The 55946-nt window shown below is 72.8% G+C and carries 53 protein-coding genes (2 of these 53 cut by a window edge); 23 read left to right on the top strand and 30 right to left on the bottom strand.

Features of this window, described 5'->3' with window-relative positions; translation table 11 throughout:
- Window positions 1-1057: the 5' portion of an alpha/beta hydrolase gene (locus AB0O53_RS18975; protein ID WP_365196859.1), read on the bottom strand. Its footprint begins 455 nt before the window's first position; the window shows 1057 of its 1512 coding nt (coding positions 1-1057); it begins with the start codon at window positions 1055-1057; the stop codon falls past the left edge of the window.
- Window positions 1058-1160: 103 nt separating this feature from the next.
- The gene (locus AB0O53_RS18970; protein ID WP_350993751.1) at window positions 1161-2102 is read right to left on the bottom strand and encodes an aldo/keto reductase; all 942 of its coding nucleotides are present in this window, start codon (window positions 2100-2102) and stop codon (window positions 1161-1163) included.
- Window positions 2103-2339: 237 nt separating this feature from the next.
- Here AB0O53_RS18970 and AB0O53_RS18965 point away from each other — a divergent pair, with 237 nt between their 5' ends.
- From AB0O53_RS18965 to AB0O53_RS18955, 3 genes are all read left to right on the top strand, one after another.
- Window positions 2340-2675, top strand: a complete 336-nt coding sequence (locus tag AB0O53_RS18965) for a hypothetical protein (RefSeq protein ID WP_350993386.1) — start codon at window positions 2340-2342, stop codon at window positions 2673-2675.
- Window positions 2676-2841: 166 nt separating this feature from the next.
- The gene (locus AB0O53_RS18960) at window positions 2842-4254 is read left to right on the top strand and encodes an AMP-binding protein (RefSeq protein ID WP_365196856.1); all 1413 of its coding nucleotides are present in this window, start codon (window positions 2842-2844) and stop codon (window positions 4252-4254) included.
- Window positions 4255-4279: 25 nt separating this feature from the next.
- Complete coding sequence (locus AB0O53_RS18955) at window positions 4280-5236, top strand: endonuclease/exonuclease/phosphatase family protein (RefSeq protein WP_350993390.1); 957 nt, start codon at window positions 4280-4282, stop codon at window positions 5234-5236.
- On the opposite strand, the gene AB0O53_RS18950 is transcribed toward AB0O53_RS18955, so the two are convergent.
- From AB0O53_RS18950 to AB0O53_RS18940, 3 genes are all read right to left on the bottom strand, one after another.
- Window positions 5220-6725: an Ig-like domain-containing protein gene (locus tag AB0O53_RS18950; RefSeq protein WP_350993392.1), complete on the bottom strand. Its 1506-nt coding sequence runs from the start codon at window positions 6723-6725 to the stop codon at window positions 5220-5222. The genes AB0O53_RS18955 and AB0O53_RS18950 overlap by 17 nt on opposite strands.
- The gene (locus AB0O53_RS18945; RefSeq protein WP_350993753.1) at window positions 6718-10482 is read right to left on the bottom strand and encodes a bifunctional glycosyltransferase/CDP-glycerol:glycerophosphate glycerophosphotransferase; all 3765 of its coding nucleotides are present in this window, start codon (window positions 10480-10482) and stop codon (window positions 6718-6720) included. The genes AB0O53_RS18950 and AB0O53_RS18945 overlap by 8 nt, the downstream gene beginning before the upstream one ends.
- Window positions 10483-10838: 356 nt before the next feature.
- A complete protein-coding gene (locus AB0O53_RS18940; protein ID WP_350993394.1) occupies window positions 10839-11993 on the bottom strand; it encodes a hypothetical protein in 1155 nt (384 codons plus the stop codon).
- Window positions 11994-12251: 258 nt separating this feature from the next.
- On the opposite strand from AB0O53_RS18940, the gene AB0O53_RS18935 reads away from it, so the two are divergent.
- From AB0O53_RS18935 to AB0O53_RS18925, 3 genes are all read left to right on the top strand, one after another.
- Window positions 12252-13457: a sensor histidine kinase gene (locus AB0O53_RS18935; RefSeq protein ID WP_365196852.1), complete on the top strand. Its 1206-nt coding sequence runs from the start codon at window positions 12252-12254 to the stop codon at window positions 13455-13457.
- Entirely contained in the window at window positions 13454-14119 is a 666-nt protein-coding gene (locus AB0O53_RS18930; RefSeq protein ID WP_350993398.1) for a response regulator, read from the top strand. The genes AB0O53_RS18935 and AB0O53_RS18930 overlap by 4 nt, the downstream gene beginning before the upstream one ends.
- Window positions 14120-14247: 128 nt before the next feature.
- A complete protein-coding gene (locus AB0O53_RS18925; RefSeq protein WP_350993400.1) occupies window positions 14248-14544 on the top strand; it encodes an SHOCT domain-containing protein in 297 nt (98 codons plus the stop codon).
- A gap of 8 nt (window positions 14545-14552) precedes the next feature.
- Here the strand turns inward: AB0O53_RS18925 and AB0O53_RS18920 are convergent, their stop codons facing one another.
- The 3 genes from AB0O53_RS18920 to AB0O53_RS18910 all read right to left on the bottom strand — a co-directional run bounded on the left by AB0O53_RS18920 (window position 14553) and on the right by AB0O53_RS18910 (window position 15936).
- A complete protein-coding gene (locus tag AB0O53_RS18920; RefSeq protein WP_365196847.1) occupies window positions 14553-15059 on the bottom strand; it encodes an SRPBCC family protein in 507 nt (168 codons plus the stop codon).
- 72 nt (window positions 15060-15131) lie between these two features.
- Window positions 15132-15380 (bottom strand): hypothetical protein, encoded by a 249-nt coding sequence (locus AB0O53_RS18915; protein WP_350993404.1) that lies wholly within the window; start codon window positions 15378-15380, stop codon window positions 15132-15134.
- A 43-nt stretch (window positions 15381-15423) separates the two neighbouring features.
- A complete protein-coding gene (locus AB0O53_RS18910; RefSeq protein WP_350993406.1) occupies window positions 15424-15936 on the bottom strand; it encodes a hypothetical protein in 513 nt (170 codons plus the stop codon).
- Window positions 15937-16130: 194 nt separating this feature from the next.
- Here AB0O53_RS18910 and AB0O53_RS18905 point away from each other — a divergent pair, with 194 nt between their 5' ends.
- On the top strand, window positions 16131-16505 hold the full coding sequence (locus AB0O53_RS18905) for a toxin Doc (protein WP_350993408.1): 375 nt from the start codon (window positions 16131-16133) through the stop codon (window positions 16503-16505).
- Between the two features lie 73 nt (window positions 16506-16578).
- Here the strand turns inward: AB0O53_RS18905 and AB0O53_RS18900 are convergent, their stop codons facing one another.
- The 10 genes from AB0O53_RS18900 to AB0O53_RS18855 form a co-directional block, all read right to left on the bottom strand.
- Complete coding sequence (locus tag AB0O53_RS18900; protein ID WP_350993410.1) at window positions 16579-16965, bottom strand: hypothetical protein; 387 nt, start codon at window positions 16963-16965, stop codon at window positions 16579-16581.
- Between the two features lie 339 nt (window positions 16966-17304).
- Entirely contained in the window at window positions 17305-18222 is a 918-nt protein-coding gene (locus tag AB0O53_RS18895) for a MurR/RpiR family transcriptional regulator (RefSeq protein ID WP_350993412.1), read from the bottom strand.
- Window positions 18223-18285: 63 nt separating this feature from the next.
- Window positions 18286-18993 carry an NADPH-dependent FMN reductase gene (locus AB0O53_RS18890; RefSeq protein ID WP_365196843.1) on the bottom strand — a complete coding sequence of 236 codons (708 nt, stop codon included), beginning with the start codon at window positions 18991-18993 and terminating at the stop codon, window positions 18286-18288.
- Window positions 18994-19166: 173 nt separating this feature from the next.
- Window positions 19167-19508 carry a TcmI family type II polyketide cyclase gene (locus AB0O53_RS18885; RefSeq protein WP_350993416.1) on the bottom strand — a complete coding sequence of 114 codons (342 nt, stop codon included), beginning with the start codon at window positions 19506-19508 and terminating at the stop codon, window positions 19167-19169.
- Between the two features lie 20 nt (window positions 19509-19528).
- A complete protein-coding gene (locus AB0O53_RS18880; RefSeq protein ID WP_350993418.1) occupies window positions 19529-20008 on the bottom strand; it encodes an SRPBCC family protein in 480 nt (159 codons plus the stop codon).
- A 1-nt stretch (window position 20009) separates the two neighbouring features.
- The gene (locus AB0O53_RS18875) at window positions 20010-20264 is read right to left on the bottom strand and encodes an acyl carrier protein (protein WP_350993420.1); all 255 of its coding nucleotides are present in this window, start codon (window positions 20262-20264) and stop codon (window positions 20010-20012) included.
- Window positions 20265-20306: 42 nt separating this feature from the next.
- Window positions 20307-21545: a beta-ketoacyl synthase N-terminal-like domain-containing protein gene (locus AB0O53_RS18870; RefSeq protein ID WP_350993422.1), complete on the bottom strand. Its 1239-nt coding sequence runs from the start codon at window positions 21543-21545 to the stop codon at window positions 20307-20309.
- Window positions 21542-22813, bottom strand: coding sequence for a beta-ketoacyl-[acyl-carrier-protein] synthase family protein (locus AB0O53_RS18865; protein ID WP_350993424.1), 1272 nt, complete (start codon window positions 22811-22813; stop codon window positions 21542-21544). The genes AB0O53_RS18870 and AB0O53_RS18865 overlap by 4 nt, the downstream gene beginning before the upstream one ends.
- The gene (locus AB0O53_RS18860) at window positions 22810-23253 is read right to left on the bottom strand and encodes a cupin domain-containing protein (protein ID WP_030965476.1); all 444 of its coding nucleotides are present in this window, start codon (window positions 23251-23253) and stop codon (window positions 22810-22812) included. Before AB0O53_RS18860 ends, AB0O53_RS18865 begins: the two co-directional genes overlap by 4 nt.
- 89 nt (window positions 23254-23342) lie before the next feature.
- Window positions 23343-24440: a SchA/CurD-like domain-containing protein gene (locus tag AB0O53_RS18855; RefSeq protein WP_350993426.1), complete on the bottom strand. Its 1098-nt coding sequence runs from the start codon at window positions 24438-24440 to the stop codon at window positions 23343-23345.
- A 274-nt stretch (window positions 24441-24714) separates the two neighbouring features.
- On the opposite strand from AB0O53_RS18855, the gene AB0O53_RS18850 reads away from it, so the two are divergent.
- Window positions 24715-26349 (top strand): FAD-dependent oxidoreductase, encoded by a 1635-nt coding sequence (locus tag AB0O53_RS18850; RefSeq protein WP_350993428.1) that lies wholly within the window; start codon window positions 24715-24717, stop codon window positions 26347-26349.
- A gap of 50 nt (window positions 26350-26399) precedes the next feature.
- Here the strand turns inward: AB0O53_RS18850 and AB0O53_RS18845 are convergent, their stop codons facing one another.
- On the bottom strand, window positions 26400-26639 hold the full coding sequence (locus tag AB0O53_RS18845; RefSeq protein WP_350993430.1) for an acyl-CoA carboxylase epsilon subunit: 240 nt from the start codon (window positions 26637-26639) through the stop codon (window positions 26400-26402).
- Window positions 26640-26884: 245 nt separating this feature from the next.
- Between AB0O53_RS18845 and AB0O53_RS18840 the strand changes: the two genes are divergently transcribed.
- Window positions 26885-27103, top strand: a complete 219-nt coding sequence (locus AB0O53_RS18840; RefSeq protein WP_030818030.1) for a hypothetical protein — start codon at window positions 26885-26887, stop codon at window positions 27101-27103.
- Window positions 27104-27155: 52 nt separating this feature from the next.
- On the opposite strand, the gene AB0O53_RS18835 is transcribed toward AB0O53_RS18840, so the two are convergent.
- A complete protein-coding gene (locus AB0O53_RS18835) occupies window positions 27156-27743 on the bottom strand; it encodes a GNAT family N-acetyltransferase (RefSeq protein ID WP_365196834.1) in 588 nt (195 codons plus the stop codon).
- Window positions 27744-27792: 49 nt separating this feature from the next.
- Window positions 27793-28323 (bottom strand): MepB family protein, encoded by a 531-nt coding sequence (locus AB0O53_RS18830; protein ID WP_350993434.1) that lies wholly within the window; start codon window positions 28321-28323, stop codon window positions 27793-27795.
- Between the two features lie 213 nt (window positions 28324-28536).
- Between AB0O53_RS18830 and AB0O53_RS18825 the strand changes: the two genes are divergently transcribed.
- Both AB0O53_RS18825 and AB0O53_RS18820 read left to right on the top strand, forming a co-directional pair.
- Entirely contained in the window at window positions 28537-31860 is a 3324-nt protein-coding gene (locus tag AB0O53_RS18825; protein ID WP_365196831.1) for a hypothetical protein, read from the top strand.
- A 191-nt stretch (window positions 31861-32051) separates the two neighbouring features.
- Window positions 32052-33473 carry a glycoside hydrolase family 16 protein gene (locus AB0O53_RS18820; protein WP_365196828.1) on the top strand — a complete coding sequence of 474 codons (1422 nt, stop codon included), beginning with the start codon at window positions 32052-32054 and terminating at the stop codon, window positions 33471-33473.
- A 157-nt stretch (window positions 33474-33630) separates the two neighbouring features.
- Here AB0O53_RS18820 and AB0O53_RS18815 read toward each other — a convergent pair whose 3' ends face one another.
- Entirely contained in the window at window positions 33631-36078 is a 2448-nt protein-coding gene (locus tag AB0O53_RS18815; protein WP_365196825.1) for a SpoIIE family protein phosphatase, read from the bottom strand.
- 141 nt (window positions 36079-36219) lie between these two features.
- Here AB0O53_RS18815 and AB0O53_RS18810 point away from each other — a divergent pair, with 141 nt between their 5' ends.
- From AB0O53_RS18810 to AB0O53_RS18780, 7 genes are all read left to right on the top strand, one after another.
- Complete coding sequence (locus AB0O53_RS18810) at window positions 36220-37056, top strand: class II glutamine amidotransferase (protein WP_350993446.1); 837 nt, start codon at window positions 36220-36222, stop codon at window positions 37054-37056.
- Between the two features lie 244 nt (window positions 37057-37300).
- On the top strand, window positions 37301-38389 hold the full coding sequence (locus tag AB0O53_RS18805; RefSeq protein WP_350993448.1) for a carboxylate-amine ligase: 1089 nt from the start codon (window positions 37301-37303) through the stop codon (window positions 38387-38389).
- A gap of 102 nt (window positions 38390-38491) precedes the next feature.
- Window positions 38492-38731 (top strand): hypothetical protein, encoded by a 240-nt coding sequence (locus AB0O53_RS18800; protein WP_350993450.1) that lies wholly within the window; start codon window positions 38492-38494, stop codon window positions 38729-38731.
- A gap of 9 nt (window positions 38732-38740) precedes the next feature.
- Window positions 38741-39364, top strand: a complete 624-nt coding sequence (locus tag AB0O53_RS18795; protein ID WP_365196820.1) for a hypothetical protein — start codon at window positions 38741-38743, stop codon at window positions 39362-39364.
- Window positions 39365-39393: 29 nt separating this feature from the next.
- Complete coding sequence (locus AB0O53_RS18790) at window positions 39394-39747, top strand: PRC-barrel domain-containing protein (protein WP_350993454.1); 354 nt, start codon at window positions 39394-39396, stop codon at window positions 39745-39747.
- Window positions 39748-39886: 139 nt separating this feature from the next.
- Window positions 39887-40930, top strand: coding sequence for a LacI family DNA-binding transcriptional regulator (locus tag AB0O53_RS18785; RefSeq protein ID WP_350993456.1), 1044 nt, complete (start codon window positions 39887-39889; stop codon window positions 40928-40930).
- Window positions 40931-41198: 268 nt separating this feature from the next.
- On the top strand, window positions 41199-43004 hold the full coding sequence (locus tag AB0O53_RS18780) for a galactose oxidase early set domain-containing protein (protein ID WP_365196815.1): 1806 nt from the start codon (window positions 41199-41201) through the stop codon (window positions 43002-43004).
- Window positions 43005-43035: 31 nt separating this feature from the next.
- Here the strand turns inward: AB0O53_RS18780 and AB0O53_RS18775 are convergent, their stop codons facing one another.
- Genes AB0O53_RS18775 through AB0O53_RS18765 form a run of 3 tightly spaced genes read right to left on the bottom strand, consistent with a single transcriptional unit; the run spans window position 43036 to window position 44425 of the window.
- Window positions 43036-43611, bottom strand: a complete 576-nt coding sequence (locus AB0O53_RS18775; RefSeq protein ID WP_365196812.1) for a HutD/Ves family protein — start codon at window positions 43609-43611, stop codon at window positions 43036-43038.
- Window positions 43608-43979: a DUF4180 domain-containing protein gene (locus tag AB0O53_RS18770; protein ID WP_350993462.1), complete on the bottom strand. Its 372-nt coding sequence runs from the start codon at window positions 43977-43979 to the stop codon at window positions 43608-43610. Before AB0O53_RS18770 ends, AB0O53_RS18775 begins: the two co-directional genes overlap by 4 nt.
- An 11-nt stretch (window positions 43980-43990) precedes the next feature.
- Window positions 43991-44425 (bottom strand): MarR family winged helix-turn-helix transcriptional regulator, encoded by a 435-nt coding sequence (locus AB0O53_RS18765; RefSeq protein ID WP_350993464.1) that lies wholly within the window; start codon window positions 44423-44425, stop codon window positions 43991-43993.
- Window positions 44426-44578: 153 nt separating this feature from the next.
- Here AB0O53_RS18765 and AB0O53_RS18760 point away from each other — a divergent pair, with 153 nt between their 5' ends.
- Together AB0O53_RS18760 and AB0O53_RS18755 are read left to right on the top strand one after the other, a co-directional pair.
- The gene (locus tag AB0O53_RS18760; RefSeq protein ID WP_350993466.1) at window positions 44579-46126 is read left to right on the top strand and encodes an MFS transporter; all 1548 of its coding nucleotides are present in this window, start codon (window positions 44579-44581) and stop codon (window positions 46124-46126) included.
- Between the two features lie 80 nt (window positions 46127-46206).
- Entirely contained in the window at window positions 46207-46725 is a 519-nt protein-coding gene (locus tag AB0O53_RS18755; protein ID WP_350993468.1) for a mycothiol transferase, read from the top strand.
- A gap of 31 nt (window positions 46726-46756) precedes the next feature.
- On the opposite strand, the gene AB0O53_RS18750 is transcribed toward AB0O53_RS18755, so the two are convergent.
- From AB0O53_RS18750 to AB0O53_RS18740, 3 genes are all read right to left on the bottom strand, one after another.
- The gene (locus tag AB0O53_RS18750; protein WP_365196807.1) at window positions 46757-47197 is read right to left on the bottom strand and encodes a hypothetical protein; all 441 of its coding nucleotides are present in this window, start codon (window positions 47195-47197) and stop codon (window positions 46757-46759) included.
- A 166-nt stretch (window positions 47198-47363) separates the two neighbouring features.
- Window positions 47364-48026, bottom strand: coding sequence for an NADPH-dependent F420 reductase (locus tag AB0O53_RS18745; protein WP_350993472.1), 663 nt, complete (start codon window positions 48024-48026; stop codon window positions 47364-47366).
- Between the two features lie 161 nt (window positions 48027-48187).
- Complete coding sequence (locus AB0O53_RS18740) at window positions 48188-49549, bottom strand: FAD-dependent oxidoreductase (protein ID WP_350993474.1); 1362 nt, start codon at window positions 49547-49549, stop codon at window positions 48188-48190.
- Between the two features lie 217 nt (window positions 49550-49766).
- Between AB0O53_RS18740 and AB0O53_RS18735 the strand changes: the two genes are divergently transcribed.
- From AB0O53_RS18735 to AB0O53_RS18725, 3 genes are all read left to right on the top strand, one after another.
- The gene (locus tag AB0O53_RS18735) at window positions 49767-49958 is read left to right on the top strand and encodes a DUF5302 domain-containing protein (RefSeq protein WP_350993475.1); all 192 of its coding nucleotides are present in this window, start codon (window positions 49767-49769) and stop codon (window positions 49956-49958) included.
- Between the two features lie 173 nt (window positions 49959-50131).
- Window positions 50132-50545, top strand: coding sequence for a rodlin (locus AB0O53_RS18730; RefSeq protein ID WP_365196802.1), 414 nt, complete (start codon window positions 50132-50134; stop codon window positions 50543-50545).
- A 142-nt stretch (window positions 50546-50687) separates the two neighbouring features.
- Window positions 50688-51602, top strand: coding sequence for a glycoside hydrolase family 19 protein (locus tag AB0O53_RS18725; RefSeq protein ID WP_365196799.1), 915 nt, complete (start codon window positions 50688-50690; stop codon window positions 51600-51602).
- A 16-nt stretch (window positions 51603-51618) separates the two neighbouring features.
- Here the strand turns inward: AB0O53_RS18725 and AB0O53_RS18720 are convergent, their stop codons facing one another.
- Together AB0O53_RS18720 and AB0O53_RS18715 are read right to left on the bottom strand one after the other, a co-directional pair.
- Window positions 51619-54387 carry a helix-turn-helix transcriptional regulator gene (locus tag AB0O53_RS18720; RefSeq protein WP_365196796.1) on the bottom strand — a complete coding sequence of 923 codons (2769 nt, stop codon included), beginning with the start codon at window positions 54385-54387 and terminating at the stop codon, window positions 51619-51621.
- A gap of 235 nt (window positions 54388-54622) precedes the next feature.
- Window positions 54623-55946 carry the 3' portion of a S8 family peptidase gene (locus tag AB0O53_RS18715; protein ID WP_365196887.1) on the bottom strand. It continues 440 nt past the right edge of the window, so only the last 1324 of its 1764 coding nucleotides appear in the window; its start codon lies off the right edge, out of view — the gene reads right to left on this strand; it ends in the stop codon at window positions 54623-54625.

Raw genomic sequence — 55946 nt, 5'->3', positions numbered from 1 at the left:
GCGCGGGCGTTCCCGCCGGGTCCTGGGCGGCCCTGGCCAGTCGGGCGAAGGCGGGGAAGGCGGCGTCGGCGTAGAGGGCGTTCTGGAGGGCCTGGCGCAGCCCGTTGCCGGTCAGGGGCACCCCGGGGGTGGTCGACGGGCGCGGTTCCCGGTCGAGCCGGGCCGCGAGCGCGACGACCAGGGGTTCGACCTCCTCGGGCCGCGCGGCCAGGCGCAGCCCGTCCCGGTCCCGGTCGGGGTGGGCCGCCCAGGCCGCGAAGTCGGGGAAGCGCTCGGCGGCGCCGCGCGACATGTTCGCCAGCCAACCGCGGGCGACCCGCTGCGGGTCGGGGTCGCCGGTGCTGTCCAGGACCCAGCGGTCGGTGCGCCCCGGGTACTTCTGCGCGTACTGGGCCGCCACGTACGCCCCGTACGAGGTCCCCCAGGCGGAGAGCCTGCGTTCGCCGAGGGCCTCGCGCAGCCGGTCCAGATCCCGGACCTGGTTGGCGGTGGTGAAACTGCGCAGTTCGGGGCCCCCGTCCCGGGCGCAGGCCTCGGCGATGCGGCGGGAGCGGGCGGCGTTCTCCGCGATCTCCCCGTCCGGGCCGGGCCAGGACCGCAGGGCGGTCAGGTACCGGTCCTCGGGGGCGAGGCCGCAGCTCGCCGTGGTGCTGGCGCCCACCCCGCGCGGGTCGAAGGCGACCAGGTCGTAGGTGCCGCCCAGCTCCCGCTGGAGGGCCGCGCCCTTCTGGGTCAGCCGCTGCACTCCGGATCCGCCCGGGCCGCCGGGGATCACGACGAGCGTGCCGCGGCGGGCCGCAGGGCGGTCGCCGAGGATGCGGGAGACGGCGACGTGGACCTGCCGGCCGTCGGGGTCGTCGTAGTCGAGCGGGACGGGCAGGACCGCGCACTCCTGGGCGGTGGGTCCGCCGGGCGCGGCGCAGGGCTTCCAGTCGAGCTTCGGGACCGCGCTGGTGGCGGGCCGGGCGACCGCCGGGGCGGCGGTCGCCGTGAGACCCGCCGCCACCGTGGTCGCGGCGAGGGCGAGGAGCAGGGCCTTCTTCGGGTAGGTCGTCATGGCGCAAGCCTCGTCGACCACGCGCCGGGGCCCCATCCGGCAGCCCGGTCGGCCGCAGTGGGGCCAACCCCCTTACGAGGGGGCCGGTTTACCGGTGTCCCGGCTACGGCAGGGGGACGCCGCGGGCCGTGACCCAGAGCTCGTACCACTCCTCGTGCGTGAGGTCGGGTTCACGCAGCGCGGCGTCGCGGCAGGCGCGGATCCGGTCGGGCCGGGCGGTGCCGATGACCGGTGCGATCCGCGACGGGTGCCGGATCAGCCACCACAGCAGGACGGTCTCGGGCGTCGTGCCCTTGCGCCGGGCCAGTTCGGCCAGGAGTTCGGCGGTGGCCCGCTCGGCAGGCGTCTGCTGGCGGCCGGTGAAACGGCCCTGGGCCAGCGCGCCCCACGCCTGGAGGCGGATGCCGTGGTCGCGGCAGTGTTCCAGGGTGCCGAAGGGGAATCCGTTGGCCGTGGCGGCAGGGGTGTTGAGCAGGACCCCGGCCTCCACCCAGTCGCGGCTGTGCAGGCTCATCTCCAGCTGGTTGGCCACGAGCGGCCGGTCGAGCCGGGCCTGGAGGTGGGCGATCTGCGCGGCGCCCATGTTGGACACGCCGAAGTGCCGTACGAGGCCCTGCCGGTGGAGGGAGGCCAGCGCCGAGGCGATCGAGTCCACGTCGGCGAGGGGGTCGGGGCGGTGCAGCAGCAGGACGTCGATCACGTCGGTCCGCAGCCGGGTGAGGCTCTCCTCGACGCGGCGCGTGATGGTCTCCCCGCGCAGGTCGTACAGGCCCGGGCGGTCCTCGTCGCCGAGCCGGATCCCGCACTTGGTCTGCAGCGTGATGCGGTCGCGCAGACCGGGGGTCCGCGCGAGGACCTCGCCGAACACGGCCTCGGACTTGCCGTGCCGGTAGATGTCGGCGTGGTCGAAGACGGTGATCCCGCTGTCGAGGGCGGCCTCGACGGCCGCCTCGGCGGCATCGATGTCGCCCGGCCCGTACGGCGTCGGATCCCAGCTCCCGCCCAGGCCCATGCACCCGTACAGCACCCGGTCGTCGTCGCTCATGCCCACACCCTCGTTCGTCACCGGGCCACCCTAGGCCGTGTCCTGCCGATCATGCCGGGCGGGCGGCTCCGCGGGCGAACCCAGGGGGCGTACTCGTCGGACGGCGGCCGGCCGAAAACGGACCCTGTGCGGGGGTCCGGTTGAGTCTCCGGCAAGGGGAGACAGCAAGCTGGGGGCCATGGACAGCGACACGCTCCATTCCAGCGGACGTCGCGAAGGACGCGAAGGAGCGGTGCGATGAGGGCGCGGCGTCTGAGGTTCGGCCTGTACGCGGACGAAGAGGGGCTGGCCCGGGTGCGCGGCCTCGTCGAGGACGCGGTCGGTTCCCGGAAGGCCCGGATCATCGGTGGGACCGTCGCGCTCGCGGTCGACGACCGGCTGGACTTCCTGGCGGAGCAGTGGGCTGCGGAGCATCCCGGCCGCAGCAGCGGATCGCGGCAACCCGCTTCCATGGAAGTCCGCTTGAAGTGCTCCCTGCGGACGTGGCGGGCGATCCGCAAGGCCGTCCCGACCGCCCTGTGTCCGGAGGGCTCGGGTCCGCACATCTGCCGGATTCCCTGGACCGTGCGCTGAAGCAGTGCCGTCGGCGCTGGTCAGCGGTGTTCGTTGGGGGTTCCGCCCAGGGAATGCCGAGTCCATGGTCGGGACAGCGCCTTGCGTGCGGTGGTGGTGCCGGTTTGGCTTCCTTGGGTGCCGGCGTCGCGCCGGCCCGGCACGTCACCGGCACAGAAGGAAGCGCATGACATCCCTGCTCGACGGCTGTACGCCCTGGCCCGAGGACTTCGTGGACCGCTACTGGGCGGCGGGCCACTGGCGCGGGACGACGCTGGACAGCCTGCTGCGCGGCTGGTCCCTGGAGCACGGGCCGCGCACCGCGCTCGTGGCCCGCGGTACACGCCTCACCTACGCGGCCCTGAACCGGCGCGTGGACCGCATGGCGGCGGGCTTCCGGCTGCTCGCCCTGCGGCCCGGGCAGCGCGTCGTCGTGCAGCTGCCGAACGTTCCCGAGTTCGTCGTCACCGTGTTCGCGCTGATGCGGGCCGGAGCCGTCCCCGTGCTGTGCCCGGTCTCGCACCGCGCTCCCGAGGTCTCGCACCTCGTACGGGTCGCCCAGGCCGTCGGCTACGTCGGTCCCTCGGCGTACGAGGGTTTCGACCACACGGCGATGGCCGCGGACATCGCGGCCCGGGACCCCTTCCTGCGGCGGGTGTTCACCCTGCAGGCTCCGGACACCGCCTCCCCCTACGGCGGTTACACGACCGATCCGTCGGGCTGCCACTACTTCCCGCTGGACTCCGTCGACGCCCCGCCCGCGCCGGCGCTCCCGCCGAGCGCCGGCCAGGTGGCGTTCTTCCTGCTCTCCGCCCGTACCGACGGCGGCCCGCCGCTGCTGGTGCCGCGTACCCACAACGACTACGCCCACCAGGCGGGGGCCTGCGCCGAGGCGGTCTCGCTCACCGGGGACGACGTGTACCTCGCCGCGCCGCCCGCCGGATCCGGCTTCGCCCTCGGCGGCCCCGGCGTCATCGGCACCCTCTCGGTCGGCGGCACCGTCGTCCTGGCCGAGAACCCCGACCCCGCCGCATGCCTCGGGGAAATCGCCCGGGAGCGGGTCACCGTCACGTCCCTGGCCCCCGCCGCCGCCCGGCGCTGGCTCGGCGCCCTGGAGGCCCGCCGGGTGTCCGCGGCGGGCCTGCGCAGTCTGCGTCTGGTACAGATCGGCGGCGACGCGCCCGCGCACCCGCAGGATGCCCTGCGGCTCGCCTCCGCACTGGGCTGCGGTGTCCAGCCGGTCTACGGCCCGGCCGAGGGCCCGATCGTCCTCGCCCCGCCCGTGGGCCCGGACGGGGCCGTGCCCGCCGCACAGGGCCGGCCGCTCTCCCCCGACGACGAGATCCGCATCGTCGACGCCGACGGCAAGGACGTGCCCGACGGGGAGTCCGGTGAACTCCTCGCCCGCGGCCCCGCCACCGTGCGCGGCTACTACCGGGAGCCCGAGCACACCGCGCGCTCCTTCACCGGGGACGGCTTCTTCCGCACCGGCGCCCTCGCACACCGCACCGCCGGAGGCGGTCTGGCCGTGACGGGCTTGCTCCGGATCGGCTCGGGCGGTGTTCCGGAACGCTTCGGACCGGGCCGATTCGGCGGCTGACCGGCGGATACCCAATGATGTCGGAATGCAGATACAGAAGGAGGCCGGGTGGCGGTCGTTCCGCCGCCGGTTCGGCCGCGCGGCGACGGCCCTCGGCCTGCTGACGGCGGTCGCCTGTACGTCCGGCCGGACGCCGGCCTCGGTCGCGGGCGCCGGCCTCGGTCAGGCGAAGCCGGACGACGTCACCGTCGCGACCTGGAACATGTGCGGGGTGCAACAGTGGAGCTGTGAGCGCACGGGCACCCCGAAGGACAAGTTCCAGCAGCTGCGCGATCTGATCGGCGACTCCGGCGTCCGCGTGCTGCTGCTCCAGGAGGTGTGTTCCGAGGACCTGTCGTCCTCGGCCCTGCGGCTGGGCCCGGAATGGCAGTCGGTCTTCGAGCCGTACGCCGAGGTGGACCCGGCGGGCACGCGTTCCGCCGTCGACTGCACCGGACAGGGGCGCGGCCGGGCCGGCTTCGCCCTGCTGGCCGCCTCCCGGCTGACGGACGTGGAGGTGATCCCGACCGAGCAGCCGACGGTGGGACTGCACCGCGGCATCCTGTGCGCCCGCGTCCCGGCCCAGGGACTGCGGGTGTGCAACGCGCACCTCTCGCTGCGGGAGAGCGACGACGAGCACCCGGACTGGGACTTCCGCGACGACCAGCTCGGCTCGCTCTTCGCGGCCGCCTCGACCGACCCGAGCACGGTCGTCGGCGGGGACTTCAACTCCCCTCCGCCGGTGGGCCGGGCGAACACCTCCGCCTGGATCTGGCCGTCGGAGGCGTACACCACGTACCGCGAGTGCGACCAGAAGGGCGAATCCCGGAAGGGACGCCCGACCCAGACGAACGGCTCGAAGATCGACTACCTGTTCACCGCGCTCCCCCGCACCGGCTGCGAGGTGGTGGACACCAAGGCGTCCGACCACCGGCCCCTGGTCATGCGGGTGAGCCGGCCGGCCCCGACGTCGGCCGCGCCGGAGGTCAGTACCTCACGTTGAAGTAGCCGCCCTGGGCGGGTGCCTGGTAGGCACCCGCCGTTGTGAAGGGGACGCCGGTCCACGGGGAGGCGTTGCCGACCGCGTCGACAGCGATGGCCTCGACGAAGTGCTCGCCCTCGTTCCAGGCCCAGCCGGGCTCCCACACCCAGCTCCCGTCGGTGCGCACGTCGCACGTCCCCAGGCCCACACCGCCCTCCTGGAAGTCCACACGGACCGCTCCGGGGGCGTAGCCGGCGAAACCGACGACGGGTCCGGGCACCTGCTGGTGGGCCGCCGGAGCGGTCACCGTCAGCACGAGGCGCTGAGCCGGACGCGGCGGCGGCGCGGGCGCCGGTGCGTATTCCGGCAGGGGCTCCGAGGCGTTCTCCACGGCGGTGAAGACCACCTCGGTCCGCTCGGTCTGGTAGTTGTTCGCGTCGGCGCCGAACAGCCTGATGACGTGCCGGCCCTTGGCCCAGGGGCTGGTGCGCTCCCAGATCCAGCTGCCGTCGGCGGCGACGGGCGCGGCACCCTGGTACTTGCCGTCCTGCCAGAAGCTGACCCGCACGGCGCCGAGGGCGGTTCCGGTGAATCGGACCGTGTTCGCGGGCACCCGCTCGTCCTGCGCCGGGGTGAGGACGACGGGCCTGGGGAAGGAGTCGCCCTTCACCTGGGAGGTCTGCGTGAGGAAGGCGTCGATGGCCGAGCTGTCCCGCTCGGGCTGTTCGAAGCCGTTGCGGACCATGCCGAAGCGCGGGGTGATCCCGTCCACGAGGAGGTTCAACAGACCCATGATGGTGGGCAGGTTGCGCAGGGTGACCTTGCCGTGGTCGGTGATCAGGGACGAGTCGTTGTAGACGAAGTTGAAGTTCTCGCGCCCCTGGAAGAGCCCGATGAAGGGTTCTATCTGTCGTTTGTACTGCTCGTCCTGGGGGGACGTGATCACGTAGATGTTGGCGGCGCGGTTCGCACCGCTGCGCACGAGTTCGGGAAGGACCGCGTCGAGCGTGGCCACGTTCTGCTCCGTCACCTCGCCCATCATCACCTTGGCCGCGCCGGGAATGCCCTCTCTGACGTAGGTGCCGATCAGGAACTGGGGCACGCTGGCCACGATGTTCCTGAAGCCGTACTTCAGCCCGAAGAACAGTGCCGCGCTACCGCCCTTGGAGCTGCCGAACATGGTCACTTCGTCCGGTGTGAGGGACAGTGCACCCATCACGCGGGAGATGAGTCCCGCGACGGACTGCTCCAGGGAGAAGTCCATCCCCTTGCACAGGTAGTAGGTGTTCGCGCCGTCGAACAGGTCGCGGATCCAGAGGATGTTCGACCGGACCTTGTCCAGCACGCCGTTCGACCAGCCGTACTCCCCGGGCGCGGTGAAGTTCGCGAAGACGACGACCAGGTGGCGGTTGCCGTTGCGCGCGTGGGAGAACCGGTACTCGATGGGCACGGCCCCGGAAGAATCCACGCCGGTGAAGACGCGGCGCGCGTTCTGGGCTGCCTTAGACATGCTCGGAATCCATTCTTCTCACGGGCTGGCGCGGCACCTGACCCAGCGTGCCCCCGTTCCACGGACCTGCCTGGGCCGGCCGGCCCGGATTCACCGGCGGACGGCCACCTGCCGTTCCGGCCGCCGGTGCCTGGGCCCGCGCGGGGTCGAGGTCCCCTCCGGCGATCAGGATGCGGTCGGCCAGCCGGGCCGATGCGTAGCCGTCGTCGAGGTCGCAGAACTCCTGCTGGAACCAGCGGTAGCGGGCGGCGTAGCCGTGCTGGATGCGGTCGATGTTGCGGATCGCCCCGATCAGTTCGGGGGACGTGTAGACCAGCGGGCCCGGCGCGGACTGCTCGAAGTCGAAGTAGAAGCCGCGCAGGGTGTCCCGGTAGTGGTCCAGGTCGTAGGTGAAGAACAGGATCGGCCGCCCGGTGTTGACGAAGTCGAACATCAGGGAGGAGTAGTCCGTGATCATCACGTCGGCGATGAGGGACAGGTCCGCCATGTCGGGGTAGTCGGACACGTCGAAGACGAAGCCGTCGCCGGCGCCCGGCACCGGGTCCACCACGTTGGGGTGGCGCCGCACGAGCAGCACGTGGTCGTGGCCGAGCCGCGCCCGGGCGTCGTCGAGGTCGATGCGGAAGTCGAGCTTGTACTTGCCGGGTGCGTAGAACTGGTCGTCGCGCCAGGTGGGCGCGTACATGACGACCTTCTTGCCCGGCGGCAGGCCGATGCGGCGGCGTACGTCGGCGGCGCGTCCCGGCTCCGCGCGGCGCAGGATGTCGTTGCGCGGGTAGCCGCTCTGGACCATTTCGCCCGGGAACTGGAAGGCCCGCTTGAGGATCGGGGTGCTGAAGCTGTTCGGGGACACCAGCATGTCCCAGTTCTGCACCTCCTTCTCCACGCGCTCCAGGTACCGCTTGTCGGCGAAGTGCACGGCCTCGATGTCGTGGCCGATGCGCTTGAGCGGAGTGCCGTGCCAGGTCTGCACGACGACCTGTCCGTCGCGCTTTTGGAACCAGTCGGGCAGGTGGTTGTTGGCGACGATGTACTTCGCCCGGCCCATGGCCTCGTACCAGTCGGGGGACCACATGCGGACGGGGCGGGCGGTGGGCGGGACCGCGACCTGGTCGTCGCGCACCACCCACAGGTGCTCCAGGTCCGTGCCGCGGCGGACCATCTCCTCGTGGAGGGCCCGCGGGCTGTCGGAGTACTGGGTGCCCTTGAAGGCGTCGAAGAGCACGGCGGCGGTGACCGGCTTGCGCCGGGCGTCGGGGTAGGCCTTCGTGCGCATCAGCTTCTGCCGGTAGGGGCCGCGGGCCTCGTCCGGCATCGCCGAGTGGACGAGGAGCGAGAGCCGGTCGTAGGCCTCCGACTGGAGTTCGTAGCGCCGTTCGTCGCTGGCCATGTCGCGGGGCAGGGTGGGGATCATGTCCTGCGTCATCTTGACCATGAGGTCGCCGGAGCGCTCCTCCGCCTTGACGGCGGAGGGGTCCTGGCGGCGCAGGAAGAAGTCCCACCGGCCGGCGGCGAGCGGTATGTCGCCGGCCAGCGTGCGCATCGCCGCAGGGGTGACGACGAAGCTGAAGTCGTCCCCGTGCCAGGTGATGGGGACGACGCGCTCGGCACCGTGCGCACGGGAGCGGACGACGACGTGCGCCGTGGCGTACTCGGACGCGTCGAGCCTGTCCTGCCCGGCGTAGCCGACGACGACTTCGAGCGAGCCGTCCTGGCGCCAGGTCGCGGACTTGGCCAGCGGCAGCGTGTCGCGCTCGAACAGCACGACGTAGCCGGAGCCGTTGCGGTGCACGAAGACCTCGCGGTCCCCGCCCTCGGTCTGCAGGCCCGCCGGCATCCGGTAGTGGCCGTCGGTGGCGTCCTCCGCCATGACGGGGTAGATGGCGGCCTTGCGGCCCTCGACGTGGAAGGTGGTCTTCCAGCCGTTGGCGCCGGTGTTCCAGGACTCCGGGACGCCGTCCGAGGAGTTCGTACGGTGGCCGGGCACCAGTGCCTTGGCCGGGATCCGGGTGACGAAGGTGAACCATCCCTCGCCCCCGGGCTTGAAGTGGACCCACGCGTCGTGGCGGCCCGCGCCGGTCATGCTGGTGACGCGGAACTTGCCCCACTCGGGGAGCTTGGGGCCGAGGTAGACACCGCCGAGTTCGAGGTGGTCACCGACGAGACGGTGCCGGGTGATGCGGCAACGGACCCTCTCCACACGCAGCTTGAGCTTGCCCTGCAGGAAGAGGGGTACGACGCGGGTGTTCTTCTCGACGTAGCGGTAGGGCGGGTTGGCGGCGCTGCCGGCACCGCCGCGGGCTATGCCCTTGTAGCGGAACAGCCCGCGGCTGAGGACTCCCGCCGCCACGTCCCAGGTCCCCTCGACCCACTCCCCCTTGCGCTTGAGGCGCGAGGCGTCGAAGCGGACCTGGAAGCCGGACCAGTCGTAGCAGTACCGGTTCTGGTTCGAGTACTCGGTCGCCTGCGGGTAGTACGTCGTCTTCGCCACGGCGACGACGACCCGGCCCTGCTTCTTGTTCCGCAGGGCGATGGCCTTCATGGACATGTGCCGCTTGTGCACGTTGATGAAGCGGACGTACGCGGAGCCTTCCAGCGTCAGGTGGTCCGTGTCGTCCCACTGCGCGCCGGACAGCGAGCCGTGCAGGGAGAGTTCCTTGTCCAGCTTGTAGGCGCTCTTGTCGAGACCTATCGAACGGTCGCCGAGGTAGGGGTACTTGAGGTAGCGGTGGAAGCGCCGCTGGACGGGCATGGGCCCGCCCTTGCGCTCGAACTCGACGACGTCGAGCAGTTCCTTGAGCCGGCCCTCGCGCACGAGCAGCCACTTGACGCGGGCGTCGGCGGGAAGCTCGTGGATGATGTCGGCGTCGGCCTCGTCGAGGAACTCGTTCGCCCACCGCATGAAGGCCTCGCGGTAGTCCTCGTCCGCGTCGGGGAGCACCTTCAGATGCAGCATCAGGTCGGACTTCAGGCAGGCGAGGTCGTACTTGCGCTTGTGGTCGGAGTAGGACCGGGCCCGGTGTCCGGCGAGGAAGCGGCTGACCGACTGGACGGCGGAGACGCGGTCCTGGAGGTTGCTGAACTCGGTGTGCCGCTGGGTGATGGAGGGTGCGGCTCCGCCCTCGCGCCGGCGCCAGAAGTAGACGATGTCCGTGAGGATGTCGACCTTGGCGGCGCGGAAGTGGGCGAACATGTTGACCCAGGAGTCCTCGTACATGACGCCTTCGGGGAAGGCGATGTAGTGGTAGTCCCAGAACGACCGCCGGAACAGCTTGTTCCAGACCGTGCGGTCGTAGATGAGGTCGGGCAGCCGGGTGATGTGCGTGCCGCGCTTGCTGGCCCGCATGGGCGCCTTGTGGAGCGGGGACTGCCACCTCTTGGTGGAGTTCATCATCTGCACGTTGCCGGAGACGAAGTCGGAGCCGGAGGCTTCGAGGGTCTGCACGAGCAACTCGTAGGCGTATTCGGGTATGACGTCGTCGCCGTCGACGAACGCGAGGAACTCCGCCTGGGGGTGGGCGGCGCGGATGCCGACGTTCCGGGCATGGCCGGGTCCCATCGGTTCCTGGCGCAGGAGCCGGAAGCGGGGGTCACGGCGGGCGAAGTCGGCTGCGATCGCGGTCGAGGAGTCGGTCGAGCCGTCGTCGACCATGATCACCTCAAGGTCGCGGAACGTCTGCCTGGCTATCGATTCCAGGCACTCCTGGAGGTAGATCTCGACGTCCTGGAAGGGCACGACGACGCTCAGGCGGGGCATACCTGCCACTCAGCAAACTCCTCGATAGACACACTTCTCACGGCGTACCGGGAGTTGCTGCGGCGGACCGCCAGACCCGCCCCTGAATCCGGCCACCACCGCTCCCCGCACGCTCGACCCTCCCCACGGCCTGTGACCGCACACTTATACGACCTTCACAGGGTGTGCGCAGCGTAGGCCAACTGTTCAACGCCGAGCAACTATTCACAAGCGCGCAAGGCGCTCAAACCTTCACGCAAGCGAACGATCGAGGACATCCGACCCGTGCTGGACGCGTCAACTACCCACCGGTCGGGGCAGCCTATGCGGCGGGAGTCATTCCGGCACCGGAGCGCCCGTGCGTGCGGTGAGGTGGGTCACCCCACGCGGCACCAGGGCCCGAAGGAGAGGCCCGCGTCCGTCAGGTCCTGCCGGGCGATCCGCAGTCCGCCGTCCGTGTCGAGCATCGCGATCGTGACGGCGCCACGCGCGTCACGGGCGACGGCGGGCAGCCCCGCGCACCGCTCGCCGACCGGCGCCCACCACGTGCCGTACTGCTCACCCTCCGTAGGGTATGCGGCGATTTCGGGGTGCCCGTCCGCCCCTCGCTGGAGCAGCACCGTGCAGTCGTAGCCGTTGATCCGGGCGCGGGTGACACCGACGGGGCCGACACCTCCGGCGCCGCCCAGCGGCATGAGCACGCTCGGGGCCCCGGCGTGCGTCCGGGGGCGGTAGGCGACGACACCCCCGTCCGCGGGGTGGCGCCAGAAATAAGTGCCGCAGCCGGGACTCGTCTCGTAGGAGGCGTGGGTCCCCTCGACCGCGTCGGCCTCCAGGCGGCCGAGCCATGCGAAATCCGCCGCCGGGCCGCCCTGGCCCCAGTACGCGGCCCCGCCCCGGAACGGCGCGAGGAACTCGGCGCGCCCCTGGGCCGTGACGAGCGGAGCGATGGAGCCTCGGACCCATTTGCCCTGATAGTCCTGCCAATTGCCCCACATGCCGTCCGCGCGCCGCGTCCGGCCCCGGACGCCGATGCCGAACCGCGTGGCGAGGACGTGGAGCGCGCCCGCGCCGTCGGGCAGCACGATCGGGTCCCCCGGCGGAGGCTGGGGCTCCTCCTCCTTCTCCGGGAACGGGTTGCCCACGGAACGCCATTCTCCGAGCGGGCGGCCGGTCTGGTACTGGGCGGCGACGACCAGCTCGCGGCCGTTCGGCGCGCCCTCCCGGTGGCGGGTTCCGGCGAACCAGACGAAACCGCCCGCGTCCTGGGCGAGGGTGAACCGGCCGGCCCACCCCTCCACGGGGAAGAGTTCGGGTCCGTGCCAGACGTCCGAGCCGGGCGCCGACTCGGTCCAGCGCACCAGGCCCTCGGCGCAGCTCGCGTAGGCGGTCAGCCGGCCGTCGCGGCCCAGTCGCAGCCAACCCGGCGCGAGGTGCCCCTCGTCGGCGGCCGCGGCCATCTCGTGACCCGGGACGGCGGGCTCGACGGAGGTGACTCCGAAGTCCGCCCCGTCACGTCCGCGTCGTGCCATGTCCTGGCCACTCCCGCCCACACTCGCGCTGTTCGTCCGTCCGGGCCCGGCGGGCCCGGACGGACAATGTACGTCAGTACTCCAACCGGTCGGCGCGAGGGGCGGAACATCCGGTTCCTCCTGCGGGCACGGACCTGAACCCGCAGGGCCGTGCCCGGTGATCCCGGGCGATGTCATACGGGTACTACGCGGGGAGTACGCCGGAAACGCTACGCCGGGGTGACGCGGGTGACGGCGGGGTCGGCATAGCGTGGCGGCATGGACGAGCTGCGCGAACGCCCGGGTCCCCCGTGGCGGCGATGGGTGGAGCGGGCCGGGCGGGGCCCGGCCTGGCGCTCCGCGCTGCTCGTCGCGGTGTTCACACAGATCGGCGCAGGATGGGCCGCCCACGCCCAGAGCGGGCGGGTGGCCCTCGACGGCTTCGCCCGGCTCCTGCTCCTCGTCGGGCCCGCCCTGCTCGTGGTGCGGCACCGGTATCCGGCGGCCGTGGCCTATGGCGTCAGCGTGGTCACCCTGGTCTATGTGGCCTGCGGCTATCCCTACGGCCCCGTCTTCCTCAGCCTCGCCCTGGCCTGTTTCGCCGCCGTCGTCGCCGGTCGGCGCCGGGCCGCCTGGGGAGCCGTCGGCCTGCTCTGGGCCGGGCACCTGCTCATCGGGCACTGGCTCTACCGGTGGCTCCCGCCCGACGGGGACGGCCCGACGCCCTGGGCGCAGGAAGTGGGCGTCACCGCATGGGTGCTCGCGGTGCTCGCCGTCGCCGAGCTGGTCCGCGTACGCCGGGAGCAATGGGCCCGTGAGCGCTCCGAGCGGGCCGCGGCCGCGAAGCGCCGGGTGGACGGGGAGCGGCTGCGGATCGCCCGCGAACTGCACGACGTCCTCGCCCACAGCATCTCGGTGATCAATGTGCAGGCCGGTGTCGGGCTCGCGCTGCTCGACTCCGATCCCGAACAGGCCCGCAGCGCGCTGTCCATCATCAAGGAGGCCAGCAAGGAGGCGCTGGGCGAGGTCCGGCAGGTTCTCGACACCCTGCGCTCCCCCGGCGAGGCACCCCGGACGCCCGCGCCGGGGCTCGACCGGCTCCCCGAGCTCGTCGAGCAGGCGGGCGCGGCCGGGCTCCGCGTGGAGGTGACGGCCGAGGGCGAGGCCCCGGCGCTCCCGCCCGGGGTGGATCTGGCCGCCTTCCGCATCCTCCAGGAGGCGCTGACGAACGTCGTGCGGCACTCCGCTGCCCGTACCGCCCGGATCCGCATCAGCCGGCGGCCCGGCCTGCTGGAGCTGTGCGTGGACGACGACGGCCCGGCCGCCGGCGGTGCCTCGGACGGCAGCGGCAGCGGTCTCGTCGGCATGCGCGAGCGGGCGGCGGCCCTCGGCGGCACCGTGGAGGCCGGCCCGCGCCCCGACGGCGGCTTCCGGGTGACGGCCACCCTCCCGCTGCGGTCCACCGCTCCCGGGGAGGCCCTGTGATCCGCGTGGTGCTCGCCGACGACCAGCTGCTCGTGCGGGCCGGGTTCCGGGCCCTGCTGGACGCGCAGCCCGACATCGAGGTGGCGGGCGAGGCCGGAGACGGCGAGGAGGCCGCTCGGCTGGTGCGGCACCTGCGGCCCGACGTCGTGCTGATGGACATCCGGATGCCGGTCCTGGACGGGCTCGCCGCGACCCGCAGGATCACCGAGGACGAGGCACTCGGGGAGGTGCGGGTCGTCATGCTGACCACGTTCGAGCTCGACGAGTACGTCTTCGAGGCGATCCGGGCCGGGGCCTGCGGGTTCCTGGTGAAGGACACCGAGCCGGAGGAGCTGCTAAGGGCGGTCCGGGTGGTGGTGAAGGGTGACGCCCTGCTGTCTCCGGGCGTCACCCGGCGCCTGATCGGCGAGTTCGCCGCCCGCTCCCGGCACCCGGCCGCGGCGGCGGGGCTGGATCGGCTCACCGAGCGCGAGCGCGAGGTGATGGCCCTGGTGGGCATGGGTCTGTCCAATGACGAGATCGCCCGCCGCCTGGTGGTCAGCCCGCTCACCGCGAAGACGCACGTGAGCCGGGCCATGGTCAAGCTCGGCGCCCGGGACCGCGCCCAGCTGGTCGTCCTGGCCTACGAGTCCGGGCTGGTGCGTCCCGGCTGGCTGGGCTGACGCCGCACCCCCTGGTACTCCGGCGGGAGTACTCACGGTGCCTCCGGCCGTACGACGCTCCGGCGCTCCCGACGGGCCAGTCTCGAACCAAGGCGAAACGGCCCTTCCCGATGAGGAGATGACCCCGGATGAACACCTTCACCACTCTCGCGTACGACGGGCCCGGCCCGTGGATCCTGTTCGTCCCGCTGGTCTGGGCGGCGGTGGTCGTCGGCGTCGTGAGCGTGCTGCGCCGCACCGTGTGGCGCGGCCGCGGGCGCGGAGGACCCTGGCAGGAACGCGGTACTGCGCACGGCGAGCGCTCCCCCATCGCGATCCTGGGGCGGCGCTTCGCCTCCGGTGAGATCGACGAGGACGAGTACTGGCGCCGGCTGTCCGTCCTGGACGAGCAGTTCGGCCGCCCTCTGAAGGACATCGCGTCCTGACGGCCCTCTCAGACCGCGCTCCGGTCCCAGCCGGCCGCGAGACGGGCCAGGGTGGTCCGCATGCCGGCCCGGTTGACCTCGATGCGGCGTTGCGGTGAGGTGCCCGCGAACACCGTGCCGAGCAGCTCGGTCAGCCGGGAGCCGCGGCCGGTGCGCAGGTCCTGCCAGGTCTCCGTGACGCGGGTACCGGCGCCCTCCGCCTCGCAGCGGTAGCCCCACCGGGCGATGGGGAGCCCGAAGACACCGACGTCGAAGGTGAATTCACCGGCTCCGTCCGGTGCCGCGGGGGCGCGCAGCACCCTGATCCGGCCCACCGTGAACCAGACGAAGGGGCCACGCCTATTGAGTCCCACGAAGCGGCTGCCGGGGCGGGCCGGCGGGCGCGGCACCCACACCCGTCGGCATTCGGGGCTCCAGCGGCCCATGTTCCGAAGGTCCGCGATCGCGCGGTGGACGTCCGCGGGGGCGGCGTCCACCACGATGTGTTCCTCCAGGCTCCACCGGCGCTCGCCCACTGCTCCCCCTCCGGGTGATCGTCTCCACTGCCCGCAGGGAGTGTAGGCACCAGGGGTCCCGGGGAGACAGGCTCAGGGGAGGTCCTCGGTCGGCGGGTCCGCCTCGTAGGCGTGCGGGGTGTCCGACTCCCACTCCACCAGTGCGGAGGCGCCGAGGACGACGTCGTCGGGGTCCGGCATGCCGGCCCGCCGCAGGAACTCGATGAGGTCCTCGTCCGAGCGCGCCAGGCCGAGCGGCTCCTCCCGCTCCGCGGTCCGCAGGGTGACCTGCCGGCCTCCCGAGGAGAGGATCCGGTGTACGACGACGGGTGCGTGGCGCATACCCCCAGCCTCGCCGGGCCGGACCGGTCCGGCATCCCGGGGGTCAGCGCGTTCGGCCGACGGAGGCGGCGGCGTCGGCCGACGCGCGGATGCGGAACGTGGCGGGGTCGGGGTAGGTCGCCCTCTCGGCCCGGAGGACCTCCTCGATCTCGGCCTTGAAGGCGGGCTCGAAGAAGTCGACGCCGAGCAGCAGGCGCAGTCCGCGCTGCGTCGGGTCCAGCAGCGGGCGCGCCATCCGGGCGCCGCCGCCGCTGATGCCGGTGAATCCGGCCCGGGCGACCGCCGGCCGGGCGGCCACGCGGTCCTCGACGCCCGCCGTCGCGAAGCCGAGGATCAGCGCGAGCTCGGCGAGGAACTTCCGGGTGCCCAGGGCCATCTCCTCGGCCCCCTGGAGCGTCTGGACCGAGCCGCCCGCCACCTTGAAGTCGTCGCTGGTGCGCTTCAGGCCGCGCGACTCGTAGACCGCGAGCGCCTCCTCGAAGAGCCGCCCCGCCTCGTCGACCGCCCGCATCGCCGTCACCAGCTCGTCGATGTCCATGCCGATCTCGCGCTTCACGCTGCCTCCTGGTCCCGGAACTGTGCTGCACAGACCGTAGGAGGCAAAGTCCCTCGGCGGAACACCTCTGCGCGGTCGGATCTCGCGGGGCGCCGTACGGTGCGGAAGAAACACGTGTCGTCGCCTGAGGCGGACAGGGGCGGCCCGGGCCGAAACGCCCCGCGGGCGGGGTGGGGGCGGGGATACTCGGACGCGTGGAACTGCACATCGATCACCGCTGGCTGCTGGAGCGGCAGGAGGCGCTGTTCAAGGACGTGGAGGTGGCCGACCACTCCGCCCTGGTCGCCGCCGTGGCCCGGCACCGGGTCAACACGCCCAGCCTGGAGGTGGACGACCCCGACGCCTACTGGCGCGCGGCCGCCCTGCTCGACGCGATCGTGCTGCTCCGGCCGCTGCCCACCTCGAACGAGTACTTCGCCTACGGGGTGGCCGTCGCCTACATCGAGGCCTCCGGGAAGGCGGTGGAAGCCTCCTACGAGCAGTGGCGCGACCTCATCACCGACATCCGGATGCTGCGCGTCAGCGTCTTCGACGTCGCCGCCCGGCTGCGTTCGTGGCAGCCGTCCTGAGGGACCGTTGCTGCCGTTGCTGCCGTTGCTGCTGTCGCTGCCCTTGCTGCCGTTGCCGTTCCGCGGCCGCCGGTCAGCGCCGGCGCTGGGCGGGGGTGCCCACCAGGAGCGCGTCCGAGACGAGCCGCGCGCCGCGGGCGAGGCGGCCCAGCTGCTCCAGCTCCAGGGCGTACATCCTGATCGAGTTCTCGATGACCGACTCGGCTATGCCCATCATGGGCAGTTCGGCGCGGCTGGTCTGCAGGGCCGCCCGCACCGCGCGCATCTCGTGCTGGAGCTGGAGCTGGACGTGCCGGGCGAGGAGCGCGTGGTGACGGGTCAGCGTCAGGTAGCCGCCGTAGCGGGCCGGGAGGAGGTCCCGCAGCCAGCGCGTGGCCGTGCGCTCCCAGTCGTGCGTACCGGGCGCCTTGACCTGCAGGGGCCAGTCCGGGCTGAGCGTAACCGTGGCCGTCTGGGGCATTCTCGTCACTTCCGAGGGGTGTCGAAGCTCTGATCGAGACGTTCTGTCGAGACGTTCTGAGGGGCGGCCTCGGCCCAGGGGTTGACCGAGGCCGCCATGGGCGCTCTGCGGGATCCGAAAGCCTGGACTCGCCCGCGGTCGCGACGTGAGGAGGAGGTTCGTCGTACCGCGGTGCGTTCGAGAGGACGTGGGGTCGTCCTCCTTGGCATCTTGGTGGATCAGGAGCGCCGTCGTCAGTAAACATATATACCGTCGAGTAAGCAAGCGTATGAAAAATTTCATGCACTTCGAAGGCTGAATATCGCCTGGTGAAGTCGGCGCGGAGGGCCTAAAGAACGTCTACAGGAAGAAGCCGTGCTGGTCGGCCACGTGCTCGTAGTCCTCCAGGCGGGCCTGGGTCCGCTCCGGATCCGCGTCCGCCATCGCCTGCAGCAGGGCCGCCGAGAGCATCCCTGGCGCCGCGTAGGAGTCGAACACCAGGCGGGAACCGGTCGCCGCCGTCAGGGCCACGTCGGCCTCGTCGACCAGGGGCCCGAGGGTGGGATCCGTGATCAGGACCACGCGCAGCCCCGTGCTGCGGGCCGCCCGGACGGCGGACAGGGTCTCCTTGGCGTGCCGCGGCATGGCGAACGCCAGCACCCAGGTCCCGCCGGCCGCCCGGGACTGCAGCAGCGCGTCGAAGGCGACGCTGCCGCCGCGGGTCACCAGGCGCACGTCGGGGTGGATGCGGCGGGCCGCGTAGGCGAAGTACTCCGCCAGGGAGACCGAGATGCGCAGCCCGAGGATCGTCAGCGGCACCGAGGCGGCCAGCTCACGCCCGATGTCCAGCACCTGGTTGGTGTCGGCGAGCAGCCGGCGCACGTTCTCCAGGTTCTCGATCTCCGCGTCGACGGCCGCCTGGAGTTCGTTGCGGCGGATCTGCTCGCGGGTGTCCGGGGCGCCGGCCACCGCGCTCAGCGCGATCGGCTGGAGCACGTCGCGCAGGGCGGGGTAGCCGCTGAAGCCGAGGGAGGACGCGAACCGGGTCACGGAGGGCTGGCTGACGCCCACCCGCTCGGCGAGCTCGGTGATCGACAGGAACGCGGCCTCGGTGAGGTGGTCGATCAGGTACTGGGCGATGCGCCGCTGGCCCGGGGACAGGCGGCGGCCGTCGAAGAGCGCGAGGAGCCGGTCGGCCGGAGGGCGGACCTCCGTGGCCGGCTGACCGCTCGGCGTGATCGCAGCCGCTTGTGCGCGTGCCTGCTGCCCCGATGACACCGGAGGGCCTCCTTCTCACGTCACTCGCGCCAAACATAGCTCACCCCCCGTGGCCGATGATGATCAGTCCTGGGCGCGGGAGGTCACCGCGGCGTCGGTGCGGTCGCCCAGGAACTCGTACCAGCGGCGCTGCAGGCACAGGTAGCGGGTGTCCGCCTCGACGAGGTCGAGGAAGGAGCCGATCGTCGCGCCGAGCCGCTCGCCGAGGTCCGGGTCGGTCAGGGCGCCCTCCTCGGTGAAGGCGTGGTGGGCGCCCGCCAGGCTGAACATGTCGGGGTACACGCGGGCGCCGAGGTGTTCGAGGGGGACGCGCAGGGCCCACAGTCCGCGGTTGCCGCCGACCATCGAGGGCGAGGCCGAGACCAGCAGGGTCTGCTTGTCCTTGAAGGGCTGCGGACGGTAGCGGGAGACCCAGTCGACGGCGTTCTTCAGGACTCCCGGCACGGAGGCGTTGTACTCGGGCGAGGCGATGATCAGTGCCTGCGCGGCCTCGATCCGCCGGCACAGCGCCAGGGCGCCCTCCGGCAGCCCCTCGCCGGCCTCGGCGTCTCCGTCGTAGTGCGGCATGGGGAAGTCGCGGAGCGTGACGGATTCCGGGACGGCCCCGGCCTCGCGCACCATCGCGGCGACGAGGGCCGCGAGCCGGACGTTGACCGAGCCGGTGCGGGAGGATCCGGACAGCACGAGCACGCGCAGCGAGGTGCGCGGGTGCTCGCCGTCGTGCGGGCGGCCGGGATCCGCCGGGAAGTGGTCGGTGTCGGTCGGGTTCATGCCGTCTCCTGCTCCTCTGCGTCTGCGCTGCGCGACTGCTCTGCCGCTCGGCTGCTGCGCCGCTCGACCGCTGTGCTGCCCGGCCGCTGTGCCGCTCCGCCCCTCCCCGTGGCGGGCCCACGCGCGGCGGGACCCGCACACGCCGGTGTGCGGGTCCCGTCCGGGCCGCCGGGTCACTTCGCGCCGGGGTTCTCCCAGCGGTAGAACTCGTGGGCCATGGCGTCCTTCGGGCTGCGCCAGGTGTCCGGGTCGTGGGGGCTGACGTACGCCGTGAGGCGCTCGCTCAGCATCCGGAACTCCGGGTGTTCGGTGACCTTGGCGATGGCCGGGCCGGGCGGCCGGTCCGCCTCGATGAAGTGCATGTAGACGTCGCCGAACTGGAAGAGGCTCCGGCGTGTGACCCCTACCAGGCGCGGCAGTTCACCCGCGTCCGAGTCCGCGAAGAGCTCGGCGATGTCGGGGCCCGATCCCGGCGCCATGCGGGCGACGATCAGAGCGCGGTGCGTGTCGTTCATCCGACTGCTTGCCTCTCGTTTCAGTGACGGCCGGCGGCCGGGGCACGGCCCTCGCGTTCGCGCTGCTCGATCTTGTCGCGGATGAGCGCCATCTGGATCGGGGAGTTGCGGTTGATGTTGTCGGTCATCCAGGCGTCGTCCACGGGTGCCTCGGGCTTCATCGCGAAGTCCTGGGTCCACTTCATCCGGGTGCCGCCGGGCACCTCGAAGTACTGCCAGTGGATGTCCATGTGGGCGAAGGGGCCCGTCTCCACGCGCCGGGCGCGGACCGTGAGGCCCTGGCGGTCGACGGTGCGTTCCGAGACCCAGCTCCACACCGTGCCGTTCTCGTCGGGGTGCATGGTCAGGCGGAAGGTGGTGGTGTCGCCCTCCTGCTCTAGGATCTCCAGCGAGGAGTACTCGCTGAACAGCTGCGGCCAGCTGGGGAGATCGTTGGTCATCTCCCACACGAGCGCCACGGGCGCGTTGACGGTGATCTCGTTCTCGGTGTGTCCTGGCATGTCAGGCTCCGGTCATCAGGCTGTGGTTGACGAGGTCGAGGAATTCCCCGGGGGTCTTGCAGCGGTCGGCGTCGGTGGGCAGGGCCCGTCCGCGCCGGTTCTCCAGCTCACCGACGATGCCGAGCAGGCCCAGCGAGTCGAGGCCGTACTCGTCGAAGGAGGAGTCCGGACGGCTCGCCATGTCGGTGGGGTCGACGGTGATGCCGGCGGTCTTCATCAGGGCCGCCAGTTCCTCCACGGTCAGTCGGTCGGACATGTGTGTGCTCCCTTCCTGTGGGGACCGCTCGGGTCCGGCGGACTAGGAGTCCGCCGGGGAGCCCTTGCGGACGACGAGCGCGGAGTTGGATCCCATCCGCCCGCGGCTGAGCACGAGCGCGGTGCGCAGTTCCGCCGGCCGGGCGCTGCCCGTCACCACGTCGAGGTCGTGGCACACGTCGTAGACGTTCGGGGTCGGCGGGACGACGCCGTGCTCCAGGGCCAGGACCGCGGCGGCGGTGTCGAGCGCGGGAGCCGCGCAGTAGGCCCGGCCGGTACCGGACTTGGGCGCCGTGACCGGCACCTTCCGTCCGTGGTCGCCCAGGGCGCGGAGGATCGCGGCCGCTTCGGCGGCGTCCGCCTCCGGGGTCCCGAGGGCGTCGGCGAAGACCACGTCGACGTCCTCGGGGGCGCAGCCGGCCTCCCGGAGGGCGCCGCGGACCGCGTGGGCCAGTCCCTCGCCCGCCGGGTCGGGCCGGCGGGTGCCGCTGAAGGTCGCGGCGTGCCCGGCCACCACCGCGCGTACGGTGGCGCCGCGGCGGCGGGCCTCGTCCGCGTCCTCGACGACGAACATCGCGCCGCCCTCCGCGGGGACGTAGCCGCAGGCCTGGTCGGTGAACGGCCGGTAGGCGCGCTCCGGGTCGTCCCGCAGGCTCAGTCCCTCGTACTCCAGCTGGCAGACGATGGAGTACGGCGCGAGGGGCGCCTCCGTCGCTCCGACCAGCATGGCCCGGCTGCCCCGGTGGATCGCCCGGTCGGCGTGCGCGAAGGCGTCGAGCCCGCCCGCCTCGTCGCTGCAGACGACCCCGCAGGGCCCCTTCAGCCCGCGGCGGATGGAGATCTGGCCGGTGCTCGCGGCGTAGAACCAGGCGATGGACTGGTACGGGCCGACGAACCGCGGCCCCTGCTCCCAGAGGTGCTGCAGTTCGCGCTGGCCGAACTCGCCGCCGCCCGAGCCGGCCGCGGTGACGACGCCGAAGGAGAACGGGTCGTCCTCGTAGTCGGCCCGGCCGAGCCGGGCGTCCTCCAGGGCGAGGTCGGCCGCGGCGAGGGCGTGGTGGGTGAACCGGTCGGTCTGGACGAGGAACTTGTCCTCGACCAGGGATCCCGGGTCGAAGCCCCGGACCTCGCCCGCGACGCGCAGCGGCAGGTGTTCGCAGCCCGACCTGGTGACGCGGTCCAGGACGCTGACGCCGGACTGGGTCGCCTTCCAGAAGGCGTCGGCGCCGACGCCGTTGGGCGCGACGACCCCGATGCCCGTGATGACCGTACGGCTGGTCACGAGACCACCTCCTTCGGCCGGGTCATGACCACGGCGGACTGGAAGCCGCCGAAGCCGCTGCCCACGGAGAGCACGCTGCGCAGTTTCCGGTCCCGGGCGACCTTGGGCACGTAGTCCAGGTCGCATTCGGGGTCGGGCGTCTCGTAGTTGGCGGTCGGCGGCACCACCTGGTGGACCATGGCGAGGACGCAGGCCGCGAGTTCGATGGCCCCGATGGCGCCGAGGGAGTGCCCCACCATGGACTTGATGGAGGTCATCGGCGTCTTGTAGGCGTGGTCGCCCAGGACCTTCTTGACCGCCGCGGTCTCGTGGCGGTCGTTCTGCTTGGTGCCGGAGCCGTGCGCGTTGACGTAGTCGATCTCGTCGGCGGCGATCCCGGCCTGGGCGAGGGCGGTTTCGATGGCGCGGGCCATCTCCAGGCCCTCGGTGGTCAGCCCGGTCATGTGGTGGGCGTTGCCGAAGGTGGCGTAGCCGCCGATCTCGCAGTAGACGGTCGCACCGCGGGCGCGGGCGTGTTCCAGCTCTTCGAGGACGAGGACGGCGCCGCCCTCGCCGAGGACGAACCCGTCCCGGTCGGCGTCGAACGGACGGGAGGCGTGGGCCGGGTCGTCGTTGTTCGGCGAGGTCGCCTTGATGGCGTCGAAGCAGGCCACGGTGATCGGCGATATCGGCGAGTCCGAGGCTCCGGCGATGCACACGTCCATCCGGCCCTCCGCGATGGCGTGCACGGCGTACCCGATGGCGTCGAGTCCGGAGGTGCAGCCGGTGGAGACGGTCTGGACGGGACCGCGTGCTCCCGTCTGCTCCGCGACGGCGGAGGCGAGGGTGGCCGGCGTGAACGCCCGGTGCAGGTGCGGGCCGGCCAGTTTGTGGTCCACGTCCCACCAGGAGCCGGACTGGCTGACGGCGACGTAGTCGTGCTCCAGACGGGTGGTGCCGCCGACGGCGGTGCCGAGGGAGACACCGGTGCGCCAGGCCTCGTCCGAGGTGAGGTCGAGTCCGGCGTCGCGCACCGCCTCGCGGGCGGCGACCAGGGCGAACTGGATGTACCGGTCCGCGCGGGCCGCCTCCTCGTCGTCGAGGCCGTGGGCGGCGGGGTCGAAGTCGACCTCCGCGGCTATCCGGGAGCGGAAGCCCTTCGGGTCGAAGAGGCTGATGGCGCGCGTCGCCGTACGGCCGTTGGCCAGCAGGTCCCAGAAGTCGCGGACGCCGATACCACCGGGCGCGACGACGCCCACTCCGGTGACGGCCACCCGCCGGCGGGTCACGAGACCGCTCCTGTACGGTCCGGCGGCTGCTCCCATGCGGTTCCCTCCGGGTTCGGCGCCTGTTCGGTGTCCACGTGTCCCAGCTCGGGGCGCGGGGCGAGGGGTCCGAGGTGGAAGACCATGCGCGCCTCGGTGTCGCCGACGTTGCGGAAGCGGTGCCGGGTGTTCAGGGGGACGAGCAGCCCCTGGTCGGTGCGCAGGGGGTGGGGCTCCCCGTCGAGGTCGACCTCCAGCCGGCCGCTGACCACGTACACGAACTCCTCGGAGTACGGGTGGTAGTGCTCGGCGATGGACTCTCCGGGGGCCATGATGGCCAGGCCCATGAAGCCGCTGGTCGAACCCACCGAGGTCGGGGTGAGTACGGCCCTCAGGTCGCCACCGCGGCGGCGGTTGGGCGGCGTCTCGCTCAGGTCCACGATGCGTGGGCGCTGTTGGGTCATGGTGGGTGCCTCCTGGCGTGTGGGGAGAGCCTCGACGGAGATCGGGGTGGGGGGTCGGGGGTGGGGTGGGGCCTGACGGCCCCGGGGGATCAGGACTGCGCGGGTGCCCGGCGGTCGGTGATGAGGTTCATGGTGTGGTGCGTGGAGCGGGCCCGCCCGCCGGGCGCGACCGTCAGGCGGTCGAGCACCGCGGCCTTGCGGGGGCCCGAGACGCCGTAGACGGTCTCGGGGTCGGCCTCCAGCGGGCCGCGCACGTCGATCAGCCGGACGACGATGTCGTCGCGCTGGAAGATGCTGCTGCTCCGAACGGGGCTCGTGGGCCGGTGCGCGGCCGCCTCGTCCTGGCGGGCGAGGAACCTGGCGAGCGCCTGGCCGCAGCCGGGCTTCGCCGGGTAGTAGATCGCGTGCCGCTGCACCTCGGCGGACTCGGGCTCCGGGGCGGCGATGTGGTGGACGGCCGGGACGGCGGCGCGCATGAAGAACATGCGGGCCGATTCCGGGTCGCCGAGGTCGCGGTCCTGTTCGAGGTAGGGGTTGATGGCCTCCTCGACGGCGCGCACCTCGGGCTGTTCCGAGACGTGCCGCAGGGCTGCCATCAGGTCGCCCTGTACCTCGACCGTGCGCACCACCCGGTTGCCGTGCATGAACAGCGAGGTGCGGCACAGGCGGGTGTGGTCGTCGACGCGGGCCGCCGGGGAGGCGTAGCTGGAGAGGATGGCCGCGACGTCCTTCTCGCTGCCCGGCTTGACCGTGAAGGTCAGGGCGTGGCGCACGATGCCGGCGCCCAGGCGGGGCGTGGGCTGCAGGCGTGCCGTGGAGGGGCGGGACGCCTGGTCGTAGCCGCGGCCGGTCTCGCGCAGCACGGTGAACTTGAGCGGGCGCATGGACCGCGCGCACGCGCCGAGCGGGCGTACCTGTTCGGCGTGGTACTCGCTGTTGACCCAGGCGAGGTACTGCGGGGCGCTCTCCCACTCGCTGGTGATGAGCCACTGCGAGGGGTTCTCGAAGGACTGGCACAGCTGGTCGCTGATGTGGCCCGGGACCGACGCGATGTCGTTGCGGAGCTTTTCGTACGCCTCGAAGAACCGCTGCTGGGTCCCCTCGTGGAGGTCCATCAGAAGGACGACCCGGAGCATGGAGCCGTCGAAGGCTGACTGCGACACCCGTTCGGACAGGGTGGTTGTCATCTACTCACTCCTTCATGAGGGGGTGGAGATCCATCGCGTACGGACCCCTCGTCCGTCACCGGTGGCGTCCGCCCGGGCCGGCGGCCGCCTCACCGGGCAGGGACAGGCCGGCGCGTCCGGGGGGAGCCGCTGTCGCTCATCGTCATCCGGGTAGGGGCGTACCGCTACATGTCGGGATCAAGCGGGTGACAACCGGCGAATCAACTGGGCCTCATCCCGGATCGGGGGCATAAAGAGTCCACTCCCCCACACAGAAAACAGGAGCCCGCAGCTGATGGAAGACAACGCCGATGTTCGCGTACCGGTTCTCGTCGTGGGCGGCTCTCTCGTGGGCCTGTCCACCTCGCTGTTCCTGAGCCGCCACGGAGTGAGGCACCTGCTGGTCGAGAAGCACTCGGGTACCTCCCCGCACCCGCGCGGCCGTGGCATCAACGCCCGGACGATGGAGCTGTACCGCACGGCAGGGGCGGAGAGCGCGATCCGCCGGGCGGCGTCCGTACTGGAGGGCATTCAGGGCATTCTGCAGGCGTACTCGCTGACCGACGCCGCCGACCACAACTGGCTCATCAAGTCCATCGACCCGTCCGGCGCACTGGCGCGCTTCAGCCCGACGCAGTGGTGCCTGTGCAGCCAGAACAACATCGAGCCGGTGCTGGCCGAGCAGAGCCGGGCGCAGGGCGCCGACATCCGCTTCGGCAATGAGCTGATGAGCTTCGACCAGGACTCCACCGGGGTGAACGCCGTGGTGAAGGACCGCACGACGGGCGAGCACATCACGGTGCGCGCGGACTTCCTGATCGCGGCGGACGGGCCGCGCAGCCCCGTCCGCGAGCAGCTGCGGATCCCCCAGACGGGCAACGGCGAGCTGTTCCACAACGTGAGCGTCACCTTCCGCTCGGAGCGGCTGGTGAAGGTGCTGGGCGACCTGCGCTTCATCGTCTGCTACCTGATGCGCCCGGGTGCCGACGGGGCGCTGCTGCCGGTGGACAACGACACCCAGTGGGTCTTCCACGCCCCCTGGCACCCCGACCAGGGCGAAACCCTGGAGGACTTCACCGACGAGCGGTGTGTGGACCAGATCCGCGAGGCGGTCGGCGTACCCGATCTGGACGTGGAGATCGGCGGCAAGGCGCCGTGGCACGCGGCCGAACGGGTGGCCGAGCGGTATTCGTCCGGACGGGTGTTCCTGGCCGGGGACGCCGCCCACGAGATGTCGCCCACCGGGGCCTTCGGCTCCAACACGGGCATCCAGGACGCGCACAACCTGGCGTGGAAGATCGCCGCGGTGCTGAACGGTTCGGCGGGCATCGGGCTGCTGGACACCTACCAGGCCGAGCGGCTTCCGGTGGCCAGGGCCACGAGCGAGCGGGCGTCGGCCCGTTCGGCCGAACACAGCCACCCGGGGTACGCGCCCCCGCCCACCATGGGCGGCGGGCCGGGCAGCGGCGTCCTCACCACGGCGATGGCCTACTGCTACACGCAGGGCGCGCTCGTCGGCGGCGACCCGGACCGGCCCGTCATCCCGGAGACGCTGCAGGCGATGGGCGACACCGGCACCCGGGCTCCGCACCTGTGGCTGACCCGGGCCGGTGAGCGGATCTCCACCCTGGACCTGTACGAGCGTTCCTTCGTGCTGCTCAGCGGCGCGGGTACGCCGTGGCAGGCGGCCGCGGAACAGGTGGCCCGGCAGCTGGGGGTGCGGCTCGACGCGTACACGATCGGCTCCGGGCCGGGTGCGGACCTGGTCCCGCAGGGCGGCGCCCCCTGGACCGAGGTCCACCGGCTCGGCGCCGACGGGGCCGTGCTCGTACGCCCGGACGGGTTCGTGGCCTGGCGCTCGGAAGGCGCCGCGGCCGATCCCGCGGCGGCCTTGCGCGAGGTTCTCTCGACGGTGCTGCGCCGGGCGTGACCACCCACTGCCCCCGTCCGCCGGCCGTGCGCGCGGCCGGCGGACGGGGTTCAGCGGCAGGTCCAGCAGCCTGCCCAGCAGCCGGTGTCGGGGTGGACGGCACGGCGGCGGCCGGAGCCGCCGCCGGGCCCCTTCCCGGCGCCGCCCGTCGCGCCGCGGTCACGGTCACGGTCGGGGGAGGTCCGGTTCGCGTAACAAGCGACGACGACCGCGATCGCGGCCAGTTCCTCCGGGGCGGCGACGCCCCTCTCCACACGCAGCAGGCTCGCTATCGGAACATCGTTCGACATCGGCACGGCCTCTCTCACGGGGGCTGCGCGTGCGCCCTGTCGCGTCGCGAGGGGCTGACCGGCTCGGCATCGACGCGGGCGGCACACGGGTGGCTCGGCGCGCCGACGGGACGTGTTCCGCGTGCGCGAACCGGCCTGTGGGGTCCTGTCGGATCCGGGGGACCCCTGTCGCGACCGACGGTACAAGCGCCCGGCGGACGCGGCACGCCGAGCCCGGCGCGCCCGCCGCGCCCGGCGGGGCGACCGTGAAGGGCCACCAGCCCCTGCTCTGCCGGGGGTGCGCCGGCCACCTGTACGCCGTCTGCACGACGGACCACACGGGCGGCAACAAGGTCGGGCAGTGGGAGGTCGACCACGAGATGCCCGTGTCGTGCCCGCTGGCGGGGCTGTTGCCGCTGACCGGGCGGGGGGTCTCCGTCCACGACCTGCCCGGTGCCGAGGAGGTGCTGGGTCCGCCCCGTTGAAGTCCGGCGGACTGGGCCGGACGGGTGAGTTCCGTCCGGCCCGGTCCGCCGCTCAGCCCTCCCGGGGGGCGGCGGCGGTCCCCGCGCTCCTCGCCCTCCACCGGTCCGCCGTCATCCGCCAGATGACGTCGGTCCCCGACTCGCCGGGCGTGAGCGGTCCTTCGGGTGCCGGTACGCGCTCGACCTCGGTGAATCCCGAGCGCCGGGCGACGGCCCCGCTGGCGCGGTTCGCCGCGTCGTGGTGGATCTCGATGTGGTCGATGCCGTCCAGTCGGAACCCCGCGTCGACGAGGCCCGCGACGGCCATGGTGACCAGGCCCCGTCCGGTCCGGGCGGGGTGGATCCAGTAGCCGATCTCCAGGCCGCCCGCTCCGATGCGGCGCATGAGGCTGCAGCTGCCGATCACTTCGGCGTCCGAGGTGATCGCGTAGCTGAAGTCCTGCCCGGTCTCCCACTTCTCGTGGCTCCTGGCCAGGTATTCGGCGGTCTGCGCTCTGCCGGGGTCGGCGGCCCAGGGCAACCACGGCACGAGATGGTCCCGTGACTCGTGGATCGCCCGCTCCAGGGCGTCGAGATCGCCGGCGCGCCACCGGCGCAGGTCGACGTGGTCCGAACGGATGCTTTCGGCGGGCTTTTCCATGCACCGGATGCTCGCCCGGCCCGGCAGCCCGCGGCAACGCATTAAGCCGTCAGGGGCGGCCCGCCCCGGGGTGGTACAGCGCGTACGCACGGGACATGTCGACCGGCTCGTCGCCGGACAGCCGCAGGAAGTACTCCACCTGCCAGGCCTGCGTGGCGCGGGCCTGACGGCTGGTGGTGCTCACCCAGGGCGGGTAGACGCGGAAGGCCCGCTTTCCGCCGGAGCCGTCCGTCGAGACGATGTTCCGCTCGCGCAGCACCTCCCGCGGGAACACGAACTGCCCGAAGTCCTCGCCCTCACAGGCGCTGATGACGAACAGGTCGACGGGATCCGCGGCGTCGAAGGGCTGGATCGGCCCGCCCGGGGACCTCTTCCACACCGTGACGAACTGGCCGGCCTTGGTCGGGGTCGTCCTGGCCGTACGGAACCTGACCGCGAGGCCGTCCAGGGTGAACCCGCACGCCCCGTAGTCGGCGCTCTCCGCCTCGGGCACCGGCGGCGAGCAGGTGAAACCGCCCGGGTCGTACGCCAGCTCCTTGGCCCGCAGCAGGTCGCCCGGGGCTTCGCGTTCCATCGCCATGTCCTCCATCCTGCCAGATCTCGAACGCATGAACGAATTCGCGTGCCCTCCCCTGGGAACTCGTGTGCGACCGAGTGATCACCGTTGGTATGCTCCGTCGCGATCGGAGGGGGGCCGATCATGACGAGCCAGGCCGACCGGCCCGCGAGAGCGGCTGCCCGGGGCCGGCTCGCGCGTCCCCCTCTCCCCGTGTTCACCCAGGAGAGGGTGGTTGTGGAACCGACCGCACTACGAACGTCACGCCCGCGCCGGGGGCTCGGAGCCGCCGCGCTGGCCCTGGTCACCGGTGCCGCACTGCTGGCGGCCGCCCCAGCCGGGGCGGCCGCCGCCGCGGCTCCCGCCGGCGCCCCCGCCGCGGCACCCGCCGAGCTCGTGCTGCCCGCCGCCCCGCGCGGCCTCCCCGCCCGGAACCCGCTCTTCGTGGCCGGCGACACCGGCCTCCTGCACGCCCGGGAGGGCAGCGACCGGCTGCTATGGACCCGGTACGACACCGGCGCCACCACCGACACCGGCCTGCGCCTGCCCGCCCCGGTCAGTGCGGACCTCGACCAGGGCCGGCCGTCGCGCGGTCACAACGGAGCCCCCGACCACCGCTACGGAACCTCCTCCGACACGGTCGCCGTCCCCACGGCGGCCACGGCGCAGGCACCGGCCAAGGTCGACCTGTTCGACCTGGCCACCGGGAAGCCGGCCGCACTGGGCACCGTCACCATCCCCGCCGGACAGAGCTACTCGGGGACGTACGGACGTACCGTGCTGACCTTCGAGGGCACCGACTCCGCGGTCACCGGCTGGTTCCTGAACCGGCTGGACGGCGGTTCCACGGTCCGCACCAAGGTGGCGCTGCCGGCCGACGCCGCCCTCGCGCCCTCCGTGCACGACGGCGACCAGGACTCGCTGATCCTGCGTCACCGCCTCGACGACCTCAGCCACTCCGTCCTGGTGGACGTCGCCACCGGGCGGACCACCGCGCTGCCGGACGAGGGACAGTTCGAGTTCACGCACAGCTTCCGGCTGGCGAAGGGCAAGGTGCTGCGCACCGACGACCGGAACATGGTCGACGCACTCGACCGGGCGCAGCCGCAGACCGTGCTGAGCTCCACCTACCTCAACCCGGTCTCGGGCGAACTGCGGATGCTCGGCGACTGGTTGATCGGCACCGACACCGTCGCGGGAACCTCCGGCGACGACCGCGGACGCCCGCTGCACTTCACGCCCGTCGGTTCGGACTCCGGAGTCGTGAAGTTCCTGCTGGAGTTCGCCGACTCCCAGCTGCTGCCCGCACCGGACGGCTCGCTCTTCGCGATCGGCAGCCCCAAGGCCCCCCAGTACGGCAGCCAGCCCGAGGTGACGGTCCGGCGGCTCACCGTGGCCGGCGACGCCGAGCCGCAGGCCACCACGCTGACGGAGGTCCCCGCGGCGCCGGCCACCGTCTTCGGCCTCTCGATCGGCGGCGGCGTGCTCACCACCGCCTCGGACACCGTCCAGTTCCAGCCGGGCGACATCACCGGCGCGTACCGCAGCTACCGGATCTCGAACGACCCGACGCCGGTCAAGACCTTCGAGTACCTCGACGGAACCCACGCCATCAGCGACTGCTCCAGCCACGGCGCCGGGTGCGTCGGTCTGCGCTCGACCGGCGACGACCGGTACCTGGAGTACAACCCAGTGCAGCGGGAGGCCGCGGTCATCCGCAAGGCCGGCAACCGCGACTGGGCGGGCACCGTCCCCACCGGCAAGGTCGACGGCCTGCGGACCGCGGACGCCGCGGGCCGCTACGTCGCGCTCGCGCAGACCGCGTACGGCAACCTGACCTCCAACCACCAGGTGGTCATCGGCGATCTCGACGCCCGCGCCCAGGTGTTCACCACCCAGGCGACCGGTGTTGCGGTCCAGGGCGACACGCTCTGGCTCTCGCGGCAGAACGACAGGACCGTCTACGCCAGTGACATCAAGGGCGAGACGGACCGCGGCACCTTCACCACCCCGTGCCCGGCCACGCTGCTGGAGGCCGTCGGACGCTACGTCGCCTGGGCCTGCCAGGACGATCAGGGCACGGTGCGCACCAGCGGCGTGTACGACACCACGACCCGCCAGACCCTCTCGGTGCCGGTGATGAGCAAGGACTGGACCAACAGCGTCTGGGGCCGGGAGTCGCTGCTCGGCGACGGCTACCTGGTCCGCCAGGACCTGGCCACCGGCAAGCTGCTGCTGCTCGACTTCCACGACGGCATCAAGGCCTCGGGCGGGGAGGACACGGTACAGGTCCGCACCCTCGCCCAGGGCGCGGAGTGGAAGCGCCAGCGCCACGCGAACCGCTCCTGGGCGGTGGACCGTACCGGGTCGAACATCGTGTGGACCGACGCGGACGGGCAGCGCGTCCACGTGGCCAACAACGGCATCCCGGCCGCACAGGCCGGCGACCGCTTCACCACGCTGTCCCCGGCGCGGCTGCTGGACACCCGGGCGGGCCTCGGCCGGGCCGGCACGGCCCCGGTCGCGGCCGGCGGCGAGGTGTCGCTGCAGGTCGCGGGCCGGGCGGGGGTACCGCAGTCCGGGGCCAAGGCCGTCGTGCTGAACGTGACCGTCACCGACCCGAAGTCCGACGGGCACCTGACCGTCTGGCCCTCGGGCACCACCCGCCCCGACTCCTCCAACCTCAACTGGACGACCGGGCGGACCGTGCCGAACCAGGTCGTGGTCCCGGTCGGCGCCGACGGCAGGGTCAACCTGCGCAACGCGGGCTGGGGCACGGCACACCTGATCGCCGACGTCTTCGGCTACTACTCCGCCGACGCCTCGGGCAGCACCTTCACGGCGGCGGGCCCGGCCCGTCTGCTGGACTCCCGTACCGCGGTGGGACGGCCCGGCACCACCCCGGTGCCGGCCCGCAGCGAGGTGACGCTCCAGGTCGCGGGCCGCGGCGGTGTGCCGCAGTCCGGGGTCAAGGCCGTCGTGCTGAACGTGACCGTCACCGACCCCAAGGACGACGGGCACCTGACGGTGTGGCCGTCCGGCGCCGCCCGCCCCGACTCCTCCAGCCTCAACTGGACGGCGGGCCAGACCGTGCCCAACCACGTGGTGGTCCCGGTCGGTCCGGACGGGACGGTGAAGCTGTTCAACGCGAGCTGGGGCACCACCCACCTGATCGCCGACGTGTTCGGCTACTACTCCGACGACGCGGCCGGTGCCGGCTTCCACGCCGCCGGGCCCCGGCGCGTCCTGGACACCCGGACCTCCGGTGCGGTCCCCGCACGCGGAAGCACCGTGCTCGACCTCTCCGGAAACCGTGAACTCGGCCGGGCCAAGGCGGTCGTGCTGAACGTGACCGTGACCGATCCGAAGTCCGACGGGCACCTGACCGTCTGGCCCTCGGGCACCACCCGCCCCGACTCCTCCAACCTCAACTGGACGGCCGGGCGGACCGTCGCGAACCTCGTCACGGTGCCGGTCGGCGCCGACGGCAAGGTGGAGATCGCCAACCTCGGCTGGGGATCCGCCCACGTCGTCGTCGACCTCTTCGGGCACCTGGGCTGACCGGCCCCTCTCCCCGTGTCACCGTCTCCCCGCCGGGTCGTACCCGGCGGGGAGACGCGTGTCGCGGCTCTTGACGGTGGCGGGGGCGCGGAGCACAGTGGCCACCGTTCTGAGAGCGCTCTCAGAACGGTGGACCAGGCTCTGCTTCCCCCCGCACCCGCGCCTCGGCGCGCGCTTCAGAGAGGGCACCCATGCGCGAGACATCCGGCAGGAAACGAGCGGTGTTACGGCGGGCCGTGCTGGCCGCGATCGGTACGACCGCCCTGGTGGCGGCCGCCGCCGCGGGCGTCGTGCTCCCCGCCAGTGCCGCGGCTCCCGCCGCTCCGGCGGGCTGGTCCCAGGTGTTCCTGGACGAGTTCGACGGCCCCGCCGGCTCCGGGGTGGACACCGCCGACTGGCAGTACACCACGGGCACCAGCTACCCGGGCGGTCCCGCCAACTTCGGGACCGGCGAGATCGAGACGATGACCGCCGACCCCGCCAACGTGTCCCTCGACGGCGCGGGCCACCTGCGCATCACCCCCCGGCGGGACGCCGCGGGCCGGTGGACGTCCGGTCGCGTCGAAACCCGGCGTGGCGATTTCCAGCCCCCGGCGGGCGGCATCCTGCGCACCGAGGCCCGCATCCAGATGCCGAACGTCACGGGTCCGGCCGCCAAGGGCTACTGGCCCGCCTTCTGGATGCTGGGCACTCCCTACCGCGGGAACTGGTGGAACTGGCCGGGCGTCGGCGAGATCGACATCATGGAGAACGTCCAGGGCCTCAACACCGTCTGGGCGACCGTGCACTGCGGCACCAGCCCGGGCGGTCCGTGCAACGAGACGTCCGGCATCGGCGGCCAACGCGTGTGCCCCGGTGCCACCTGCCAGGCCGGTTTCCACACCTACGCCGTCGAGTGGGACCGCTCGACCGCGGTCGAGCAGATGCGCTTCTCCGTCGACGGCTTCACCTTCCACACCGTACGGGCCGATCAGGTCGACGCGACGACCTGGACCAACGCCACCGACCACGGCTACTTCATCATCCTCAACGTCGCCATGGGCGGCGGCTTCCCCGACGCCTTCGGCGGCGGACCCGACGCCGGCACCGAACCGGGCCACGCCATGGTCGTCGACCACGTCTCCGTCCTGCGGTCCACGGGCGGCACGACGCCGCCCACCACTCCCCCGACCACGCCACCCACCACCCCGCCGTCCGGCAACCGCGACGCGTACGCCGCGATCCAGGCCGAGTCCTACGACGGCCAGTCGGGGGTGGCCGAGGAGGCTTCCGCGGACACGGGCGGCGGCCGGAACCTCGCGGCCCTCGGCAACGGCGACTGGGCCCTGTTCCGGGGCGTGGACTTCGGCTCCGTCCCGGCGCGGCAGTTCCACGGCCGGGTCGCGAGCGGGGCCGCGGGCGGGGTCAGCGGGCTCGTCGAGGTACGGCTCGACAGCCGTACCTCGCCCCCGGTCGGCAGCTTCTCCGTCGCGAACACCGGCGGTTGGCAGAGCTGGCGCACGATCCCGGCGAACATCACCGCGGTCACGGGCACGCACGACGTCTACCTGACCTTCACCAGCGGCCAGCCGGCCGACTTCGTGAACGTCAACTGGTTCGACTTCGGCCACTGACCGAATACCTGCTCGCGGGCGCGGCCGGCGCGCCGGCCGACGCCGCGTCCGCGAAGACGGCGTCGAAGTCGGCGTCGATGCCCGGGCGTTCGCCGATCCGGCGGGTGGTCGGGGGCCCGATCACGGCGACCTGCGGAGCCGGACGTCCCGGACGGGGTCACGCCTCGTCCGGGACGTGGACGTCCAGGACGCAGATGTCGTCCCGGTTGGCCAGGCGCCGGCCCGCCAGCGTGCGGGCCAGCTCCTCGTCGAGGCCGTCCCGCAGCAGCCTCAGGGCGTCCTCGGCCAGCCGGTCCAGTCCGAGGTCGATGTCCTCGCCCGGTTCCTCCACGAGCCCGTCGGTGTAGAGCAGCAGGCGGTCGCCGGGCAGGAGGTCGATGACGGCCTGGCGGTAGACGGAGTCGGGGGCGGCGCCCAGGAGGCAGCCGTCGGGCTGCGGGAGGAACCTCGCACGGCCGCCGCGGAGCAGCAGGGGCGGCAGGTGTCCGGCCCGCGCCCAGGTCAGGCGCCGGCCGTCGGGCTGGTACCGCCCGATGACCATCGTGGCCGTCGCGGTCGGCTCCGAATCCGTGTGCAGGAGGAGGTTGTTGAGGCGGCGCAGGACGTCGACGAGGGGTGATCCGGTGATGGCCATGCCCTTCGCGGTGAACCTCAGCTGGGCCATCGTGCCGACGGCCGCGAGGCCGTGGCCGGCGACGTCCCCGACGACGAAGAGCGCGCTCTTGTCGGGCAGTTCGATGGCGCTGTACCAGTCGCCGCCGACGTTGACCCCGCTGTCGGCGGGCGTGCACGCCACGCCGACGCACAGGCCCGCGAGTTCCAGGGACTGCTCGGGGATCGGCAGCAGGGTCGACTGGAGCCGGGCGGCGAGGGCCCGTTCGGCCTGGAGCATGCCTCGCTGGACGAGGACGGCCCGTTCGCTCTCGCGCAGCGCGAGTTCGGCGTCGCGCAGGGCCGTGACGTCCTGGAAGAAGCCGTGGACCTCGACCGGGGTGCCGTTGGCGTCGGTCTGCGCCTCCACGACGATCCGCAGGTGCCGTACGCCGTCCGCGGTGGTGATCCGGAAGGGCTGGTCCAGGGCATGTCCGAGGCCCAGGAGCCGTCGGACGGCACCGCCGAGCCTCGCCTGGTCCTCCGGCAGCACGTGGCGGGGCAGTTCCTCCAGGCCGATCGGGCCCAGGGCGGCCTCGCGGTCGAAGATGGCGTAGACCTGGTCGGACCAGACGACATGATCCGTCGTCAGGTGCCAGTCGGCCCATCCCAGGTTGCCCAGCCGCTGCATGTCGGCCAGCCTGCGGATCTCCCGCTCGCTGGTGTCGTGCCGGATCCAGGAGACGAGCAGGCGTCCGCCCAGACGGGTGGCCCGGACGGAGTAGACGGACTCCTGGGGGAATCCGGCGCCCACCTCCTGGTACCGGAAGGGCTCGCCCTCGTAGACCGCGCCGGAGGCGAGCGCGTCCTGGTAGCCCTCCCACAGGGCGGTGCCCGCCACGGTGGGGTAGGTCTCCAGGACCTTCCGGCCGATGAGTTCCTTGCCCCGGCGTCCGGTCACGTCGACCGACTCCGGCGCCGCCGCGTCGATCCGGTAGTCCTCGGTCTCCCCCGTGGCCGAACGCAGCGGGGTGAGCAGGACGGCGGGGCCGGACAGCACGTCCAGGATCCGCTGGACCTGTTCCACGTCGTCGGGGGCCGCGGCGCCCCCGGACCCGCCGCCCTCGGACCCGCCGTCGTCGGGCCGGCCGGCGGCGCGCAGCAGCCCGCCGCACAGCCGCACGGCCTTGCGCAGCAGGGTCCGCGTGCCGGGGTCGAAGGGGCCGGGCCGGGTGCGCAGGAACCCCACGGCGGCCCGTGCGATCCCGTCGGACGGTACGGGGATCCAGGCGCGGGAGGGCCACCGCTCGGGCGGGTTGCCGATGAGCAGGTAGCGGCGCGCGTCGTGCACCGGGTCCTCCAGCCACACCGGGTGCCGCGCGGCGATGGCCTCCAGGGCGGCGACTCCGCTGAGCGGCGGAACGTGGCTCCACTGGTCGGCCAGCTCATGGTCGACGCCGGCGTGTCCCGTCAGTTCCAGGCTGCCCGCGGCCGTCACCGTGTAGATCATCACGGCGTCCACACCGACCGCCTCGGCGAGCACGGCCCGCAGCAGCTCGGCGACGTCCCCCTCGTCGCCCGCCTCGGCCAGGCACTCCGCGATGCGGGCCAGCAGCGGGCGCAGCCCGTCCTCCTCCGGCGGGCCGTCGCAGGGGCCCGCGGAGCCGGTGGCAGGCTGCTGCCGGGCCGGGAGCCGGTCCGGGGCGGGCGGCGGGGACGGGTCGGCCGGGGAGGCGGGGGGCGGGCCTGGCCGGATCCGGCCCAGGGCGAGCCAGCACTCCTCCATGAGGGTGCTGCCGCGCCGGGCGGCGCGCTCCAGCAGTCGTTCGTAGGCCGCGTCGTCGGAGATCCCCGTCTGGGCCATCAGGACGCCCTTGGCCCGCTCCAGCACGGCCGTGGACGCGGCGACGCCCTCCAGGTCGGCGATCTCCGATCGCAGCCTGGACACCACCTTGGCCAGCGCGAGCACCTCGGGTGAGGCACCGTCGTCGGGGGGCACGACGTCGTGCGTCATACCTTGAGGATGGCACGGCGCCCCGCGTGCCCGCGTCCGGCTGCCGGGGGCCCGGCGGGCGCGCGGCGCGCCCGCCGTCCCGCGGGAAGGGCGCCGCCCGCGGAGTTACGCTCGGAGCAGGCCGCGAAAGGGATGGTGCGCATGTGTCGGTGGCTCGCCTACTCGGGGACGCCCGTGCTGCTCGACACCGTGCTCTACCGCCCCGAGCACTCACTGATCAACCAGAGCCTGCGGTCCCGGCTGGGTGTGGAGTCGACCAACGGCGACGGCTTCGGGCTCGGCTGGTACAGCGCGGACGGCAACGGCACGCCCGCGGTCTTCCGTGACATCGGGCCCGCCTGGAACAACCGCAACCTCCAGGAGCTCGCCGCGCACGTCCGCTCGCCGCTGTTCTTCGCGCACGTACGGGCCTCGACCGGCTCGGCGATCCAGCAGACGAACTGCCATCCGTTCCGGCACGGGCGCTGGCTGTGGATGCACAACGGGGCGATCGGGGACTTCCACCGGCTCCAGCGGGATCTGTGCATGGCGGTCGACCCGGCCCTGTTCGCGTGCATCGAGGGGTCCACGGACTCGGAGGTGATGTTCTACCTCGCGGTCACCTACGGCCTCGACCAGGACCCCCCGGGTGCGGTGGCGAGGATGGCCGGGCTCGTGGAACGGCTCGGCAAGGAGCACGGGGTGGCGGAGCCGCTGCAGATGACGGTGGCGGTGAGCGACGGCGAGCGCGTGTGGGCCTTCCGGTACTCCAGCCAGGGCAGGTCGCGCTCCCTGTACTACAGCAGCCGGGCCGACACGGTCCGGCACCTCTATCCGGAGATCGACTACCTCAGGGAGGTGTCGGACGACACGCGCATCGTGGTCTCCGAGCCGCTGGGAGACCTCCCGGGCGTGTGGAACGAGCTCCCGGAGAGCAGCTACGCGGTCGTCCCGTCCGGCCGGGACGTGGACTACCTCCCCTTCATTCCGGAACTCTAGCCCCGGCCGTGCCCCCGGGTGAGGAGTGCTCCGGTGGGTAGGGGCAGCACGGAGGAGGCCTTGGAAGGACGGCACCACCGCCTCGGTCGAGCCGGTCGCGGACCGGTGGCCGGCGGCGCCCACCCTCACCGAGAGGACCCCCATGTCACTGGCCGTGCACACGTCGGCGCCCCGTCACGGGAGCCGGACCCCCGCGCCCTTCGGACCGGGAGGTACCTGCTCCGCCGCGGCCACCGTGCCGACCATGGGCGTGGAGGAGGAGTTCCTGCTCGTCGACCGTCGCAGCAGGGCTCCGGTGGGCCGCGCGGCAGGGGTCATCGCGGCGGCCTCGGGCCGGCTCGGGCCACTGGTCCAGCCGGAGTTCTTCACCGCGCAGGTCGAATCGTGCACGGGCCCCACGTCGAGCACGGCCGTGCTGCGGGCCGAGCTGGCGTGGCTGCGGGCCGAGCTGGTCCGGGCGGCGCAGGCACAGGACTGCCTGCTCGTCGGCACCGGTACGCCGGTGATCCCGCCGGAGCATCCGCTGACCATCACCCCGGACGACCGCTACCGGCGGATGGCGGTCCGTTTCGCCTCGGCCGTGGCGGGCCGCGACCAGCCGGTGTGCGGGTGCCACGTGCACATCGGCGTGTCCTCCCGGGCGCAGGCGCTGGACCTGGCCAACCGGCTCCGGCCGTGGCTGCCCACGCTGCAGGCCCTCAGCGCGAACTCCCCCTTCGACCGCGGCAGGGACACCGGGCACGCCAGCTGGCGGGCGGTCGAACACGCCCGGTGGCCCACGGTGGGGCCGGCCCCCTTCCTGGACGAGGCCTCGTACGAGCGCATCGCCCACGATCTGGTGCAGTGCGGGGCCCTGCTGGACCGGCGGATGATCTATTGGTACGCCCGCCCGTCCGAGCACGTGCCGACGCTGGAGATTCGCGTCGCCGACGTGAACGCCCGCCTCGACACGGTCGTCCTGCTGGCGTCGCTCCTGCGGGGGCTGGCCGGGGTGCTGCTGCCGGAGCGCGACGATGGCAGGCCGCCGCCTTTCCTCGAGTGCGGACGGCTGCGGGAGGCCCACCGGCTCGCGGCCCTGCACGGGCTGCGGGGCGGCGAGGGCCTCGATCCGGTCGGCGGGGCGTACGTGCCGGCGTGGGAGATGCTGGACCGGCTGCGCGAGCGGGCCGGACCGGGGCTCGCCGCGGCCGGCGACCTGCACCTGGTGGACACGCTGCTGGACCGGCTGCGTACGGAGGGCGGCGGGGCGGCCCGTCAGCGCGCCGCCCGTGACCGGCGCGGAAGGCTGACCGACGTGGTCGACAGCCTGGCGATGACGACGGCGGCCGCGTGAGCGCGGTGCCGCGTGCGAAGAGGGTTTCCCAGGTTTCCCGTCCCCGCGGCCGGGCACGCGCCCCGGGTGAGGGGAGGCTCCGGGAACACGAGAGGAGCTGTCATGGACGACCAGGGCGGAGCGGGCGGAGTACCGCTGCACCACGGCGACGAGGACCGGCACCGGGCACCGCACGCCGGGCCGCGCGCCGGGAAGAAGGGCAAGGAGGACGGCACCACGCGGGCCGCGGACACCGACGAGGCGAGCCGCCTCGACCGGCCTGCGGAGTCCGGGCCCGGCCGGGACACCCGCTGGACGGGACCGGACGAGGCACGGCGCGCCGCGCCCCGGCGGGCTCCCTGAGGAGGCGGAGTGAACCCGAGCCGCGGCCGGAGCCGCAAGCGGAGCCACAGGCCCCCCACGGGCCGTGCCCCGACTTTCCTGGCCATCTACCTCAACGACCACCTGACCGGTGCGAACGGCGGCGTGGAGCTGCTCCGCCGGGCCGCCCGGGCCCACCGGGGCGCAGCCCTCGGCAGTTCCCTGGAGTCGCTGGCCGAGCAGGTGGCGCAGGACCGGGCGAGCCTGCGCACCGTGATGGCCGATCTCGACGTACCCGTGATGCGGACGAGCGCCGCCCTCGGCCGGTTCGCCGAGAGGGTGGGCTGGCTGAAACCCAACGGACGGATCCTGTCCCGCTCCCCGCTCAGCGACGTCCTGGAACTCGAAGCGCTGCGCATGGGCGTGGAGGGCAAGGCGGCCTGCTGGCGTTCGCTGCGCAGCCTGGCCCGCACCGACCCGCGGATCGACACCTCCCTGATCGAGGAGCTCATCCGCCGGGCCGAGCAGCAGATGCGTGCCCTGGAGGCCATGCGCAGTGCCTGCGCGTCACAGCTGTTCGCCCGCGAGGCGCGCGGCCGGGCCGTGACCCCGCACTCCGCGGAGGCCGTACGGCTACGGGCCCTGCGCGGTCTGCCCGGGCCGAGCCCCACCTGACCCCGCCCCCGTACAGAGAGGCGAGAGCCGTGAGCGAGAAGGACATCTGGGGATACCGCGACGACGCCGGCCACCACAGCGGCATCGATCTCGTCGGCTACAAGGTCGAGGCGACCGACGGCCACATCGGAAAGGTCGACAGGCACTCCGCCGACTTCCAGGCCTCCCACATCGTCGTCGACACGGGCGTCTGGATCTTCGGCAAACACGTGCTCCTGCCGGCCGGTGTCGTCGAGCGCATCGACACGGCCGAGGAGAAGGTCTTCCTCAACCTGACGAAGGAGCAGATCAAGAACGCGCCGGACTACGACGAGGCCAAGTACGCGGGCGAGCCGAACTTCATGGACCGCTTCGGCCACTACTACGGCCAGTCCCACATGTAGCGGGTGTGCACGGGGTCGGGCGGGGCGGCGGTGCCGCCGGAACGCACGCCGCCGCCCACCTGACCTCACACCGTACGTTGATCACCCGTTACCCTTCTGTTCGGCGAGGCCACCGCCTGTGGATCATGGAGGAAATCACGTGCCCGAACCGCGTTCCGGCAGCCGTCCCACCCTGGAGGCCGTCGCGGCGCTCGCGGGCGTGTCGAGGGCCACGGTCTCCCGTGTGGTCAACGGCGGCGACGGTGTCCGCCCGCATCTCGCGGACCGGGTGCAGACGGCCATCCAGGAGCTGGGATACATCCCGAACCACGCGGCGCGCACGCTGGTCACCCGGCGCACCGGCGCCGTCGCGGTGATCATCCCCGAGCCCGAGGCCCGGATCTTCTCGGACCCCTTCTTCTCCCGTCAGATACGCGGTATCAGCAAGGAGTTGACGGCGCACGACACCCAGCTGGTGCTGCTGCTGGTGGAGGACCTCTGCGACTACGACCGCATCGAGCGGTACCTGGCCGGCGGCCATGTCGACGGGGCGCTCGCCTTCTCCCTGCACACCGACGATCCGCTGCCCGCCATCGCCAGTCGTATTGGCATGCCCATGGTGTACGGCGGCCGCCCCGGCTGGACCGCCGGGCCGGGCGAGGACGACAGGGTGACGTACGTCGACGCCGACAACCGCGGGGGCGCCCGGGACGCCGTACGGCACCTGCTCGCGCAGGGGCGGCGGCGGATCGCGCACATCTGCGGTCCCCTCGACCAGACTTCGGCGGCCGACCGGCTCAGCGGCTACCACGACGTGCTCCCGTCCGGGGAGCCCGAGCTGGTCTCCGTCGGGGACTTCACCGCGGCGGGCGGGGCCCGCGCGATGGCCGAACTCCTGGACCGGGACCCCTCGATCGACGCGGTGTTCGCCGGCAACGACCTGATGGCGACGGGCGCGCTGCGCGTGCTGCGGGAGCGCGGCCGGGCGGTTCCGGCCGAGGTGGCGGTGGTCGGCTTCGACGACGCCGAACCGGTGGCGGAGAGCGCCGACCCGCCGCTGACGACGGTGCGTCAGGACATCGAGGGCATGGGCCGGATGATGGCACGGCTGCTGATGGAGCGGCTGGCCGACGGCCGCGAGGGCCGGACCGCCCCGGGCCCGGTGATAACCGAGACGGCCCTGGTGCAGCGCGCGTCGGGCTGACGCGGGGCCTTCGACCGGGGGTGTGCACGACGAGGGACAGCAGGCAGTTCTTGCGGCCTTCGACGGCCGAGACGATTCACCGCAGAAACGATAAACCGCATGATATCCACCCGCCGAACGGCCTCAAGAGGCCTTCGGCGGGCCCCGGTCGCGCCGGGTCGCAGCCACGCGGACATGCCCTTTGTCCTAATATCTCCGAGATCCTTCAGGCCACCAGCGGGTTCCGGAGCCGGCCTCGGCTCCGGGCCCTCCTGCGGTGAGGAGTCCCATGTCCCGCGCACCACGGTCCGCCGTCCTGTCGGTGCTGGCCCTGGCGGCCGCCCTGGCCGTCCCGACGGCCGGGCCGCCCGCTCCGGCCCGGGCCGCGGTCCACCACACCGGCGACGAGGCCGCCGTGCTCGGCGAGGAGCACGCCCGCGCCCATGCGCGGCTGCGCCGGGCCGCCGAGGGCACCCGGGGCTACCCGCAGTCGAGGCGGACGGCGAGCCTGGCCTCGCTGGAGGAGTCCCAGCGCAGGACCAACGCCCGTTTCGACGCCGCCCGGTTCGGCCGCTTCACGCAGTTCTTCCCCTCCCCCGACTTCGGCGTCCACGTGGCCCTGCTGCCCACGGGCAAGGTGCTGCTGTTCTCCTTCGAGCGCGTGGAGGCCGACCCCACCAAGGAGACCGGGCCGACGAACACCGTCGGCCGGACCAACGCGGGCCGCGCCTGGCTCTGGGACCCCGCCGCGGGGACCGGGGCCCGGGCCTTCCGGAACGTGCCGCCACCCGTGGTGCTGGTGCCCGACGGCACCTACTCCCCGCGCCCGGCGCCGTTCTTCTGCGCCGGGCACTCCTACCTGCCCAACGGGATGGTCGGGGTCTTCGGGGGCAACGTCGGCGGCAAGGGCGGCAGCGGCGCCAGACTGTCCTTCGTCTTCGACCCGTGGACCGAGAAGTGGTTCCGCAACCGCGACATGGCCGTCGGCCGCTGGTACCCCTCCGTCGTGACCGGGGCGGACGGCCGGCAGATCATCATGTCCGGCCAGTCCGAGCGCGGTACGGGCACCCCCACCCCGGTGGTGGAGCGGTTCCCCGCGCTCGGGCACCGCGTGCCCTGGCGGCCGTACGACATCCCGGCCGGCGTCCCCGCCGAGCGGCTCCGTTCGGACGCCCCCTTCCGCAACGACTACCCGCACCTCTTCTCGCTGCGCGACGGGATGGTCTACGGCCTCGGCCGCGACGCCGACCAGCAGTGGCTCTTCGACCCCGTCAAGGACGTGCGCAGCGACCTGCCTCGGCGGCCCGCCGACTTCCGGGGCTACGGCTCGGCCGTGCCGCTGCCGGCCGGCTTCCGGGGCCCGGACTCCGTCCTGGTCCTCGGGGGCGACCCGCGCGACCCGCACACCTACCGGCTGTCCGGCGGACGCTGGACGACCGAGGAGCCCAGGGCCTTCGGCCGCACCCAGGACGGCACCCTGATCCTGCCGGACGGCACGCTGCTCACCGTGAACGGAGCCCTGGACACCCGGGACTACGGCCACGGCCCGTTCAATCCGGAGGCCGACCTGAAGTACCGGCAGATCGAGGTGCGCGACGCGCGCGGCCGCTGGACGCCGGGACCGGCCCAGCGGCTGCCCCGCGGCTACCACTCCAACGCCCTGGTCCTGCCGGACGGCCGGATGATGGTCACCGGCGACGAACTCCAGCAGATCGCCAACGATCCCGACATCGCGGACGGGATGGACGGGAGCATCGAGCTCTACGAGCCCGCCTATCTGCACCGCGGCGCCCGCCCCGCGCTCGACCGGGTCCCGGCGGGCGACCTCCGGTACAACACGGCCTTCCAGGTCTCCAGCTCGACGGCGAAGGACGTGAAGCGCGCCGTCCTGCTGGCGCCGACGACGGTCACGCATTCGGTGAACACCAGCCAGCGCCACCTGGACCTGCGGCTCACCGATGTCCGGGGCGACCGGATCGGGCTGCGCACCCCGCCAACGGCGGCCGACGCCCCGCCGGGGTACTACATGCTCTTCCTGCTCGACGCGAAGGGCGTCCCCAGCACGGCGAAGTGGGTCAAGCTCGGCACCCGCTGACCCGGGCCCGCCGTACGGGCGGCCGGCCGGGCTACCGCAGGCGGACCACGGCCGCGCGGCCGTCGGTCCGCAGACGTCCGGTGAACGCACCCCGTGCGAGGGCCGCGTCGTAGGGGCCCAGGGCGTGGCCCGGGCCCCACGCCGCTTCGAGGGTCGCCGGGCCGTCCAGGGCGACCACCAGCAGGGTCTCGCCGGGTTCGGCGGCCAGGGTGAGCCGGCCCCGCACGACGGCGGTCTCGGCCGTCGCCGCGCCGCGGCGGTACATCACGTTGAAGTTCACGACGGGGCCGGAGACGAGCCGGCAGTCGGTCGGCTCGTCGCCCGCGAAGTCCTGCGGCGCGAAGCGCTCGGCCACGAGCCGGTGCACGCCTGCCACCACGAGGTCCATGCCGGCGCCCTCGGCGAGGGTGAGGGTGCGGTCGATCCCGGGGAAGGCCGAGAAGGGGCCGTCCGCGGCCACCTCGGCCAGGCTCACCCGCCACCGGAACGAGTCCATGTCGGCGTCCGCGGGCCAGGCGGCGATCTCCCGGGTCACGCCCCCGCCGTTCTTCCACACCGTGGCGGGGCGGTCGCCCGCGCGCAGGACGCGGACGTCGCCGCCGTTCACGCCCCGGTCCCGGCCAGCCGGTCGCGCAGTTCCCCGGCTTCGGCGAGGAACCACGTCTGGCGGCCCCGGTTGCACTCGCGGACGAAGTCCCGCAGCGCCGTGCCGGCCTCCGTGTGGCGGGAGATGTCGCCGAGGACGACGAGGCCCACCCGGTACTGGACGAACTTCTGGATGATCTCGCCCGCGACCCGGGTGCTCAGCCGGAAGAACGCCTCGTCGAAGCGCTCGACGGGGATGACCGCCCACTCGGCGCCCTGGTAGGAGGCGTTGCCGATGCAGTCCAGGGCCTCGCGTTCACCCGCTATGGTCTCGCCCTCGGCCCCGCACATCAGGACGGGCACGCCGTTGATCTTCTCAAGGATGTCCACGGAGGTCGAGACTAGCTCTTCTCCATCGACGGCCGCAGACGGGCCAGCAGGGCGTAGAGCGTCGCACTCTCGGCCTCGTCGAGGGAGTCGAGCGCGCCGTGCGCGGCCTGCATCTCCTCCCGCACCCGGCGGATGACCTCCCGGCCGGCCTCCGTGGCCACGACGTTCTTCACGCGGCGGTCGGCGGGGGACGGCTCGCGGCGCACGAGCTCACGGGCCTCCAGGCGGTCCACGATGCCCGTCACGTTGGACGCGTCGCAGACCAGCAGGGCGGCGAGGCCGCGCATGGGCACCGGCCCGTCCAGCTGGGCGAGCACCCGGGCCTGGGTGGGGGTGAGGCCGTACTGGGCCGCGGCCGCGGCGAACTCGCGCCACTGGGCGGTGCCGATGGCGGCCAGCAGCTCCAGCAGCTGGACCTTCGTGGGGTGGATGGCGGTCTCGCTCATGCCTGGAGCCTACTCAGGATGCTTCACATTATCAATTGTTTACTTGACTACCTGAAATATCGACCTCTACCTTCGATCGAGTTACTTGATGACATCAAACATCTGGGTTCCGAAGCTCCTCAGCTCCGAAACACGAAGAAGGTCCCCCCAGCCATGAGCACCCCATCCGCAGCCGCCCCTGCCTCCGGGCAGCGCAACGAGACGGTCATCGTCTTCGCCCTGAGCCTCGCCGCGATGGTCGTGTCGATGATGCAGACCCTGCCGGTCCCCATCCTCGGCCTGATCCGCGACGACCTCGGCACCTCGACCGCGAACGTGAGCTGGGTGACCACCGCCACCCTGCTGTCGGCGGCGGTCTTCACGCCCCTCCTCGGCCGGTTCGGCGACCAGCACGGCAAGAAGCCCACCCTGGTGGCCGTCCTCGGCGTGATGGTCGCCGGCTCCGTCCTCACGGCGCTGGCCTCCTCGCTCCCGCTGCTGATCCTGGGCCGCGTCCTCCAGGGCGCCGCCACCGCGATCTTCCCGCTCGCGCTCTCGGTGCTGCGCGAAGAGGTCCGCCCGCAGAAGCTGCCCGGAGCGATGGCGCTGGTCAGCGGCACGCTCGCGTTCGGCAGCGGCCTGGCGCTCGTGGCCACCGGCCTGCTCACCTCGGGACCCGACGCGGACTACCGCAACGCCTTCTGGATGGCGACCGGCCTCGCGGTCCTCGCCCTGCTCTCCGTGGTCCTCCTCGTTCCCGCCACCCGCACCAAGACGGGCGGGCGCACCGACTTCCTCGGCGCCCTGACCCTCGGAGCCGCGCTGCTGCTGCTCCTGCTGGCGATCTCGCAGGGCCACGAGTGGGGCTGGACCTCCGGCCGTACGCTGGGCAGCTTCGCCGGCGCCGCCGTCATGGCGGCCGTGTGGGTGGTGACCGAGCTCAAGGTCCGCGAGCCCCTGGTCGACATGAAGATGTTCGTGCACCGCCCGGTGCTCATGGCCAACCTGGCCGGCCTGTTCGTCGGCTTCGGCATGTTCGCGAGCTTCCTCGGCGTCTCGTACCTGGTGCAGATGCCCGAGGCGCTCACCGGCTACGGCTTCGACGCCTCGATCCTGCGCGCTTCCGTGCAGTTCCTGCTGCCCAGCGCGATCGTCTCGCTGCTGGCCTCGCCCATCGGCGGCCAGATCGTGCGCCACCGCGGTCCGCGCGTGGCCCTGGGCATGGCCGCCGTGCTCGGCGCGGCCGGCTTCGCCTGGCTCGCCGTGGACCACGGCCACGCCTTCTCGGTGATCGGTTCCGGCCTGGTGGTCGGTGCGGCCGTCAGCTTCGGCTACGCCGCCATGCCCGCCGTGATCATGTCCAGCGTCCCGCCGCACCAGAGCGGCATCGCCAACGGCATCAACTCGATCTCCCGCTCGACGGGCAGCGCGATCGGCAGTGCCGTCGTCACCACGATCCTGGCGTCCAAGACCATCGAGCACCTTCCCGCGGGGGTACCCCCGCTGCCCGCGGAGTCCGGGTTCACCCTCACCTTCGTGATCGGGGCCGCGGCCTTCGCACTGGTCGGGCTGATCGGCTGGCTCGGCCTGCGCGGGGGCCGGGGGTCCGTCGCCGCGACCCCCGCACGCCCGGCCTCGGCCGCGGCCGAGCCGGCCCGGTCCGAGTCCGGGCAGGGCGCGGAGACCGCCGCCGAGCCCGCGAAGGCCGACGCCGTCGGCTGACCCCGAGACCGCCCGCCCGGCGGCCCGCCCCCGCGTGTCGTTCGCGCCGGGCGGGCCGCCGCGCCTTGCATGGTGGGTGCATGAAGGCTACGGACGTCATCGCGGACGGATTCGGTCGGATCCGGGAGGTCGTGCACGAGGCCGTGGACGGGGCGCCTGCGGACCTGCTGAACGCCCGCGTCGACCCGGCCGCGAACTCGATCACCTGGCTGGTCTGGCACCTGACCCGGATCCAGGACGACCACGTCGCGGCCGCTGCGGGCCTGGACCAGGTGTGGCAGGCCGGGGGCTGGGCGGACCGCTTCGCCCTGCCCCTGCCCGCCGCGTCCACCGGCTACGGCCATTCCGCGCGGCAGGTGGGCACGGTGAAGGTGGACTCTGGCGAGCTGCTCCTGGGCTACTTCGACGCGGTGCACGAGCAGAGCCTGGGCTTCGTCCGGGGACTCGCGGCCGCCGACCTGGACCGGGTGGTCGACGAGCGCTGGGACCCGCCGGTCACCCTCGGCGTGCGCCTGGTCAGCGTACTCGCCGACGACCTCCAGCACGCCGGCCAGGCCGCCTTCGTACGCGGCGTGCTGGAACGCGGCCGGGACTCCTGACCCCCCGCGGGCGCCCGGGGAACCCGGGAACTCAGAACGGGTCGATCGCCATGCGGCCCGTGGACGCCGCGCAGACGTCCCAACGGTCCCCGGTGCGGCGCAGTTCCAGGAGCACCGCGACCGGGTCGCCGCCGGCCGGGACGAGGTCCACGTTGACGGCCGCGCTGTCGCCGCTCTCCGTGGACGACACGATGCGGTGCCCGAACCGGGGTGCGATGCCCCGCAGGGCGTCCGCCGGGTCCGGGGCGCCGCCGGGGCACCCGCTGCCGGCTGCGGCGGGCGGGGTGGCGGCCGGTGCGGGTCCGCCACCGCCCACCGCTTCGAGGTACTGGTCCACCGCCCGGTGCAGTGGGCTGCGCCCCACCACGCCGGTACCGGTGAACACGACGGCCATCACGATCGCGGCCACGACCAGGGGCAGCCCCACCGCGAGGGCGACCAGCCCCGCTCCCGACCTTCGGCGTTCCCGCACCGCCCCGCCCTTTCGCCGCCGTCCGACCGTGCCGGTCCGGCCTCTCCGTCTGCCGCAGAGACGCAACACGGCGGCCGGCCGTTCCACGGACCCTTTACGGACGGCCCGCGATCGTCCCGTTGCCCGGACAGCGTCCCGCCGGCCCGCTCCCGCCGGCCCGCTCCCGTCAGCCGCGGAAGCCCTCCGGGCGCTCCGGGGAGGCCTCGGCGAGGGCCCGGGTGATCCCTTCGACGCCCTCCCGGAGCCCGTAGACGGGGGTGTCGGGCTGCTGTCGCCAGGAGTCGTCGAGGCCGCCCGAGTCGACCGTGTCGAAGCCGAGCTCCTCGATGAGGTGCCGCACGGCCTTCTTCGCCGCCTCGTCGTCTCCCGCGACGGGCAGCGCGATCCGGTCCGCGGCGCCGGCCGGCCGGTGCCGGTCGAGGATGTCCTGGGCGTAGGTGCCGTTGAAGGCCTTGATCACGGGGTGCCCGAGCTGCTTCTCGGTCCAGCGGCTCTCGGTCAGGCCCTCGTCCTCCACGCCGGCGATCCGGCCGTCGCGCTGGCGCGGGTAGTAGTTGCCGGTGTCGATGACCGCGAAGCCCGGGGCGGCGCCGTCGAAGAGGCCGGCGGGCAGGTCGGGCACGTTCTTGAACGGGATGGTCACGACGATGATCTCGGCGCCGCGCGCCGCCTCGGCCACGGTGACGGGGGTGGCGCCGGTCTCCTCCGCGAGGGCGGTCAGGGTCTCGGGCCCCCGCGAGTTGGCCACCGCGACCTCGTGTCCGAGGGCGGTGAGCCGGCGGGTGAGGTTGCCGCCGATGTTGCCCGCGCCGATGATGCCGATCTTCATGAGCTCTCCAGTGCCTCGGGGTCGTCCGTCGTGCTCGTGTCCAACTCCCGTGGGCGGCGCGGCATTCCGCTCCGGCGCGATCGTCCCCCGTACGGGGGACGGCGGCGGGCCGCCGCTCGCGCGAAGGGGCCGGGACCCGTCCGGGTCCCGGCCCCCTGTGGTCAGGCGCCGCTCGCGTCGAGCATTCCCTCGCGCTCCACGATCTTCACGCGGGCGCGGCCCTGGGGCTCGCCGAGGGCCTTCTCGGCCGCGTCCAGCCGGTACCAGCCCTCCCACGTGGTGTAGCGCACGCTGCGCTCGGCGAGGAAGGCCTCCACCGCTTCGGGCTCCGGCGCCGCCGGGACGCCCAGGCGGCCCTCGGCGTGGTCGGCGAGCAGGTTCGCGACGGTCTCGTTCGCGTCGCCCTTGGTGTGGCCGATCAGGCCGATCGGGCCGCGGCGGATCCAGCCGGTCACGTACGTCGACTGCATGGGGCCGCCGGCGTCGATCACGCGGCCGCCCTCGTCCGGGACGGTGCCGGACTCGACGTCCCAGGGGAGCTTGGGCAGCTCGTCGGAGAGGTAGCCGACCGCGCGGTACACGGACTGCACGTCCCAGTCGGTGAAGCGGCCGGTGCCCTTGACGTTGCCGGTGCCGTCCAGCTCGGTGCGCTCGGTCCGCAGGCCGACGACCTTGCCGTCCTCGCCGAGGATCTCCGAGGGCGACTCGAAGAAGTGCAGGAAGAGCTTGTGCGGCCGCTCGCCGATGTCGCGGATCGCCCAGTTCTCCAGGGTCTTGGCGACCATGTCGGTCTGCTTGTTCCCGCGCCGCTCGGCGATCGAGCCGTCGTCGTAGTCGATGTCCTCGGGGTTGACGATGACCTCGATGTTGGGCGAGTGGTCCAGCTCGCGCAGCTCCATCGGGCTGAACTTGGCCTGGGCCGGTCCGCGACGGCCGAAGACGTGCACCTCGAGGGCCTTGTTGGCCTTGAGGCCGTCGTGGACGTTGGCCGGGATCTCGGTGGGCAGCAGCTCGTCGGCGGTCTTGGCGAGGATGCGCGCGACGTCGAGGGCGACGTTGCCGACGCCGAGCACGGCGACCTTCTCGGCGTGGAGCGGCCAGGTGCGCGGCACGTCCGGGTGGCCGTCGTACCAGGAGACGAAGTCGGCGGCGCCGTAGGAGCCGTCGAGGTCGACGCCGGGGATGTCGAGGGCGCGGTCGGCCGTGGCGCCGGTGGAGAAGATCACCGCGTCGTAGAAGGACCGCAGCTCGTCGAGGCTGATGTCGGTCGGGTAGTCGACGTTGCCGAAGAGGCGGACCTGCGGCTTGTCGAGCACCTGGTGCAGGGCGGTGATGATGCCCTTGATGCGCGGGTGGTCGGGCGCGACTCCGTAGCGGATCAGGCCGAAGGGCGCGGGCATGCGCTCGAAGATGTCTATGGACACACCGGGATCAACGGCGGCCTCGGACTTCAGCAGCGCGTCGGCGGCATAGATGCCGGCCGGGCCGGCACCGACGATTGCTACCCGCAGAGGGCGAGGCATGGCAGAGGTTCCCTTCGAGCGACGGCAAGGTGGATCAAGTCGGATCAAAGGGAACCCTAAACGAAGGTAAGCCTAACTCAGCACCCGGTGTCGGTTTATGCCCTCATAACCCAAGCTTATAACCTCCCCAAGGCGTCCTTGGAGTATCCAGGAACTCGCTGGTCAGCGCGTACGGCGACTGACAGACTGGGGCCGCTTGATCACTCCAGGAGGACACATGGCTGACGAAGCAGGCACCCCGCAGGACGAATCCCCGGCCGAAGCGGCCAAGCGCCGGTTCCGGGAGGCCCTGGAGCGCAACGCCGCGAAGGCCCACTCCCAGCAGGCGCACCAGAACCGGGCCAAGGTCCAGGGCTCCAGCAGCGCCGCGAGCGGCAAGAACAAGAAGGTCCGCCGCAAGAGCGGCTGACCTCCGCACTCCGCGGGACCGGCCCCGCCGCCGTCGCGGCGGGGCCGGCCGCCCGGCAGGCCATTGGGCCACTCGGGTGACGGGGCATAACCCCGGGCACCGTCAGCAGTTGATCAGCGCGTCCCGCCGTGGGCAGCTATCACACGCGACAGTGCGACCGAAGGATCCCCCAGATGCTCAAGAAGTTCATGGCCACCGCCGCCGCCACCGCCGCCGTGCTCGGCGCGGGCGCCGCCGCCGCCTCGCCCGCGATGGCGATCGGCAACGACAACGGCGTCAACACCGTGAACGGCAACGACTCGGCGCAGATCTACGGCAACGCGGAGACCCGCGGCAACCAGAGCCCGCAGCTCGCCCCGATCCAGGGCTCCCTCAACAAGCTCTGCGTCGGCCTGCCGGCCAAGGTCAACGCCCAGTCCCTGCTCGCGGTCCTCGCCAACGTCGGCGTCCAGGACGTCAACGTCCTGTCCAACCCGCAGAACCAGCAGTGCGCCGAGAACTCCACCCAGGCCAAGGGTGACGAGGCCCTCTCGCACATCGCCAGCAACATCCCGGCCCTCTCCGGCAACCTCTCCGCCGGCAGCTGATCGCTCCTACCGCGCCGGTGTCACGCGTCACGCGTGACACCGGCGTTTCCTTTTGGTCTAGACCTTGACAGGTTCAGACCATTCCGTTTCAGTGGGCGCTGTTGCCCCCCACGGCAAGTCCCCCCACTGAAGGAGCAGTTACGTGATACGTGCGCTTCGCCTCCGCACCCTCAGCCTGGTCGCCGCCGCGGCCGTCACGGCCGGTCTCGCCATCGCCCTGCCGTCCTCCTCCGCCTCCGCGGCGGCCCCCTGCGCCTCCCCCTGGGCCTCGTCCGCCGTCTACACGAACGGCATGAGCGCCTCGTACGGCGGCCGCAACTGGCAGGCCAAGTGGTGGACCCAGGGCGAGACCCCCGGCACCACCGGCCAGTGGGGCGTCTGGGCGGACCAGGGCGTCTGCGGCGGCGGGGGCGGCCAGGACCCGGATCCCGACCCGTCCGGATTCGTGGTCTCCGAGGCCCAGTTCAACCAGATGTTCCCGAACCGGAACCCCTTCTACACCTACAACGGCCTGGTCGCGGCGCTGTCCGCCTACCCCGGCTTCGCCAAGACCGGCGACGACACCACCAAGCGCCGCGAGGCCGCCGCCTTCCTCGCGAACGTCTCGCACGAGACCGGCGGCCTCGTGCACATCGTGGAGCAGAACACCGCCAACTATCCCCACTACTGCGACGCGACCCAGCCGTACGGCTGTCCGGCCGGGCAGGCCGCCTACTACGGCCGCGGGCCCATCCAGCTCAGCTGGAACTTCAACTACAAGGCGGCCGGTGACGCCCTCGGCATCAACCTCCTGGCCAACCCCTACCTCGTGGAGCAGGATCCGGCCGTCGCCATGAAGACGGCGCTCTGGTACTGGAACACCCAGAACGGCCCCGGCACCATGACCGCCCACGCCGCCATGGTCAACGGCGCCGGCTTCGGCGAGACCATCCGCTCCATCAACGGCGCCCTGGAGTGCAACGGCGGCAACCCCGCCCAGGTCCAGAGCCGGATCTCGAAGTACCAGAGCTTCACCCAGCTGCTGGGCGTCACGCCGGGCAACAACCTGAGCTGCTGACCCGGCGTGCCCGCGGTCACCGCGTGCGCAGCGCGGTGGCCAGCTGGGCCCGTGACCGTACGTCGAGCTTCTGGTAGATGCGGGTCAGCCGGGCCTCGACGGTCTTGACGCTGAGGAACAGCTTCGCCGCGGCCTCCTGGTTGCTGGCGCCCTGGCTGACGAGCAGGGCGAGGCGGGTCTCGGCCTCGGTGAGGGCCGCGGCCGCGGTCACCGGGGAGCCGGCCCCGTCACCCCGGGCCGGCTCCCGGGCCAGCTCGCTCCAGGGGGCGGCTCCGGCCCGGTCGAAGACCTCGGCCGCGGCCCGGAGCGCCGCACGGGCCGGTGCCCGGCGCCGTCGGCGGCGCTCCACCCGGGCGAGGGCGAGCAGCGTACGGCCGCGTTCCAGCGGCAGCCGCAGGGCGTCGAAGCGCTGCGCCGTGTCCTCCAGGAGCCGGACGGCCGCGTCCGCTTCGCCCTGCGCGGACAGGCACAGGGCGCGGGCCCGGTCGAGGGCGGCGACGACGCCGGTACGGCCGAGCTCACGGGCGACCGCCCGTACGGGGTCGATCAGTTCGGCCGCCTCGGCGGGGGCGTCGGCGGCGATCAGGGCTTCGGCCAGTTCGCCGTGCCAGCGCAGGATGGACGGGTCCACCACCTGCTGGGCGGCCTCCAGTTCGGCGACCCGGCGCAGAGTGGCGACCGCTTTCGCCGCCTCGCCGGTGGCCAGTTCGATCAGTCCGAGCGCGTGCAGGGCGCGGGAGAGGAAGACCTTGTCCTGTTCCTCCTGGGATGCCTGGATGCCGCGACGCGCGTAGCTTTCGGCGCGCGCGAAGCTGCCGCCCATGGTCTCGGCCATCGCCGCCACGTACCAGGCGGGGCCGGGCGAGAGTCCGGCCTCGATGGTCAGCTCCAGGGCCCGGCGGGCATGGGCTGAGGCGGCCTCGCACCGGCCGCTGCGCAGTTCCACCTCGGTGAGGCTGCGCAGGACCTCGAAGACGTCCTCGGCCGAACCCGTGCGCCGGACGGCCGGCAGCAGCACCATCAGCTGGCGGCGGGCGTCGTCGAGGCGGTCGTCGAAGAGGGCGTGCCGCACCGCGAGGTACTGCGGGGCGTTGCGCATGCCGAGCGGGATCTCCGGCGCGGGCAGGGCGAGCGCCTCGGAGAGGATCTCCTCGGCTCCCGCGTCCCCGAGGATGCGGCCCATGCGGGCCCGTACGGTCAGGGCCATGGCCTCGGCCGTCTGGTCGCCGCCCCGCGCGGCGAGGGCTCCGGCCTCGGCCGCCGCGTCGCGGGAGCGGACGGGGTCGCCGTCGCTGAGGTTGTGCTTCCAGGCGATCCGCAGCTGGACGGCGGCCTGCAGGGCGGGGTCCCCGGCGGCCTCGTCCATGGCGTAGGCGAAGGTCTCGTCGAGGGTTCCGAGGGCCTGGCCCGCGGCGTCGATCACGGCGAGCCGGGCGCGCACCCGGTCGGCCGGCGCGGCGTCGCGGGCCAGTACGGCCCGGGTGGCGCGGCGCGCGAGGTCGGCGCGGCCCGCCCAGCCGGCGTCCTCGGCGGCGGTGACGAGGCGGGACAGCTCCTCGCCGGGCAGCCCGGACGGGGTGCGTTCGGCGGCGAGCAGGCCCAGCTCGGCGGCGAGGGCCCGCTGCCCGCGGCTGCGGCAGACCGCAGCGGCCTCGGTGATCTCGGCGGCGAGGCACCGGTCGGGGCTGTCGACGCCCAGCGCCCGGTGGCGCACGGCTTGGACGGGGTCGTCGACGGCGGCGGCCAGTGCCGCGTGTCCGGCGGCGCGTTCGGGCCAGCCGGCGTCGGCGGCGAGCGCGGTGGGCAGGGCGCCGGCGGTGAACTCGACGGTGCCGTCCTCTCCGACCCTGACCAGTGCGGCCCGTTCCGCCTCGGCCAGTTCCGCCTCGGCGTCGGGGCGGCCGGCCCGGCGCAGCAGGGAGACGGTCGGGCGGGAGGCGAGGGCGGCCAGCAGCAGGGTGCGGCGGGCCCGGGCGGGGGCTCCGGCGAGGAGCCGGCGCGCGACCTCGCGCGCCTGTCCCGAAACGGGCAGGGGGTCGGCGTGGTGGGCGCTGCCGTCGCGGGCCTCGGCGGCCTCGGCGAGGGAGTGGCCGAGGGCGAGGGCCAGGCGCGGGTTGCCTCCGCTGGCCTGGTGGATCCGGCCGGCGAGGCGGGCGGGCAGGCCGTGGCGCAGGAGCAGTTCGGCGACCTCGTCGGCGCCGAGCGGGGGCACCCGTACGGCGGGGACGCCCGGCCCCCAGAGGGGGTCGCCGACCGGGGCTCCGCCCTGGACGCGTTCGGCGGCGAGGACCCGCACGCGGGGCGGGGTCAGGCGCAGGGCGAAGCGGAGCAGGCCGGTGCTCTCGGCGTCGAGCCACTGGGCGTTGTCGATGACGAGGAGGACGGGCTGGCGGGCGGCGAGGGTGCGGAGCACCTCGACGACGGCCAGGCGCAGGGCGACGTGGTCGCGGCCGGCACGGGGGGCGTCGGCCTCGCGGCGCAGCAGGGCTATGGCGGTGCGCTGGGGCCCCGAAAGCTCGTCCAGGGCGGCCGCCGGCACGGACGCGAGGAGGGCCGCGGCGGAGGCCTCGGGTATCCATTGGTCCGCCGCCTCGGGAGCGAGGCGGAGGACGCTCTCGCCGCGCGCTTCGGCCGCGGCCGAGACGGCGCGGACGACCTCGGTCTTCCCCGCGCCGGCGGGTCCGGTCAGGAGCGCCCGGCCGTGCGTGGTCAGCGCGCGGTCGACCGCCTTGATCAGTTCTCCGTGTCCGACACTTGTGTCAGCGTGCCCCGTCGCCGCCACCACGCACAGCCACCAGCCTTCCAGTCCCCAGCTTCTGTGCCCTTCCTGTGAGAGGCGAGAATACGAGGTCGGACGGCTGGTGGACCCGCATTGTGACGCAGAATTCAGTCACGTCGCGAGGAAAACCCGGCGGACCTGCCGATACCCGTAGTATCGGCAGGCCCGGGGATTCTATTGGTCCGTACTATCGCTCCGTCAGGCGGAGTTGGTACCGGACCCCGAGTCGGCGGGAGCCGTCTCAGAAGGTGAGATTCCAGGAGTCGATCTTGCCGGTGTCGCCGCCGGCGTTGTCGTTGACCCGGAGCTTCCAGGTGCCGTTCGCGACCTCGGAGGAGGCGTTGACGGTGTAGACCTGGTTGATGTTGTCGGTGCCGCTGCCCGTGCGGTTGTGGAGCGTGTAGACGCTGCCGTCCGGGGCGACCAGGTCGACCTTCAGGTCGCCGATGTAGCTGTGGACGATGTTCACACCGACCTTGAGGGCGGCCGGGGCGTTGCCGGTCTTCCCGGTGACGGTGATCGGGCTCTCGACGGTGGTGTTGTCACCGATGGTGAAGTCCGTGGTGTTCTCGAAGGCCGGGGCCGGCGGGGTCGAGGTCACGGCGGCGACGGTCGCGGCGGCGTCGGCGAGACCGGCGCCGCAGCCACCGGTGCAGGTGCCGGCGAGCGGACGGGCGTTGTTCTTGATCGCCGTCTCGATCTGGGCCGGGGTCAGCGCGGAGTTGGCCGACTTCAGCAGCGCGGCGAGACCCGCGACGTGCGGGGCGGCCATGCTGGTGCCCTGGTAGGGCTTGTAGATCTCGGAGCCCGGGGTGGTGGTGCCCGCGTTCAGGGTCGAGAGGATCGCGTTCTCGGGGGTGGTGACGGTGCCGGGCGTGTCGGTGGCGCGGCGGGTCTCACCGCCCGGGGCGGCGATGTCGATGATCGAACCGTAGTTGGAGTAGTACGAGCGGTCGCCGGCGCGGTTGCTGGCGGCCACGTTGATCACGTTGTTGCAGCTGGCGGGCGAGTAGCCGGCCGCGTCGGCGTTGCTGTTGCCGGCGGCGACGACGACGGTCGTGCCGCGGGCGACGGCCGCGTTGATCGCGTTCTGGTAGCTGGTGCCGCAGGCGCCGGGGCCGCCGAGGCTCATGTTGATGACCTTGGCCGGGGTGGCGTTGGCCGGCACGCCGGCGACGGAGCCGCCGGAGGCCCAGGTGATGGCGTCGACGATGTCCGAGGTGGAACCGCCGCACTTGCCGAGGACGCGGACGGGCTGGATCTTCGCGTTGTAGGCGATGCCCGCGATGCCCTTGGAGTTGTTCGTGGCCGCGGCGATGGTGCCCGCGACGTGCGTGCCGTGCCACGAGGAGTTGCTGGCCTTGGAGCCGACGCCGCACTCGCCGTCGGTGGCGTTCCAGTCGCCCTCGTCGGCGGGGTTGCTGTCGCGGCCGCCGCCGTCACGGGCGTAGGAGGCGGTGCTGATGAAGTCGTAGCCGGCGACGATGTTCGGGGCGGCGTCCGAGTGGGCGACGTAGCCGGTGTCGATCACGGCGACGGTGACGCCGGAGCCGGTGGTCGTGTCC

The sequence above is a fragment of the Streptomyces erythrochromogenes genome, from assembly GCF_040684695.1.
Classification (GTDB): Bacteria; Actinomycetota; Actinomycetes; order Streptomycetales; family Streptomycetaceae; genus Streptomyces; species Streptomyces erythrochromogenes_C.
Note: the sequence above shows the minus strand (reverse complement) of the source record. Positions and strands in the feature narration are given on the sequence as shown.

Coding starts and splice junctions, on each gene's coding strand:
- AB0O53_RS18970 (WP_350993751.1), bottom strand. CDS start 2,102: ATGAGCGACGACGACCGGGTGCTGTACGGGTGCATGGGCCTGGGCGGG.
- AB0O53_RS18965 (WP_350993386.1), top strand. CDS start 2,340: ATGAGGGCGCGGCGTCTGAGGTTCGGCCTGTACGCGGACGAAGAGGGG.
- AB0O53_RS18960 (WP_365196856.1), top strand. CDS start 2,842: ATGACATCCCTGCTCGACGGCTGTACGCCCTGGCCCGAGGACTTCGTG.
- AB0O53_RS18955 (WP_350993390.1), top strand. CDS start 4,280: ATGCAGATACAGAAGGAGGCCGGGTGGCGGTCGTTCCGCCGCCGGTTC.
- AB0O53_RS18950 (WP_350993392.1), bottom strand. CDS start 6,725: ATGTCTAAGGCAGCCCAGAACGCGCGCCGCGTCTTCACCGGCGTGGAT.
- AB0O53_RS18945 (WP_350993753.1), bottom strand. CDS start 10,482: ATGCCCCGCCTGAGCGTCGTCGTGCCCTTCCAGGACGTCGAGATCTAC.
- AB0O53_RS18940 (WP_350993394.1), bottom strand. CDS start 11,993: ATGGCACGACGCGGACGTGACGGGGCGGACTTCGGAGTCACCTCCGTC.
- AB0O53_RS18935 (WP_365196852.1), top strand. CDS start 12,252: ATGGACGAGCTGCGCGAACGCCCGGGTCCCCCGTGGCGGCGATGGGTG.
- AB0O53_RS18925 (WP_350993400.1), top strand. CDS start 14,248: ATGAACACCTTCACCACTCTCGCGTACGACGGGCCCGGCCCGTGGATC.
- AB0O53_RS18915 (WP_350993404.1), bottom strand. CDS start 15,380: ATGCGCCACGCACCCGTCGTCGTACACCGGATCCTCTCCTCGGGAGGC.
- AB0O53_RS18900 (WP_350993410.1), bottom strand. CDS start 16,965: ATGCCCCAGACGGCCACGGTTACGCTCAGCCCGGACTGGCCCCTGCAG.
- AB0O53_RS18890 (WP_365196843.1), bottom strand. CDS start 18,993: ATGAACCCGACCGACACCGACCACTTCCCGGCGGATCCCGGCCGCCCG.
- AB0O53_RS18885 (WP_350993416.1), bottom strand. CDS start 19,508: ATGAACGACACGCACCGCGCTCTGATCGTCGCCCGCATGGCGCCGGGA.
- AB0O53_RS18880 (WP_350993418.1), bottom strand. CDS start 20,008: ATGCCAGGACACACCGAGAACGAGATCACCGTCAACGCGCCCGTGGCG.
- AB0O53_RS18875 (WP_350993420.1), bottom strand. CDS start 20,264: ATGTCCGACCGACTGACCGTGGAGGAACTGGCGGCCCTGATGAAGACC.
- AB0O53_RS18860 (WP_030965476.1), bottom strand. CDS start 23,253: ATGACCCAACAGCGCCCACGCATCGTGGACCTGAGCGAGACGCCGCCC.
- AB0O53_RS18855 (WP_350993426.1), bottom strand. CDS start 24,440: ATGACAACCACCCTGTCCGAACGGGTGTCGCAGTCAGCCTTCGACGGC.
- AB0O53_RS18850 (WP_350993428.1), top strand. CDS start 24,715: ATGGAAGACAACGCCGATGTTCGCGTACCGGTTCTCGTCGTGGGCGGC.
- AB0O53_RS18845 (WP_350993430.1), bottom strand. CDS start 26,639: ATGTCGAACGATGTTCCGATAGCGAGCCTGCTGCGTGTGGAGAGGGGC.
- AB0O53_RS18835 (WP_365196834.1), bottom strand. CDS start 27,743: ATGGAAAAGCCCGCCGAAAGCATCCGTTCGGACCACGTCGACCTGCGC.
- AB0O53_RS18830 (WP_350993434.1), bottom strand. CDS start 28,323: ATGGCGATGGAACGCGAAGCCCCGGGCGACCTGCTGCGGGCCAAGGAG.
- AB0O53_RS18820 (WP_365196828.1), top strand. CDS start 32,052: ATGCGCGAGACATCCGGCAGGAAACGAGCGGTGTTACGGCGGGCCGTG.
- AB0O53_RS18815 (WP_365196825.1), bottom strand. CDS start 36,078: ATGACGCACGACGTCGTGCCCCCCGACGACGGTGCCTCACCCGAGGTG.
- AB0O53_RS18810 (WP_350993446.1), top strand. CDS start 36,220: ATGTGTCGGTGGCTCGCCTACTCGGGGACGCCCGTGCTGCTCGACACC.
- AB0O53_RS18805 (WP_350993448.1), top strand. CDS start 37,301: ATGGGCGTGGAGGAGGAGTTCCTGCTCGTCGACCGTCGCAGCAGGGCT.
- AB0O53_RS18800 (WP_350993450.1), top strand. CDS start 38,492: ATGGACGACCAGGGCGGAGCGGGCGGAGTACCGCTGCACCACGGCGAC.
- AB0O53_RS18780 (WP_365196815.1), top strand. CDS start 41,199: ATGTCCCGCGCACCACGGTCCGCCGTCCTGTCGGTGCTGGCCCTGGCG.
- AB0O53_RS18765 (WP_350993464.1), bottom strand. CDS start 44,425: ATGAGCGAGACCGCCATCCACCCCACGAAGGTCCAGCTGCTGGAGCTG.
- AB0O53_RS18760 (WP_350993466.1), top strand. CDS start 44,579: ATGAGCACCCCATCCGCAGCCGCCCCTGCCTCCGGGCAGCGCAACGAG.
- AB0O53_RS18755 (WP_350993468.1), top strand. CDS start 46,207: ATGAAGGCTACGGACGTCATCGCGGACGGATTCGGTCGGATCCGGGAG.
- AB0O53_RS18745 (WP_350993472.1), bottom strand. CDS start 48,026: ATGAAGATCGGCATCATCGGCGCGGGCAACATCGGCGGCAACCTCACC.
- AB0O53_RS18740 (WP_350993474.1), bottom strand. CDS start 49,549: ATGCCTCGCCCTCTGCGGGTAGCAATCGTCGGTGCCGGCCCGGCCGGC.
- AB0O53_RS18735 (WP_350993475.1), top strand. CDS start 49,767: ATGGCTGACGAAGCAGGCACCCCGCAGGACGAATCCCCGGCCGAAGCG.
- AB0O53_RS18730 (WP_365196802.1), top strand. CDS start 50,132: ATGCTCAAGAAGTTCATGGCCACCGCCGCCGCCACCGCCGCCGTGCTC.